Consider the following 55,825-nt stretch of genomic DNA (forward strand, 5'->3'; position numbering starts at 1 on the left):
GATCGGCATAAAGAGATTCGTTCCATTCCCCAACAGCTTTGTTGTATTGAACCGCGGTCGCGTTGATGGCCCACAGCTCCGGGTTTCCTACCGGCGACCGTTGAACAATTTCATTCAGCAGTTGAATGGCGATTGTCCGCTGGCGTAGTTTGACATCTCCGGCCACCAGCCCGGCGAATGCAGCCGGGTCAATGTTCCAGCCCTTAGCCATATCACGCCCTCCGCAGTTGAATGGAGTACGCAGCGCCAGCAGAGTCGGCAGAAGCGGTGATTACCTCGTAGCGCTGAAGCTCACCCGTAATCGGATCCGGTGCAGTGATGATATGCCCGACGGCCGGCTTATCAGTCACCTCGTTAACCAGGGCGGTTAGCTTCACATCACCATGCAGAATGTTAGCGCCATCGATACGGCGGAGTTTGTAACGAGCCAGAACACCGCGCCCTGAATAGGCCACCACCATTTCGTTACCGGTTTCCGTTACGGGATCCCATGCACCACGAACGGTGTAACTGCCGGTGAACGCCTTAACCGCATCCTGCAGATCAGTATCGAATGCTGCGGCGACTTCTGTCTGCAACTCATCACGTATACCCATCGCATTCACCACCGCTATGACGGAATTTAACGATCACAGAACCGCGAAGCCTACGGGTATAGATTTCACCATTTCGTTTCGCCCGGAGTGGATGAGGTGCAAACTCAACAACGCCCTTTGCCGGGTTTGCGTAAACGACATAATTGATCGGGTTTCCATTCACAAACACATCGCGAGGGCCGAGCCCGTCACCGGCATAATGCACATCAGTGTTTTGCATATCACCCCCTTACCAGCCGTACCTGAGACTGACTAACGCCATAGGGCTTTAGCATTGCAAGCGCCAGCTGCAGGTCCGAATCAAGCAATGCCGAGCTGTTGGTAGCGAGTTCCGCGAAGGTCTTTGAAACGCTGACATCATCGGCATCTACCGTCTTACTCAGCAACACACCAGAATCGGTTTTCTGCTGATAAAGGCCACCATTCGAGGCCGCTAGCGCCGCATAGGCGCCAGCTTGTTTCACATCGTCAGGAATGATGATTTCGTGAGTTGCCTTATTGCACGGCATTTTCAGGTTAAGTCCATTCATCCAGGTATTAGCCATCAGCACAGATTTGGCTTTTTTGCTTTCATCTGTCCAGGTGGCACCGAGAATCGAATTGACGTCTTCAACGGTGATGAAAGTGATCATGCATCACTCCATTTCTTTCCAGCCGTGCGCCTTCCAGTTCGCCACTTCATCAGGGTGAACGTTGGCGGTATTGGGCCCACCCGGGAATGCCGGGAAATCGGTAACCATCGCCACCAGCTGCGATGTGGTCGATACGGGTTCGTTGTTATCCGCCTGCGTAGACACAGTTTGCTCAGCAGCTCGTTGGGCGCGCTGCTCTTTTGTTAATCCGGCCATTAGCCCTCCACTAAAAAAAGGGGCCGAAGCCCCTGTTTATCAGCCCAGCAACAACGCTGAGTGCGCCGACTTAACTGCCGCTACGCCCCAGGACAAACCGACTTCGTAACGCACCTGGCGATACTGGCGGTACAGGGCTACCTGGTAAGTGATGCCAGATACCGGGTCAGTAACGTTCATCACATCATCCGCAGTATCGCCGCCCTGCGGCATTGCCGGGGTTCGGGATGCAAGCAGGAATGCATTGCGATCAAACGCCATGTTTGCGGTGTAGGCGCCACCAGCGGTAATAGCGGTGTTGTCGGCCAGTGCCTGACGTAAGCCAGGAGCAGCCAGGGTGATTGCTGTGGCCGTCGCAGCAGCAACAAGGTATTTATTGCTGTCCCCGTCAAACGTCACGATGTCACCTGCTGCAAAAGCACCTGTGCCGGTATCAATGGCAATCAGAATATCGCCTTCAGCTTTTGCTCCATTCACCAGGTATCCGGCAGCCGGAGATGCAGCGCGTTTCTTAACATGCGCGGATTCGTGGATGTTGAAACCTTCCAGTCGCCCCACAATACCTTCACGCAGAAGCGCATCAGTACCGGACTCATTTACTTTGAACAGAACAGACTGTTTACCGCGGAGGTTAGCGATAGCCGAAGAACCGAGAACCATCTGCAGATCAGTTGTCGGCGAACCATTGTCAGAGAGAACCTGGCGCGCATTTGCCGCATCCGACAAATCACCTGCAATTCCGAAAGGAGCGGTGCCGGCCGTACCAACAGCACGAGAGGATGCGAAATACAAAGCCGCGAGATCTGCATCCATCTCATTAGCCAGCGCGCGAAAAGCCTGCTTAAACTGATCAGCAAGGATGGTGTTGTATGTCCCTGCGGGCCCCAGCGCCAGTTGTTCCTCACCGTTCCATTTGACCGGGGCCATTTTGGATTTGGTGATTTTGACATCAACGGTGCCGATCGTCTGGTCGCCGTCATTTGGCGCAGTAGCCCCCGGGGTAATATCAACAGTGGTTGCCGGTGGCGCAACCGGCGCAGTAACAGTCTGGTCCTTCGCCGCCGCATCAGCTTTAGCATTGCGCGATACAGCCGGGATAAAACCGACCTGTTCGCGAGATACGGTATCCAGAGCCGTGAAGATAGTCGGGATCAACCCGGTAAGCGTATTAGCCATGTGTATGGATTCCTTGGAGATTAAAATATAGGGTTGGTTGAGCTATCCAGCTCCGGCACCAGCAGCCATCCGGCGGCTGGCAAAGAATTAATCGACGATGGTGATACCGTCTTTGAGAGTTGATTGCTGATCTGTCGGGCTCAAACTGGTAAACGCATCGCGTTTCATCGTTTTCTGCCCGAGTGAATGCTGAGATTGCCGTGAGCCGCCTCCCTGGTTGCCGCTGGCCTTCAGAATGTGGTCTTTCTGTGGGTACTGCTCCACCAGGAACTCCAGCGCCTCATCAAAGGCCGCCAGTTCGCCCGGCTTCGAGCGGGAATAAATTTTGTTGCCAGAGCCATCATAGGCAACGACTTTGCCGTCCTCGACTTTGAAGGACTGACCGAACCGCGCCTGAAGCATATCTGCCGGAATTGCTACTTTATCTGCGATGAATTTCGAGCCAGAGAACCGACCGCCGATCATTTCCTGATAAAGCTGGCCTTCAAGGGTCGCCGCACGCTGAGTAGCTTCATCAAGCTGGGCCTGGAAGGATTTGGTGATATCTGCTTTAACCTGATCAACAGCGCCTGCGTCGATCAGTTTTTTCTGGTCGATTTTAGTCATCATCTCCAGCGCTTCGAGCGCCTTTGCCGGATCACCGATTTTGGCAAACTTAGCCAGACCGGCTTCAGCGGCTTCTTTGGCTTCACGATGAGATTTCGCCTCGCCATTCAGAGAAGAGATTTTCCCAACGGCCTGCACAGCATCAAAACCAACTTCCTGGCCGTCATCGTGGACGTAGACGGGTAAACCGCTGGAATCGACTTCTGCATAGCTTTTGCCGTTAACTTCGACTGTTTTCAGTTTCATGTGGTTACCTTTTCGGTGGTCATCCGACCGTTGCACCGCTCACCATCCGGATCACGGCAATAAAAAAGGCCGCCCGGAGGCAGCCTGATGGAAGACTTAAAAAGCTTTAAAGTCTGGCGTTACTGAACGCCTGAGCATCCAGGTTACGAAGTTGCTCCAGAGTCAGCCATTCGCCCTTGTCGTTGTAGAAGTCATCGGGCGACATGCCGCCGTCACGAATCAGCCGGGCCCGGGTTACGCCAACGATCTGGGACTGTCGCGTGAACGACTGGCGCGAGAACCAGCCCTGATAATCGGTATCCGAAGGCACCTGCCCGTCCATGCTGGCACGTGAGCTATCTGATATTTGCCCAACAGCAATACCCAGCTCATCAGACGATTTCAGGATGTAGGTTTCGACGCTGCGACAGCAGAAATGGATTTTCCCGGGTCCCTGCAGATACGGCACCTTATGGCCGATCGGCTTGTTATCCAGTGTGTACTTGAGGCGGTCGCGAATCCGACAGTCTTTTGATGTACGGTTATCCAAAGTGGATAACCACTGCTTACCCTTCAAAATGTCATCGTTCGCATCTGCAAAGCTTTTCCTGGCTGTAGAAGCAAGATGCCCCACAGCCGTTTTTGCAATACTGCCGGCATTGGTTCGGCTCATCTGCAGCGCGCCATCCTGATAGCCACGGTTAGCATGACCACGGACCTTTCTGGCGATTTGCTCATGCGTATCGCCCAGGAGAAAACCCTGCCGCACTGTATTGGAAATTCTTGCCATCCTGTCAGCTTCAAGGTTATCTGCCCACTCCGAAAGCAGGCGCCCCTGAAACGGCTGTGCCATCGCAGTTGCGTAAACGGCATCCGGTGAAATGCCCACCAGCGGGTGAAGCGATAGCACATCATAGGGGATCGCAAACTGGAACAGGCTCAGCTGAAAGCCTGCTTCGTGCTGAGCGAGTTGCTGCAGCTCATCAGATAGTCCCGCGTACATTGACTGCACAGCCTCGCGATTGAGAGCTCTGACACTAACGAGCAGCGCTTCCAGTCGCGACACGGTAAAGCTGTCAGCATCCAGGCTATCCATCGCTACCAGCAATCTGGCTGTCAGTTCCGCATCGCTGTCATTCAGGATTTTTATCATCCTGTTTGCAACACTGGTGCTGTACCGCGCTATCCATATCGCATGCGCTATCGATTCATCCTGAAGCTTGTCATTCGCCGTTGCCATTTGCACCACCCGGGTTACTCAGTCCGCCGGCCAGCGTGACCTGCTGATTTCGCAGCTCGTCGATTACCTCTTCGGGCTTCGCATCCGGATCGATAAATTTTAGGGCCTGCAAAACGCGAACAGCATCGACCTGACGTATATCACCACCCTGGCGGAGCGACTGAACAGCTGTTGCAGCTGCGGCATCAAACGTCTGGGCTGAAACATCCAGTTCGGTGCGTACATCGACATTGCCGCCTTCTTTCTCGCCCAGCCATTCCGCCATAATCTGCAGGATATTATCGAGCGCATCCTCAAGCGAGCTTGCCATGGTGTAGAGAGGTGAATTCTCCTGCATCCGCTCTTCGTGAGTCTGGTCTAAGGATTTAGTCGATGTGTTTTCCGCGCGCAGCAGTTTTGCGCCGGCCTGACGCATCTGGTTTTCCAGATCCTCAAGGGAAACCTTACCGGCTTCAATCGCAGCCCCGGTATGCTCGACATATTCCAGTCCCTGCCGCTGACGGTCATCGAAACGAGTCGCAGAGGAAGAACCTATCGTCAACGTTTCGCCATCAGCCAGACCGTAAGCCACCAGCAACGGCACACGAGCGACATGAAGGATGTTGTCCTGTTCACTCTGACTCTGCCAGTGCTTGATATTCAGTAAGGCGAGATTAAGCAGTGGCGGTGAACCGCGCATAAAGCCTGTGCGTTTCGTATAAAGCGTCACCAGGGGAATGTCATCGCGACTGGTTTCCCACTCGTCGTGAATCTGCCACTGGCTTTCGCCGTTATCACCTTTATTTCGGCGATAAATTTCAACCTTGCCCGGCATGATATGGCGTATTTGCTCAACTTTCGTTTGCCCGTAATCATCGCCATCAATAATGATGACCTCTCTGATACGCAGATCGGTCAACACCACTTTCCCTTTAACCACTTTCGATTTCCAGCCGATGACCTGGCGAGGATTTAACATCGTGGCATACGGGCGAGATCCTGCGGCTTTTTCGTCGGCTTTAGTTTTTACTGCCTCCGGGTCAATTTTCGGGAAATCCACCAGCGCATGTACCAGACCATACTGGAATCCAATGCTGAAAAATTGCTGTGCCCAGACATCGAGCCGGTTTCCTTCCATATCAATATCTGGCGACAGCTCCCGTATTTGTTCAGGAGAGTCCTCACTCAATACCGTCGGCTCAGCAAACACTCGCCCGATGTTTTGTTTAATGGCCTCTTCATAGGCAGGGAGTAACGTTGCCGAAGCTAAACGCTCCTTATAGCTTTCAGGATCTTCGTTCGGCCATTTCGGGAGATACTTCTTACCCTGCCGGCGCATTTCCAGCGTACCGCCCATCAGTGCATCATTAATATCCCATGCCTCAACCATGTCGTTATAGTCGAGGTTGGGCGTTGAAATATCAGGCATGGTTTTACATCCGCAGTTGGGTGACTTTTCCAGTCGGTTTGATAATCGGGAATTGCTTCACAATGAAATACCCACCGGCATCGTTGGGGTGATCGTTATCCGCCGTTTTATCCGGCTCACCGTTTTCGCCCCAAACCTGTTGCTCAAGCGATTCGGTGTACACCGGGCATCGCTTTACATTCACTTTGTAGCGACGTTCGCCGTTACCATTGCAGAACATGGCATTCATCGCGTTGATGCGGTCTTTCACTGGCGGGTTTGATGCATTAACAACCACATTGAAGCCGGCCTGTTTAAGCTGGGCGATATCCGTAGCGCTGGCATTGCTGGATTTGCGGGAATCGCCGGAAGCGTCCGGGTAAATATAGATTTCCCGCACCTTGCGATAATCGTTGCCGTCGTACAGCCAGAACCGTTCTTTGATGATGCGGATCATGTCAGGGGTGTCGTAAGCCTTCACAATTTCATTCACCGCAAACGGAAGCCCCAGACGTAACACATGAACAACCCCGGCCATCTTCCCGACGTTGAAATCCATACCGATATACAGCGGCTCACCGGGTTGTTCTTCCTCCCGGCAGTTATTCAGCTTACGGTCAAACTGATGGTAAATCGTCCCGCTGGTAAGGTTGGTGAACTGGCCACGAAGATAAGCCTTGATCAGCTCCGGCGGGTATGACTCCAACAGCGACGGGATATAGTCCGGCGGCAGATTCTTTTCATTGTCGAACGTCGAGGCCTGCACCAGGCCGTACAGCGTTGAGAGCGAAGGCTTATCGCGTACAGCCTTTGCGAATTGCTGATAAACGAATTTAAACCCTTCCGGCGTCGTGGTGACGTCGATCCCGTTACGAAGACCGGCCACGTTGTAACGCATACGAGCAATGATTTTTCGCCAGGCTAACTGCGCCTTTTTGGCGGGCATTACGTCCAGCTCATCAATCAGCGCATTACCGATTTTAAAACCAACGATGGTTTGCGGTTTTTCCATTGAGCGGCAGATCGTCGTTCCGCGATACTGGCGCCCTGCGTAGAAGTGAACCTCTTTGTTTCCCTCGTTGATTTTGACATTCAGCCCCCAGTCGTGGGCCACCTCCTCAACAGTGGGATAAAAGATGTCACGGATCTGCGGATACGTTGGCGCAAAGTAACCCTGGTTGATTTTGAGGTGTTCCCACATCCCTTTGCAGATACCACCGCAGCCGACCCACGTCTTACCGGAACCGAAGCCGGCGACATAGGCCTTAAATTTGTACTGCATCGCAAGGAATTTGGCCTGAGGGATGTTAAGCGTCGGTGCTATCGCCATCCTCTTCCCTCACTCGCGCATCGACTACGTTGATATTGATTGCAACTGGCGTTGGTTCGTCATCCTCCGGATCAGCAGCCAGCTCTTTGCGTAATTTTTCGACCTCCAGCTGCCGGCGCTCAATTTCAATCAGCTGCAGACGCTGGGCGAACTCGCTATCAGCCAGGCCGAGACGTTTCATCACCGCCTCGTACATTCGCTCACGGCTAATAGCGGTAATCTCCACGCCATTCTTCCCAAGCTTCACACCGGAATAGGCAAGCGCAGCATCAGGCGCCAGCTTACGCGTATCAGCGAAGTATGGCTGGCCGATGCCATCACCATTACAGCGAGGGCATTCCGGGTTAGGCGCGCTGTTATGGTCGTAACCGTAGCCACCAACATCGACGGGCTCGCGACGTTTACGCTCAAGCGCTTCGAGCCGCTTCTCTTCGTACTCCACGGCATCACGCCATTGATACTGATGACCAAAGCCCCAGCAGTAACGACAACTCCCACGGCGATACTGCGATAGCTGGTTGGCGTCGAACGTTGCCAGCCGCCACATCTGCTCAAGCACTTCATCAGCGCTGCCAAGCGTGCGCACAATGGATGCTTTCTGCTGCCGCGCAATGGCCTGCGCAACTGAAGTTTTCTGAAGCAGCTGATAGCCAATTTGTTCAGCAGTCTTCTTGCTGTACCCGGCACGTATAGCGGCCTGCGTGGCATTGCTATCCTTCAGGTATTCCGCGACAAATAAGCGCTGCTGAGCGGTAAGGCCGTCGCCATCCACCAGATCTTCTGCGCACTTTTCCTTTTGCGCAGTGCGCAATTTCTTCTGCTTAGGTTTTTGCGCAGTTTGCGCAGTGGGTTTCTTAATGTATCGGCGGGCAGTAGCGTAATTCAGTCCCTGCGCTTCACACCAATCCTTCGGTGATACGCCGGTTGCGGCATGATCGGACAGGAACCGTTGCTGAAGCTCGCCCCAGTCCGGTTTTGCCATGGATTATTCCTATTTAACGTGAGGGAGAAAATGGAATTACTGATTCTCCATAAAATATTCACTTTTATGTTTTGGAATTAAGGCTCTTTAGTTCAGGAGTTATTATGAAAAGAATTATGCTTGCTGTTTTTGTGATCTGTGGTGCGCTGTCACTTTCAGGATGTATCCTTCCCCCTGGTCCCCATGGAGGCGGACATGGTGGAGATCACTTCCATGGTCCTGAGCATCGTTAATCGCCTGAGGGCTTTCATTTTACAAATGATGAAAAAGGCCGCAAAAATATGCGGCCTTTAGTTACTACCAGCTAGCGTATAAAGAATCTCTCAGGAGCCACCCGGGAGAGGTTCATCTATACGGCTAACTGACCTCTGCCGTTCTGGTGTTGGCAGGCAGAGACGTTATGAGAGTAGTGAGTATTTCAAAATTTACCGGGATAAACAGACAATGATGTCAGTTACCCCGTATAACTGGAAATTGGTGATTGATTGAACTGTCAGCTCAGACGATTTGTCTGATGGGCATTATCGCAGGCACTCTATGAATGCCTGCTGTAATACCTTAGCTGACCTGCTCAGCGCCAGTATCAAATAGCGCCAGGCTTCGGCCGCTTCCTGAATTGCTTTACGAGTTTTCGAGACAATCTCGCTTTCCGTGTAAACACGATCGAAAGAGTCTGCGAATAACTCAGACTTCAGATAGCTGTCGCCTACCCAGTCAATGGCTAACTTCGCCGCTGCAGTGTCGTAATTCACTTTCTTAATAATATCCAGGCGGATTTGCTCGGATGCGGTGATCTCTGACATGTCTTACCTCTTTGAAAAATAATACATACAGAAAGGCCCTGTATTAACAGGGCCTTTTATCGTCAAACTTTAGGGAACCAACGCTACAAGCCAGGTAAAGTAATGACACCCTGACTTTATACTAAAAAGCGACTCATATTAGAGCTATTGGTGATCATCCATAAAACCAGCCTGCGACACCAAGGAACATGGCTGACAGAAAACAACAAATTGCAGTTTTATGCATCAATACACCGTAAAAGGCGCAAGATATCACGACAAGAAGTACAATAAGGACAGGCCAGATACTAAACAAAAGAATAGCATATGACTCCGAATTATTATAAATATTATTTTGCACTAGCATCATAATCCTTCTACGGTGTTTGAAAGCATTGCAATGATGCCAATTTTAAATTCCAACAGCGAATTTATAATAAATAGAAACCATCAAACCAACGAAAAATCACTCTTACCAAACAAAAATCATTACCAAGAAGATTCAACTACAACCCAAATATTCAACCCGTGTATATAACGCTGCACCGGAACACAAACAAATACACCTTCATTTAAACTTACTGACTTTATTATACTACCCGCAGGAGGAAAAACATCCCCACTCCCAGGCAACTTGTTAATTTGTTCAGTACCATATCGATAATACTCTGGAAGTTGTGGAAGTTTGCACTCAGTCATAATTAGCAGCTCATTTTATAAGAACTCAATGTAGCATGTATGATGAACTAAAAAACCCACATTGCAAACAATATATTTCGTTAAAGTGAAAAACATTGCTTCGCGAGGAGATTTTTTTTGTTCACAGCTTCTCTTACCCTCTAAATTCCCTAAGGTTTTACCTAATATCTTAATTTTGAAATGGTAGAAATATTATGAAAGTTACAGACGTACAATCCATGAAGCATACACTCACTAAGCTTGTTAAATCAGAAACACATTCTACACTTACTTATGACTTTGCTCTGCCATGACAAAGTCTACTGTTCTACCCGTGAGCTCAGGGATGAGCCACTTCCTGTAGTGTCAGACCATCCTTTTTTTCTCAAAACCAGTAGAAAAACACCTCGAAATCTGACTAAACTCCGACATTGGCTGCCTCTGCAGCGCCCCGTCAATTTGTCGGATTTACTCCACGGGGTTTTTTATCACCTGAAACTGCTGGGCAAAGGCTCCAAGAATCCAGCCCACCAGCGGTACACGTTCCCGGCATCCAGAAGCAGGATACCTGAGAGATGTTATATCCTTCGATCATATGAGGAATGTATCGTAGGTAGTTCTATTCAAAGGTGAGTTCATCAAGCCTTAATGGTTTTCTTATAAAAGCCTTTTGGCATTCGATTATGAGTATCTGCCCCTCGCACAATGAGCAAAACACAGGAGAGGATTTACCGGAATCACCATTTCCATAGGTGAACTCCTTAACCCCATAAATAGTGCGCTCAACCGTGTTATCTCTGATAAGATTGATATGCCCTGCATGCTTTTCACCTTGTACTATGTATTTAGACTGCTTACCTGTTATACCCTCAGAGAAAATTGCTACCCCTTTATCAAAATCCCAGATAAAAATCTTACACCCACCGTCAGATACAAGCATTTCCAGTGTCAGCTTGTCATTCGATGCTGGATCAGACATTCTTGCATAGCATTTTCTAATCACAACACACCTACCAATTTTTAGGTAGAATATAAGCACACCAGAAGCAGCATTCAACAAGAAAATAATCTGTCCTGCATAAGCCAGCCAACTGGCTTTCTCCAACCGCAGCTGACGTAAACACTGAATGGCACACTAGCGCAACAGCTTCAACTGGCAGGAAAGGTCCTCAGGCTTTGACTGCAACACCACCAATGTTAAAGCCATAAAAAAGCCACCCAGAGGTGACCTTAGCGATGGGAATAAATGAAGCATGAATGAAGACGGTCTCAACGTTCTGCTATCTGGTTTAATCGGACGGAGCCTGAAGTTTGAAATATATTGTTTTTGTTAAGCCTTGAGTCGGTTTATTGGCTTCATAACGCCATTGGGCCATTGCCGCAATAACGGCAGAGTCGAATAGGTGCTGAGGTTCTGATTTTAGGATCCAAAGCTTTGATATCTTGCCATCAACACCTACGTTATATCTAACCGCCACACCTCCTTCAATCCTGTTAGCCAGTGCGTAATACGGATATGCAGGATGCGGCGAATATAGCAGCTTTGGTTGAGGGTTTTTAGCGGAGCTGGAACACCCCAGAAGCATACCACACAGGAAGATCGTACCGATAAATCCCTTTTTCATGAAAACACCAATACCGTGAATGTAAATCAACATTATCAAGGTACAGCCTTAACGTGTAGAGGAGAAGACCTATTAATGGTAGACATCAAAGCCCTTCATCCAAAGAGTAGCTTCTTTAGTGCTTAATCTTCCAGCTGAAGCACGCCGTGCTCTTCTGATTCTGAGTAGGCGATAAGGCCCTCGTAACCCGGTACAGTGCTGCCGTCATCCGCTTCAAATTCAGGGATGCTGGCCTGAGAGATCGTGTAAGTGGGCTGGCCTTCCTGCTCAGCGAAGTCTGCCAGAGCTTTAATTTGCTCTGCGGTAAGAACTAATGGAGTCATGGTTTATCCTTTTATGGGGATATTGTTGGCTTTATCCCTTAGTGGGGTTAACAGTCAGCATCTGGCCGGGCAACAGCGCGGCATGCCCACATACAGGCTTCCTGCATTTTGGTACGCGCGATAGCCATGCAGCGCAAAGCCTCTGCTCTCTCGGTTTCGGCCTGACTACCACGCTCGACAACTTCAGCCGTTGCAACATCTCGCTCAGTATCGAGCAGACTGCAAAAATGCCGGCTGACACCTTTGAGGCGGTTCATCCGCTCAATGTCGCCAGCGGTTAATGTGCGGTAGCCTTTTACAGTGCTGCCGTCCTGCGGTTTTGCTTCACTCATTTCGTAGCCCTTTCGGTTGTACCTGGTTTGCTTTTACTAGCTCGTAGGTGGATATTGTTGGGAAGGAAAGCATGGAGATAACCAAATGAAACAGATACTATTTACATGGTTTGCTTTTACAAATACCTATGCCTGCATCACCGCCAGCATTAATGTGAACAACTCGCTAATGCTTAATTCAGCTGTGCCGTGGATTGTTGGGGTTTCTCTTGGAGTAATCACCAATTACTTATTGGCTAAAAAACTGAAGGAAAGCGGCTTTCTGTAGGCCTGCTGGTTTCTGGCCAGGTTACTTCTTAACGCTGTCCGGCATCACCGCACCAACAACGCCAGCCAGCGCTACGCCGCCAGCGATGACGGTTTCCTGAATGCCCGGAGGCATCTGATAGCCGAAGACACCGGCAATGACCAGGATGATGCCGCGCCAGGTTGACGGCTCTTTCAGTCGATTAATGAGATAGTTCATATTTCCCTCAAACAAGAATACTTTTTGCCAGGAGATAGCGGGCTTTACGGTCATCAATGCCGTTCTGTCCGCCGTTGATAATCTGAGTGACGCGTGTAAGGTCACCGGGATAACGCAAACAGCCGCGTGAGGTATAGAACCAGGCAGCACTGCGCGCCGCATACTCATCCTGTGCCAGCAATTCAGGCTGTTTAACCAGATCAATCTTCAAAGCATTCCCGCATTCGCGGTAATTGTTCAGGCCGGTGGTCTGGATGAGCCCGCGCCCGCGGTAAAACCAGCCGTCTGTTGCCCCGTTATTCCCCATGCGTTTGCTGTACACCAGATTGGCGATCGCTCGTTGCCTCTCCAGTGGCAACGATGGTTCACCCTGCCGGCGGCCGAGCAAATTAGCCTGACCCTGCGTCAGCCGCCCAGCGCGGACAAAACTATTCAAGCCAGCCACGCTATAATTGAAGCTCTCAACAAGCTGGGTAAATCCCGTGCTTTCATGCCCTACCTGGGCAATGAACATTGCCTGGTCGATAGCGGAAGTGATGCCAAACTCTTTCATCGCGGCTGTAATATGCGGAAACCAGCGCGCAGCTAACCCGGCGCTGATGCCAGCCGCCTTCTGGAATTGTGTTTGATTCATTAGTGCCTCAGTGTATCGACCAGACGCGCCACGTTACCCCGAGCCCATAGCACGGCGGCGCATATCATCACGTTTGCCAATACCACCAGCCAGTGGGACTGTACGTAAAGACCGAAGATAAATTGGAAAGGTATGCTCGCGTAAATCAGTACAAGCAAGTAAGCAATGATGGAGATACCAGGGCGATGCCTGGCACCGCGACGTTGATAAAACATCAAAGCGCAGACAATAACGGCACATATCACCGCATTGGCCAGCGCTGCCGGGTCATTTATTACCACTCGAACCTCCTCCCCTTAATCGGGAAAGTAATCCGAACAGGCTGCTCAAGTCCTGGCTGTTAATGAAAGTAAGGACCTTGATGGTGACAGCAGATGCCACCACCGCACCGAGCGCATCAAGCGGACGATCTGTATAGCCTGTCCAGGTAGTAAATTTTGAGCCTAATAATCCGGCAGCCAGAACACCGACAATAAACGACGTCATGAAGTAAGCTATTTGCCTTCCACGTGTCAGGTTTGCGGTCGTTGCCACATAAAACACCGCGCCGCCAAAAGCCCCAAATACCACACCAAAATCGGTGTGGGTGATAACGCCATATACGACGGAACCAATTAAACCGCCGCCAAAAATCAGGCCGGTACCAGTTAAAGGATCGGACATTAAGCCCCCTCTTATTGCTGTGAGTCCTCTCAGAATTGAGGGGAAAAAGAAAAGGCCACGCATAAGCGCAGCCTCAAATGATTTGTACCTCAGCTTTCCGAGGAGCCTTATTCATGGCGAAAAAAAGCCCGCTCAGAGGAACGGGCAGAAAGTAGGCATTCTAGGTAGTAACGAAACGAAGGCGCTCCTAATAGTCCGAGCTACCGATTTACCAGGAAGCATTCACTTTTGCCGTTACGTTCTATAAACATAGACAGGCAACCGCAGAAGTAAACCTTCCATAAATCTTAAATATGTTTAGTGGCAGTGTGGTGCCGGGTGCCTCCCGGTGAGCATGCCCCAGCCGGCATGGCCCGCGCTGCATTTACAGGTTTCTGTAACTGACTGGTCGCCCCTCCGCATAGGGGGATTCACCACATCAATACGTTATGCTGTAAACATAGCTAGCGTCAATACACTCTGCATACATTGCTATCGAAGAGCGACTAATCACAGGCATAAAAAACCCGCATTTTATGCGGGTTTCTGACTTCGCAGCTTAGATTATCTGAATGCTGAATTCAGAGAAACTTCAGCATCCGGTTCGTGCGTAATTCTGTTTCTCAGATCCCGGCGAATTATCTCAATTGACCAGAACCACACCAGGTGACCAAATATTTCAGAAACGTTTTCATACCATGGAAGCTCAATCAACGGTGGGGTTAGGCCCATAAGCGGAAACGAAATCATATGGACAAACAGTTGTGCGAGTGCACCTGCAAGTAAACCCTGCCACAGCTTGATTTTTGGAAACACCTCGGCAACTACACAATACCCAACCGCAAACACGATGGAGAATATGATATGCGTTACACCTACCCAGTTAAACACATGTCCGGCAAAGGTATAGACAGCCGCATTTGGATCGGCCAGCCCTAACCAATCACGCAGGAAAATATAAGGAGGGTTAAGGAAGTTTCTGGAACAATCAATTTGCCCGGCAACTCGAATTAATGACTCTGGTCCACAGGCACTGGTAAACATATCGACAGGACTACGCGGTGGTAATGGTACTTCAGCACCCCATTTTACAAATGCTGAAACCACCCCAGAAATAAGCCCGATAAACAATGCAACACCATAATGCCGTCTGCGAGGTTCGGTTCGCACAAAAATATCTTTTAACGCCATAAAGCCATCACTTATAAAGAATATTTACAGTTCCTTAATATTCCTTAAGTTTGGCGCATGACATTTTGATTCAGATCACACTTTATAGCCGATTTCAGGCATTTGTTTTCAAAAACATAAAACCCTGCAATAGCAGGGTTTATATGAATGTTTTCGTTCAGGCGTTTTATTCCACGATTTAAAATATACACGACAACTTCGGACAAAATCAAGCATTGTGCGCTTAAAATGCAAAATAATGCGCCCATTTACTCAATCAGCTGTTGCTCGTTGAAACTCTTTATCTGCCCTCTCCTCTTCCTTCCAGCACAGGTCCACCAGCGCATCGCAGAAAGGTTTCCAGTTGCGTGTCCATGTTCTGATGTGCAGGTCTGGGATAAGCGTCAGAATCGCTTTATAAGCAGCCGTAGACGGCATCGTTGAAAAGCCACTCCCCGAACAGCGCTCACAGATTTTATAAACCGGTGCTCCCTGCTCTTTTGTCGCTTTGCGGTCCAGAACCCGGCCAGAACCACCACAGCGGCAGCGAGCATTTATTTTCCCCTTACCGTCACAGGCTTCACATTTAGCGCTTATGCTGGCTGTTACTTCAGTCCACTTATCCCAGTCGGAAGGACGGACAGCACGGGATTTTTTAGCCCAATATGGTGCTTTGCCCCACGGATTAGAAACTTTGCGTTCCGTGGTAGTGGTTTCAATCTTTCCGGTGCCACTGCATACCTTGCAGACTCCCGTTGTTTGCGCGGACCGGGAATACTCCGCAAAAGCAAACTGCGCTAAAATCAGGCAGCAGCGCCCCAGCTCTTTACCCGCTGTTTTGCGTACGTTCTTCGGTGCGGTTTCAATCGCATACCGCGCTAGCGCCTGGACGGCCAACTGCTCATCTGTCTTGCTGATGCCAGCCTTTCCAAAGAACGCTGCCAGTCCGAATCTTGCCCTGCTGCTTGTCACCCCAATACCAGCCATAACATCCGTACCGTTGAGGCGATCAGGTGATGTGCCTTTCACATCTTCGCTGATGTGCATACCCTGAGGGCTGAAATGTTTTAAGGATGCTTCGAGTTTCATGCTTCACCTCCAAAGAGGTAAAACACTGAATGTAATAAAACGCAGGTGCATTTCTGCATCTGTGACTGGTTGAAATGTGTTCTGATTGTCATTTGCACTTTGAGTCCCCCCAAAGCGCAGAAGTCAACCGGAGTTGTTCAGGCTCCGACGTCAAGATTATGACGTGTTGATTATTAAAAATCAAAAATATAATGTGCTTTCGTTGCTAAAAAATTCAACGTAACAAAAAACCCGCCGGCGCGGGTTTAAATTAGATTTCATCTATTATAGCGTTAAGTTAGTTTAGAAAATCAGGCTGTACCAGTTCGCTATCCTTGAAGAAAGGTTTCACATTTTTCATCAAAATCATGTAATTACAGTAACTCTCACGTAAACGAACTGCGCTACTGCTGAAACTTATAGATTAGAGTATCCAGCCCTAATGGGCTGGTCATCCATATTTAACGGTAACGTTGTCAAGCTTAAAGGAAATGATACTTCTCAAGAGTTTCTTTAACCTCTTTACGCAAACCATTCGAATCCAATTCGCTCTCTCTTCTCACGGGATCTGATGTATAACAATCAGCAAGAATAAAAATCTCAGCCGCACACTCTCCAATTTCCTTACTATCTTGTGTTAGCTGACCCGTGTTCCCTTCATTTCGCCACATATTGAAAAATTGGGTTTCGAATTCATCTGCAGTAATTTGTGAGGAGACTAACTTCCTTGCAAGTTCAATCAAATTCATACTCATTACAGAACCCCTGTTTTAATAAAGTTAACATGTTGAGGAGAGTCAGGAATCAAATGCCAGCCGGAAACAAAGTCACCATTTTTATCCAACACAACAACATTGTTAGTTTTTGGATTATAATATACTTTTGAGTCCTTTTCTCGTCGGTATGTGCCTTTTACGACAGTATCTTTTTCAGCCAAATGGGCTTCAATTGCTCCCCTGAATTTCGACAACGTTTCACTGTTTATTTTGGTGTCACTGATCCCAAAATCTATCGCATGTTTGTACTTTTTTTGAAGCTGTCTTCGCGTAAACTTACCCGAATCTAACGGGTCGCTAAGTACAACATAAATCGGCTCAACACCAGTTCCTGTCGCATCCGGCTGCCAGTAAATGAAGTCTTGTAGCGGCGGAATGTCCCCGGCTGGAAAGGAAGTAGTAACGATACTATCCGCCTGTTTGATATCTGTCCCAGTATGCACCGGAGTAACCGGCACAGGCGTGTTGTTACCTGTATGGAATGGTGCGTCTGGACCGACCGGTGCTGGGTTCACCAGAATGGTCCTCGACGGGGCTCCCGCCACAGCCGGCACAGTGATTTTATCCAGGCCGGTCGCTGTATCCCTGATTGCGTTCAAAACTGGTACCGTTGAAGACACCCCTCCACTGCCAGTTTTCACGAAGTTCAGGGACTGACGCCCATCATTGTCCATGCTGATAAACGCACGCACCGGTAGATTAACGCTCTTCATTCCCGGTTCGATACTAGTCTTCCCGGCTGTGAACAGACGAGCCTGAGCAGCCATCATATTGAGGTCACGTCCCGGAACCCTGCTATCACTACTGTGCCCGGCCGGGAATGGTATAAAACCGACAGCAAACGCCCCCACAGTACTGAGTGTTACGGCTTCTGTTACTGCAACTGATATTGTAACTGCCCCCCTCCATAGCGCCCCGGCTACAGAACCTGCCCATTCGCCGACTGCTGTCATAACGCCAGCACTGACAGTTGAAAGCTGAATCCCGCCTGGCGCCCGGTTTAGAACCATTGATGCCGAAGCTCCTAGCAGGGCATTTGCAGATTTTATCATGTCAGGCGTGTAAACAGGCGTGTCGAGAATGCCCGCCTTCGCATAGTTTTCTTTCCGGATAGCTTCAGCACGACGTAATTCTTCAGCCCGCCGGGCCTCCTCTTCCCTCCTTGCGGCCTCTTCTTTCGCTGCGGTTTCTGCCCGGTTCCGAAGAGTATTCTCTGCTACCTGACGCTGGTTCAGTGCTTCTTGATCTAAGACCTTTATGGTAGAGACATATATAGGACTGGCTCCCGTGGAGGCAGGAAAACGAATTATCACATCTCCATTATTTGCAGCAGCAGTATAGCCTGACGGACCATATGAACCGGTTTCAACCTGCATGCCGCTTGTATCCGGAGTGTACGGCTGGGGAAGAAGGCGGGTATTGTGTAGCCGATCTGTAACGAAAATCATTGCAGGCAGGCCCGGAGCCACGACAGCCTGCCAGACTCCAGGGACATAGCGGTTTGTCTGTGGTGTTTTGTCTTTAACAGGCGCAGCATCCACAACAGGAACGGAAAAGGGCTTTCCGCCATTCATCACCAAATACTGTGCGCCATTCTGAACGATATCTGAAACGCTTCGCTGTACATTAACCGCTCCAGGCGAAGCTGGCAGCGAAGAAGCTTGTACATCGGTGACAGCACCTAGCGGGAGTACTGTCATGATACGAGTAACTTTTTCAGGGTTAGTAGGGTCAGGTGACAACCTAATAAAAGGCACTACACCGGCACGCGCAGGATCAGGAAGACCGGATACCAGCCCTTGGTCAAGAGCCTTTCTAGCGGCAGAAGTTACATCGATTTGGGTTGTACCCTCAAATAGCCCCACCGTCCAACCGGGTGCTTCCCCCAGCTCAATTTCCCGGTTCAACGTCACGCGAAGCGGATAACCGTGCATAACGGTATATTGCGAGTTAGGTACCCCGTCTAGACTGTAATCTGACCATCCGATACCCAATTCACCGCTTTGGTTGCCTTTAGGATCATACCATTGCTTAATATCACCGGGCCGCTTGGGCCAGACAATCATACCAGGGGAATTAGTTCCCTGCCCTGGAGGTGTATCAATTCTCGTAGTTTCCCATCCCCAACGGCCTGGCCCCTCGGCATCTGCGGGCTCCCACACTAGTCCGTCGCGAGGTGGAATACCATGGTTATAGTCATATTCATTAAAATCCGTGTCGGCCATATCATTGCCCTTCCATAGAGTTTTTTTCCAGTGCAGCCAGACGAGTATCAAGTGCCTGTCGAAGCGAACGCTCTTCTTTGAGAGCCTCTATCAGAAGAGCCACTACGCCATTGATATTGATGCTTCGCGCATCCGAAAGCACACTGCCATCATTAAGTGTCAGTTCTGTCTGTTTAACAGACTGGGGCAGCACAACTTCCACTTCCTGAGCAATAACGCCTGCTTCACTAACCCCCTGTTTCAGATAGGTGTAACCACTAATACGATTGAGCTTATCAAGAGCATCATCAATTCTCTCAACCTGGGTTTTCATTCGCGCATCCGAGCTACTGTTCCAGGCGCCATTAGTATAGGCATGACCATCATTACGGAATTCATACCAACCCTGCGCTCCGCCATTAGCTACATGCAGACCAAGGAAATGGTGCTGGCCAATACGTTCATAGTGATAGAAGTCAGCTGATAAATCCCCGGCCCCCTGAATCCATAAGCCATTGGTTTTACTGTCTTTGTCATTATTTACTCTGCGATTACCTGCAGCTTTAATCCATCCCTCAGTATTGCGCTTTGTCAACTGGCCTGCTGTCAACTCAGCTCCAGATTTCAACTGGAGTTCATTCCAATTCCCCTTCATATCCCGATAGGAAATTAACCCATAGTCTTCCTGACCGGTGAGAGCTCTAGAGCTCATTAGCATAGTGGTTGTTGTTTTACCGGTGATAAAATCAGTGTGGATATCCGGAGCCCGATAGGTTTGGCCGTTGATAAGCGGATCTGGGCCAGTGGTCTGCGCGGTAATTCCCGCATTATGGGAAATGATTGTACCGCCAGAAATATCCACTCCATTGCGTAAAGAGACACGACCGGTTTTGAGGTTAAAAGACAGTGGGCGAAGGGTATTCCATTGTCCATCTTGCGCCTGCCCATCAGGGGTTACCAGTGCATAAAAATCATTCCCGTCATTGCGCAAGATGACTCCCGTGTTCCCCCCTGCCAGACGAAAAGCATTCTGAGATTTAGAAACCACTTCACCATCAGTTACAACACGTTTACGCAACGTAGTCAGTGATTTCATTTCCAAAATATCTTCGTTAACACCGCTTAAAACTTGTGCATTGATTTTTTGATCAACCATTTCCATTTTCCTTGTCGATTGCTAAAAATAACTACTGTATAAATACACAGCTGTGTATTTATACAGTAGTTATACACCTGGTTTTTCAACTCGTCAACGTCGGTTCAGCATCTGAATGCGAGTCGGCTCTTTAGCTAAACGCAGATGTAAGCCACTGAGTGTTAACCCCATATTGGTGTTCTTTAGCGCTAAGTATCGAGCATTTAGGTGAGAGCAATCTGTTGGAGGGTTGCGGCCACTGTTGCAGCAGACAGTAGTCAACCTATCTTTGACATAATTCATGCCGAGAGAGTGCCACTCGGAGGTCTATTGATGAGGAATGCTTAACAACATAGAAATAAAAAACCCGCCGAAGCGGGTTTTCTCATGCTGCCATACCATTTCTCTCTGTCAACTTTGGCAAAATTGAAAGTAGAAGGCTATCCAGTTGTATAGTCTGGCAGTTTAGAAGAGACGACTACCACTGGGTAAGTTGCATTGACGCCATACTCAAGTAGTGAGCTAACCCGCCAGGCATTAACTAACCACTTTATTATGGCTACATCGAACATTTATTTCAGAAACTTGTTATACACGAAGAACTCAGTATCTCGCACAAATCCATTACGCTCATACAACGCCTGTGCACGGATGTTATCTGTAGCGGTACTAAGCATAATAAATGCCGAATCGCTCTCCTTCGCCAGTTGCTCAGCACGTGAGATTAGTTTGTGTGCCACACCATGCTTCCGAGCTGACTCATCAACGAAAAGGTCATAAAGCAACCAAATACGTTTCATCTCAAGAGAGCAAAATAAAGGATAGAGCTGCGTAAAGCCTACCGCTTTCCCATCAACCTCGGCGTAAAAGATCACGGACTCATTAAGCTGAAGGCGCTTGAGAATAAAATCTCTGGCCTGCGAGGCATTTTCTTCGACCTCGTAGAAACGACGGTACCCGAGATACAGGGGAAGGATAGTATCCACATCATGTGGTTGAGCCTGGTAAATCTTCATACAAAAACCTCATAACTAATGAGTGTATAATTGTATTACAAATAATTTTTCCGATTTGTCCTTTTGTGGGCTTAAGTTCACTTTTCGCCCCCCCATTCTCCTCTTGGATTAATTTTTCGCCATAAAAGATAAAACCCGCCGAAGCGGGCTTTATCATGCTGCAATGTCTTTTTTCAGGCACATCTCCGGCAAATTAGCCCTCACCAGCGCCTCAGCGAATGGGGGCGGAACGGCATTGCCGCAGCGTGCAACCTGCTTATCCTTCGCATACTTCACACCGCGGTAATCCTGATCGATGATGTACCACTCCGGGAACCCCTGCGCCCGGTAAAGCTCATGCGGTTGCAGCATTCGCATCCCGATATCAACAATGCGGTAAGTCACTCCGCCGATATCCACCAGCCCGGTGCTATCCTCCCCGCAGTATTGCTGCAGGAACGCCAGCACCTGCTGTGCGCGCTCTTCGTCATAGTCCTCAACCGCCAGAGTCGTTTTAACCTCCCCTACGTGCTGGCCGCCGGCAGTGATAGTCGGCATCGGCTCGTCAGTAGACTGGCCGTCACGGCAAGTACCGCGCAGCTTAACCAGATGAGAAGCGACTAAGGCGTGGTGATCGACAGTCGTTACTGAATGCGCAGGCTTATCCAGCCCCACACCGGGCCCGGTGTAGTTGCCGCCGTAGTGTTTTGCCAGGAATGCACCAACTACAGCATGTTTCCCGCCACCAGCAACAACGGTTCCCAGCGGCTTATCCAGTCCGGGGACGCGAGGCGCCTGACCGGGTCGCTCTCCGTATCCCATTTGAATGAGCGTCGGCACAACCAGTTGCGATTTACCGCCGCCACCAGCTGTGATCGTCGCGCTTGGCTCATCAGCCCTATGCCCGACACTGGCGCCGAACTGCCTGGCGATAACTGGAGAGACTACGCAGGCTCGCGACTCTTTCAGGATGGTGTGAGCAGGTTTATCAAGCGGCCGTGGTTTCGCCTGGTACTCACTGCCACCGTTGCCAGCGAGGAACGGGACAAGGCCTGCCTCAACAATCCCCAGCGCATGCCCATTCCCGCCCGGGCGTCTGGACGTGCAGGCGGTCACTGTCGGTACCGGATCGGTAACTGGCTGCCCTGTGGCGCCGGTGCGGAATTTTGTCAGATGAGGTACCGCGATTGCGTAGCCGTGGGTTTTCGTAATCGTCTGCAGCGGATCCGCAAGTGCCTGCCCCCGGAAACAGTCATATTTCCCGCGTGTCGTTGTGTGATTGCACTTCACGATGAACGGCGAAGCACTTTCGATAACAAAGCGCTGAATTCCCCGAGCAATGCGCCGGAGTGTGTTTTCCGCCAGCGGCTTTTTGCGTCCAAAAATCGACGGTGCTGGGATTGACCAGTCGATGCATTCTGCAGCTGTGCGCCATGGTGCCAATTTGCCAGACAGCACCGCCGGTGATTTCGGATCTCCATGAGTGGCCTCCGGCCATACTATCGGCTTACCGTCCCGCCGCATGACCATGAAGAATCGTTTTCTAATCGTCGGTGCGCCGAAGTCGCAAGCGCGCAGTTCTCGATACTCAACGATGTATCCCAGCCCTTTTACCAACCGTGCGGCATCTTCGCTATCAAGCGAAATGCTCAGAAACTCGCAGCATTCAGCCAGCGCTGGATGGTTCGCCGGGATCCCGGTTGTCAGCATGTCGACAAATGCCCGGAATGTTTCGCCGACGCGCGCCGGGTCCGGACGGCTGTAGCCAGGGTAAACGGGACCAATAAAACTACCAATCATTTCATGAGGTAAATCTGGCTTCGGAGGGATTTCAATAAGCGGACCCCACGTTTTAAATTCTTCAACGTTTTCCAGCATCATCACACGAGGGTCAACATCCAGCCCCCAGCGAAGAGTGACCCACGCCAGCCCACGAATTGCCTTTTCTACCGGCTTAGCTCCTTTCGCCTTTGAAAAGTGACGGCAATCTGGTGAAAACCACGCCAGCGCTACCGGGCAGCCAGCAGTCGCGACCTTTGGCCTGACTTCGTAAACCGATTCGCAATAGTGCAGTGTGTCCGGGTGATTGGTGGTATGCATCGCTACAGCGTTCGGGTCATGATTAATCGCAATATCCACACTGCGCCCAATCGCCAGCTCGATGCCCGTCGAGGCGCCGCCGCCGCCAGCAAAGTTATCAACGATGATTTCGCTATCTTTCACGCATATTTCTCCATGGCACAGGCCAGCGAACCAGCCGCGGCGATAATTGACGGTACTGGCATTTTTTCCAGCCACATACGGTTGATATGGTGCTGCAGTCGGCGCTGGTGGTGCGCCGGGAGTGTCCCGGCTTTTTCAATCTGAGCGAAGACCATGCTGACTTCCGCTGGCCATACTGTTTCAGGCACATCCACCAGCAGTAGGCTTTCCAGTTCCTGCAGGCGTTTGCAGGCGTATTCCAGTGAAGAGTCCATCACTCAGCCTCCACCTTGATGCCAGCGGCAGCAACTGTACGCGCATAAACGATCACGCCGTCCTCGGGGCGCTTGCGCGGCAAAAAGATACCAGGGCGCGGCCACAACGCAATAAAGCGACATTCGCTGTTTTCAAGACGGTGAAATGCTTTCTCGCTCATCACACCTACCGGGCGAAGGTGCTCCTGTTCGCGCTCTAGCTCGGCGATGCGCGCCTGCAACTCCTCGCAGTGGTCTGTTATCCCCCGGCATTGAGTTTTCCAGTAGGCTTCCATCCCCTGCGCCTTCTCCAGCCCCTCTATGAGCTGATCCGTGTAATGCTCAACTTCAACAGCCATTTGCCGCAATTCGTCGTTAGATGCGTAGGCAATGAGTCTGGACAAACGGTGAATATTTGCGTTTTTTTGTATGCTAGTCAGTTCGGTGTTATTAGTCATGAATAGCCTCCTGAACATCTAAAACTCGCTGAAAAACAGGACTGCCAAGCAGGCTGTAATTCATCCCAACAGCAACTTTCGGCACCAGGCCAAAACGCTTCATGTCAAAGTCGATGACGGCCCGCTGATCGCGGAACAGCCCCAAACGACCATGCCGGACAACCTCGCCAGTCGCTTCTGCTTCGGAAAAATACCGCTGGACAGTAGCGCGGCTCAGCCCCAGTTTTTTAATTGCCTCGGTGGTCGTAAGGCGCCCCTGATGCCTGGTGATCCGAATCACTGCACGGACGTACTCTCTGCGCTCAACTGCTGACAATGCTCTAGCCATACATACCTCACTTAACGACACGCAAATGACGCACGTTTTTGCGATAGCTGTCCCATTCAAAATTCACCCACATACCGCCGTCCATCTGGAGACGGTCAAGAATCCGCATACCCAGTGTTTCCTTCAGCGATTCATAGTTCAGGTTGGTTAGGATGCCGACAGGTCGCATGGAGGACAGCCGGCGATCGATAACCTGATTCAGGATGACTTTTTCACCGCTGCTTCCGCGCTGAATACCCACCTCATCCAGAATAAGCAGGTCCACATGGCACAAATCGTCCAGCAATGACGCCTCTGACTGCCCGCCGTCATAGCACTCGCGAACACGTAGCATCAGGTCAGGAATAGTCACCACCAGCACAGAGCGGCCACCAGCCAGCAGGTGATTTCCGATTGCTGCCGCCAGATGGTTTTTCCCGGTGCCCGGCGCTCCGCTGAATACGAAACTCGCAAACCCAGAGCCGAAATGCTGCGCATAACTTTTCGCCATCGAGAGCGCCCGACGCTGGCCATCCGACTCAACCTGATAGTTAGCGAATGTGCAGCTGCGGTGCAGATCCTGAATTCCAGCACGTCCAAAGATTTTCTCTGCACGTGCGCGCTGGTTTTGTTTTTCCAGTTCCTCGCAGCACTTACGGCCTTCTTCGGCTTGCCAGGCACGCCATTCATCAACGCTGCCGAATTTTGGCTGAACGCCAGGGGGAATGAGTTTTTTCAGTCGCTCCAGTGCATTCCCGGTACCAATCATGTTTTTCATCGCTACCCCCTGAATCCCGATGGGATGGTTTTGTCAGGTTCCGAAATCTGATTGGGATCTCGTGCGCCTGGCGCCTGCTGAATCGCCCACGGTTCGCTGAAATGCATACCAGGGCCAAAAAACGTTTTCGCCTGTTTCACGTACTGCGTGTTGAGGATTCCCTCGGCTTTAACGAAAGCCGCGTAACGCACCACTCCTGCGAAGATTTCCGCCGTAGTGGTTCCATCCCTGATTCGGGCATTCCAGGCTTTGAAAGCATCTGACTTGCTGTTTCCCCCTGCCCGCTTGGGATAAACCGACCAGACCTGTTCGAAATCATTCGGGTATATTTTTTGGGGATCAGGTTTATCGCCTTCGTCCTGGTTCTGATCGTCTGGGGGTGTGGCGAAGCCATGCCCCGAACTATCTTCTTCCTGATCCTGATCCTGTTCCTGATCCTGGTTAAGGAACGGTTCGAGAACCCTTTCGGAACCCTTTAGTTTTGCGATGCCGATGTGGGATATTGCCGAGGCTAAAACCCGCGCCAGCTCTGGCTTAACCGTAGATGTGTCCGGGACCTGATCAAACAAACGCAGTGCTGCAATTCCCTGGTTTGGGTTTTCAACTGAATTCCAGGTCAGAAAGTTACGAATTAGCACCCATTTCGATGACGAATCACGCGTTGCGAAACCGTTAGCCGATAGCTCATCAAACCCTTTCGAAACCCTTTCAGGAGTCCAGGCTAAGTCTTCCGAAACGTATCCATCAGGCAGCCGGAAACACCCAATCATGTTCGTGTGTTGCCCGGTGAGCAGGTACAGCGCCAGCAACCTGGCATCATCCGATACCCGGCGCATTCCATCGCTTATCCAAAATGATGTATGCACCTTGCCGTAATCACGCATAGAGACCCCGTTGTTGCTTAAACTGGTGTGTTTTCATCACCAAGCACCCACCGCAAAGCCGCTGCGTATTCGCCGCTGGCGGTTTGAAGTTGCTGGGTGATTTCCTTACGGGATTTGAGACGAGGCTTTGTGTCGCCGAGGACAGCGCGCTGGCGGCGAGCTTTCTCGTGGCCAGTTACACCCTCTGCCGCTGCCTCTAACTGTTTGACCGTTTCCCGTTGCTTTTCCGGTGGCATATCGACCAGCTGACGCGCTTGAGTGACAGTGACTTTTCCAGCCTCAACCGCCGCCTGGACGGCCTGCGTAGCATCTAGTAGAGCCACGGTTGCCTGGACCGTTTTTACGCTGCAGCCAAAAAGCAGGGCAATGTCATTTTCGTCATGACCGTATTCCATCTGCTGAACCATTTTTTTGGCCCGGCCCAGTGGGGTATCTGGTTGAGTTATCTCGTTTTCGCTGACCATGTATTTGGCCATTTGAATTGCTGAGCCGCGCTTAGCTATACCGGGTACCGGCCAGGGTTCCAGCCCTGCCTGCTTTCTCCTGGCGTTTGCTTCCATTGCGTTCTTTACGCGCTGCCGACCTGCAACCACGCATGTTTTCCCTGTCTCTGGGTCCTTCCACACGATAATCGGTTCGAGTACCCCAAGCTCCATGATGTTGAGGATCACAGCTTCATTAAGCGGTAGGTGTACTCGTTCATCGTAAAGCGGGTGTGTTGTATCGGTAACCAGATGCAAACTTTCAGGTTCGAAAAAAAGAACATTGCTTTTGCCGCTGGCGCCATAAGCGTCGATAGAATTTTTAGCCATGGGCACCCTCGTTATTGATATTCAGTTGGTTCGTGTTCATAATTTTCCCTGTGAATTGATCCAGTTAATTCGCAACGAAAGCCGTAGGTGTTGCAGCACCGCGGCTTTCACCTTTTTGATATTCCCCATTACAAAGCTCCCAGCATTGAAGTGACAATGGCCATCAGTGGTGCTGTTAACTCCGGGTCTATCCGGAACATCTCGACAATTCCCTCGCTCAGTTCTTTCAGCTTCTGATGGCGTGGTGCCCCCATAGCAACGGCAACCTTTGCTTCGCTAGTTTCTTTTTCCAGACGAGCCAGACGGGACATAAAATTGTCTTCGGGCATCAGGCGATAGCGAAACTCCAGCGGAAGAACGGCCATGATTGCCGGTGTAAGAAGGCGAACGTACTCGCGATAGCGCTCAGACTCGGCCGGGTTGTCCAGGTAGCGAAAAAGCTTCTGTCGGGCACGGCTGATGTCATCAGGAAAGTTGATATCCCCGCCGCCCTGCTGTCGCCACTCATCGATGATGTATGCCGAGACAACATCCTGCCCTTCAGCTGCTGCCCAGGCGCGAACGGCAGAGCGAATACCGTCGTGATCTAACTCTCTCTGCTGATTTCGCTTTATCAAGGCACCGGTGTTAAATCCGGTATTTTGTTGATAGGTAAGTGAACGCATGATTTTCCCTTTAATGTTCAGAGTGCCGTATTACGTGGAGTGACGAATACAAGGCTTTCTTTGAGCACCGGGGCCTGGCTGTGAAAAAATCTTGTAGCATCTTCAATTGCGGATGCCATTTCGGGAGATGCACGGCGATTACCGTAGGCAATCTGATCCAGATAGCCCGGGGTCGTATTCGCCAGCTTCGCTAGTTGTGCCCATTCGTCAGTTGTGGCGCCCTTACGCCAGCGGTGTAGTTCTGTACTCATTGGTGTCTCCGGTTGAGTCAACAATCCTGGAGTTTAGCGTTATGCTAAATACTACGCAAGCAACATTTAGCAATTTGCGCATTTATCATTTTGCTAAAAACGACAACAATGCAGGGATGGAAAATAAAGAAATCAGAAAAGCCAACCTGGAATCTCTGTACGAGAAGCGCCAGAGCGAGTCTGGAATGACAAAGGCACAGTTCGCCGAACTCATTGAGACAAGCCCGGCAGCTCTTAGCCAGCTTCTGGGTCCAAATCCTCATCGCAATATTGGCGATAAGATGGCCCGCAAAATTGAGTCTGCGCTTAATCTGCCTTTTGGCTGGATGGATGTTTTACATGCCAAAGAAACATCTTCGAACGTTTCGTTTCGAGGATTGAATGAGACGAAAGGAAGTTATCCTGTAATCAGCTGGGTAAGCGCGGGGCAATGGATGGAAGCTGTAGAACCATATCACCGACGAGCGATCGATCGTTGGTACGATACGACTGTTGTATGCTCTGAGGACTCCTTCTGGCTGGATGTAAAAGGAGATTCAATGACCTCTCCTGCAGGTCTGAGCATACCTGAAGGGGCTGCTATTCTGGTAGATCCTGAAGTAGAGCCTCGAAATGGAAAATTAGTTGTTGCCAAACTAGATGGCGATAATGAAGCTACTTTTAAGAAACTAGTTATCGATGCTGGCAGACGCTTTCTAAAACCCCTTAATCCTGCTTATCCGATGATCGAAGTTAACGGCAACTGCAAAATCATTGGGGTTGTCGTTGACGCTAAAATTCTGAATATTCCCTAAACTCCTATTTGGACACCTTAGCCCGCCTTTGCGCGGGCTTTTTTGTCTCCTCAATGTCCCTCCTCGTTATCGACAGAACTTAAATCCATTATTAATCAATACGCTAAAACAACACACCAAATAATTTAGCATTTTGCTATTGCGTTGAATTTAGCGACACGCTAAATTTACCACGTTGCAACATCACAGATATGTAGTAATTAGAGTCAAGCCGAGAAGACTCGGTGATAACAACCGACGGCCATCCACCGTCTTACATTAAGCGCAGAAGTATTTCTTGTTCCGCTGGCCACGTAATGGCTGAGGTTGAAATGAGCAAGCACGGCATCAGAGCCATGGTCATTTCGGCAGTAATTGGGCCCTTCATCTGGATTGCGCTTATCAGCGCACTAAAGGAGATATTTCAATGAATGATTTCGCACGCAAACCCGCTCGTCAGCAGGCTGTTCGTTTAAGTCCGCTGTCAGCTTTCATCCGCAGGGTGTGCTACATGCTCGCGCAAAAAGGAGCCCCTTCATGAGCACGATGTTTGCCCTGGTTCTCACCGTCAGCATGCTGACGGGCGGTCATCAGGATGTCCTGCTCGGCGTTTACGACAGTGAGAATGACTGCAAGGCAGCTGCAGAAGAGCAACACGTGAAAGCTGAATGTTATCCGCTGAAAGGTGTACTGGACGAGCATCCGGCCGGGTTCACGGTGCATATGTAGGGGGAAGAATGCAGAAAAAATGCGGTTACTGCCGTAAAGCGATCGAGGGAAAACCAGTAGTAAGCACCCTGTTATATCTCCAGGGGAACCAGCTCGCACGGAAAGAAAAAGAGTATTGCTCAGAACGTTGCGCCTCTCACGACCAGATGGCTCACGAGGGCTAACGTAAACCCGCCGAAGCGGGCTGTACGTCCGGTGCCACCGACCAAAGTTACACCGGAAATTACCAAAACCAATGACCACCCTGAATGGGCGCTACCAATGGCCCGGGGGATTCTACATCCAAAATAGAGGCTATCACATGGAATATTTTTATCTGATAAAAGCGACTCAAAAATCGGGTAAAGCTGATGCCGTAATCTGGCGCACTAATAAATCAGAAGCTCGCGCCCTTCTGCAGCTGGACGTCGATCTGGAAGACGCTGGGATCGAAACAGGCCGCGGAAAAGACTATCAAAAACCAATTCGCACCGATTTCCCGGTATTCAATGATTTGCCGGCAGAAGGTGTTCTCGATTACTCATGGTGCGAACGCTACCAGCTCGGCGACGATGGCCGCACCTGGACTCTTAAGCCAGGTCAGGCGCCTGCGGATCATCACATCGATGATGCCGGAGTATCCGCTGAGCCCGTTAGTGGCGTGCTGGTTGATGCCAATACTACTGGCGACGCGGCACAAGGTGAGACCGTGGAAACTTTCGGTAGCGATGAATACCAGGACGATTCGAGCGCGCTTTTTAACGTGGCAGAACTCCCCTTTCGCGCTCAGCTGCTGGCGCAGTATATGGCCGAAGAAAGTCACGTTTATCATATCAGCATGCCTCACCGGCAGGAGCTGTCAGTTCTTGAAATGGACACTGATAATGCTGCCGTCCAGGATCTGATTCTGGCCGCCGAGAATATCCCTGAAATCAAAAAATACGATATGCCGGCACTCTGGAAATTCACAAGTGCCAATAAAAAAGTCTTCCCCGAAGGGAAACGGCATGAGCTCGGCAAGCGTATCCAGTTTGCAAAGCTGTGGTTCGCCACGAACGCGATTGACCGCGGCATTCTCACCAGGGAATGGGCTGCCGGTAACTGTATTTCTTCAGTTATGAAAACTGATGCAGGTACGAATGCTGGCGGCGGTAATAAAACCGATCGCAATCCTGACTACACCCATACCCTTGATACGCTCGATGTAGAAATAGCTCTGGCCACAATGCCGATGGATTTCGATATCTACAATTTCCCAGCATCAATTCACCGCCGGGCCAAAGAGATAGTCCAGAAGAAAGAAAGTCCGTTCAAGGAATGGTCTGCAGCGCTGCGCAAGGTCGCAGGCATCCTGGATTATTCCCGCGCAGCGATTTTTGCCCTTATTCGTGGCGCCACCAGCGATATTCACCATTTCCCGGTAAGTCTGCAGACCTATATCAATGCGAATCTGACCGAGCATAAACATGATGCCCTTTCTGCTGAGACGCTTGAAAAAGCCGGTCATGTTTCATCTGCCGCCGTCACTCTGGACGCTGTGAAAAAGGCTATCGATGGAGATGAAGATGTGCCTGACCTGGAAACTCTCCCAACTGACTTTCAGGTAATTGGCACCGAACTTGTGAAAGAAGCTCAAAAGAAACGACCTGACGCTAATCAGGTTCTGGCCGCCGAACGTGGCGAATATGTCGAAGGTATCAGTGACCCCACGGATCCGAAGTGGATAACCGAAGACCTGACCAAGCCCAAACAGCCTGAAGTTTCAAACATGGGCAATGGTGTTTTTTCGATTGATGGTCTGATGGATAGCCAGACATCACCAGCACCAGCACCAGCACCAGCACCAGCACCAGCACTTTCTATCGTGGACCAGGCGCGCCAGCGCGCTGCAGAAGAAAAATTACATCCAGCTAATTCCGGGGAAACCACCAGCAATGTGCAGATGGAAACGGCTCAGCCGGTCGAAGACGAAAATGATAATGCGGTATCAGCAGGCGAAGGCGCTGATGAACCTCCTGCGCAAACAACTGCCGTGAACATGAGAGAAATACTGGCTGAACGCTGCCCGGATCTTACCGCCGAAGTGCTGAAAAGCCAGGTTTCCGAGAGTGCTCATAGCGATGAAGAGGAAGAGGCTGAACAAGCAGCGCCAGCATGGCCGGAGTATTTCGAGCCTGGTCGATATGAAGGCGTGCCAAATGAGGTCTACCACGCCGCTAACGGCATCAGCTCCACGATGGTTAAAGATGCCCGGGTATCGCTGATGTATTTCGAGGCGCGCCACGTATCCAAAACCATCCAGAAGGTACGCTCCCCTGTTCTGGATATGGGCAACCTGGTGCATGCACTGGCGCTGCAGCCTGAGCAGCTGGAAAAAGAATTCAGCATCGAGCCGGAAATCCCGGAAGGCGCCTTCACCACGACGGCGACGATCCGCGCGTTTATCGACGAATACAACAACGGGCTACCGCCGCTGTTGAGTGCTGACGACATCAAGGCGCTGCTGGAGGCGCACAACGCCAGCCTGATCGCCCCCCTCAGCACCGATGAGATCAAAGCACTCATTGAAGAACACAACGCTAGTCTGCCAGCGCAGACCGCTCTGGGGAACGATATCAACGAAACAGGACAGAGCTACATGTCTCTGCCAGTTGATTTCCAGCGCATTGAAGAAGGCCAGAAACAGACCGCATCTGCAATGAAAGCCTGTATCAAGGAATTTAACGCCACCCTGCCGCCACAGCTCAAGACCAGTGGCAGCCGGGAAACGCTGATGGAAACTCTGGCAATCATTAATCCGGATCTGGTTGCTCAGGAAATGCAGAAGCCCTCACCAGTTAAAACCAGCGGAAGTCGTGATGCCATGTTGGAACAACTGGCGATTATCAATCCTGACATAGTTGCTCAGGAAGCACAGAAGCCGCAGCCGCTGAAAGTATCAGGCACTAAGGCGGATCTGATTCAGGCCGTGAAATCGGTTAAACCGGTTGCCGTGTTTGCCGATGAGCTGCTGGATGCATGGCGCGAGAACCCGGAAGGAAAAGTGCTGGTTACCCGCCAGCAGCTGGCTACGGCACTGGCCATTCAGAAAGCGCTGTTGAATCACCCGACCGCCGGCAAGTTATTGACGCACCCGAGCCGTGCCGTCGAGGTGAGCTATTTCGGCATTGATGAGGAAACTGGGCTGGAAGTTCGCGTGCGTCCTGACCTTGAGATAGACATGGGCGGCCTGCGCATCGGTGCAGACCTTAAAACCATCAGCATGTGGAACATCAAGCAGGAAGGCCTACGCGCGAAACTGCACCGGGAAATCATCGAGCGCGATTACCACCTGAGCGCGGCTATGTACTGCGAAACTGCAGCCCTTGACCAGTTCTTCTGGATATTCGTCAACAAAGACGAGAACTACCACTGGATCGCCATCATCGAGGCATCCGAAGAACTGCTGGAACTCGGCATGCTGGAATACCGCAAAGCTATGCGCGCGATCGCGAACGGTTTCGACACTGGCGAATGGCCGGCGCCAATCACTGAGGATTACGCCGAAGAACTTAACGATTTTGATGTGCGCCGTCTCGAAGCGCTGCGCGTACAGGCATAAGGGGGAACAACAATGTCCAATTTAGTCGCAACTACTGAAAACCAGACCCAGAAGATCGACAACGTTTCTATCCTGACGAACGGTGAATTGTTCAACCGCCTGCGCACGCTCTCGGAAGTAATGGCCAATAGTGGCAACTTCGTGCCTGAGCATTATCGAGGGAAACCAGATGCGTGCATGGCTGTTGTGATGCAGGCCGCGCGCTGGGGAATGGATCCTTTCGCTGTAGCGCAAAAGACTTTCATCGTTGGTAATTCAGGTGTTCTTGGTTATGAAGCGCAACTGGTTAACGCTGTGATCAATACCATGGCTCCGACAAAAGACCGTATTCACTTTGAATGGTTTGGGGCATGGGAAAACATCGTTGGACGCTTCGTGGAGAAGACAAGCAGCCAGAACAAAAAGTACATCGCACCAGGCTGGAATTTGAAAGATGAAGCTGGCGTGGGCGTTCGCGCCTGGGCAACCCTCAAAGGAGAATCAGAACCTCGCGAGCTTGTGCTGATGCTTTCGCAGGCACAAGTCCGCAACTCTACACTGTGGGCGAGCGACCCCCGCCAGCAACTGGCCTATCTCGCCGTTAAACGTTGGGCGCGACTGTACTGCCCGGATGTGATCCTCGGTGTCTATACCGCCGATGAAATTGATGAGCGTGAGGAGAAGGTGATCAACCCCTCGTCTGTTGAAAGGGTCACCATTGATGAGATTGCCAGCAGTGCGGGAACATCAGCCAGTGCACAGGAATCAACCAAAAATATCGATCAGTTAGCCGACGATTTGCGTGACCGCATTGAAAAAGCAGTGACAGTCGACCAGGCAAGCGCAATCCGTGGCGACATCGAAACCCAAAAACCAACACTTGGTACCGCGCTATACACGGAACTGAAAAATAAAGCCGTTCGTCAATATCACCTGGCTGATCACCGTAACCGGGTGGAAGCGGCTATCAATTCACTGCCAAATCCTGGAGATCCGGAAGCCGCAGAATCGTTTGCTAAAGCCGAAGGTGTTCTCAATACCGCCAAACGTTACCTGGGCGATGAACTGTATGACCAGTTCCGCATCACCCTGGACGACATGAAACCGGAATACGTGGGCTAAGGGAGGCGGGAGGGTTCGCCCTCCCGGTAACTATATGAGCAAATCACTTAACGCACGATGCATACGCCGCTGGAAAGTTGAATTCAAAGGGCGCTGCGATTCGAAATATAGCCCCTACTGGCACAAGCGCGATCTCCGCGGTTACATCCGTGAGGCGGCACTGACTACGGCGTATTGCATGGTTGAAAACTTGGCCTACAACAACGCAATGCACGATTTTTTCGCTGATGTGGGTGACAGGAATGGCTGGTCGCCAGAGTTCTCAGCATGGTACGACTGGCGTCGAGAGCATTATCTCAAAGAAGCTCGCGACTACCTGAATGAAGAAGCCACCAACGACGAAATAGACGACGAAATAGAGAACGAGCTGGAGGCCTGGAATGACTGATATCGCCGCCTTCACTAATGAGCAATTAATCGCCGTGTGCCGTGCTGACGTGGCGGAAATGTCGAGGTTTTTAAAAGAGGGTGAATTCAGCAATCCGTCCCGCGCAGCCATGTATTTGCGTATTACTGAAATCGCATTGGCAGCGCTGATGGGGGAGTTCTCATTTGCTCGCAATCAGGTTCGCGGAGAACACGCTGAATGGTCACATGCCACCTTCGGCAATGTTGGTCCGGCTGGCCCACTGAAACACCTCAGCATAGAAGCGCTTGAAGCTGCCGCGGAACCTAACGACCACAGCGAATGGGCTGATATGCAGTTCCTGATGTGGGATGCCCAGCGCAGAGCGGGAATCACTGACGAGCAGATTACCCAAGCGATGATCGATAAGCTCGCGGTAAATAAGGCGCGCCATTGGCCCGAGCCAAAGGACGGGGAACCTCGGATGCATTTACGAAGCGAAGACGAATCACTCAACGCCAGGCGCCGCCGTAATCGTGAATCAAATGCGCGCGCTCGCGAACGTGAAACGCCCGCACAACGCAAAGCCAGACTGGAGAAAAACAGATTGAGAATGGCTCTTCGTCGTAAGGGAGGTGCCAAATGAGCCTGAAAAACCGCCTGCCCGAGCTGGAAGCCAGCATCGACCCGGCAGCATTGCGCGCAGCCGCCGACGAATATTCGGATCTGCTTCTGACATTGTGCTTGTGCATGAAGATGGCCGGCCCCACCCGGGCGAACGTGCGTGCCTGCGCCACCGAGCTTAAAAAACGCCTGACAACCTGGCACAGCCAGAAAGAACTTAATGCAATCCTGTCCTGTTGGGATCCCGTTGGCTATGTTCTCGGCCTCCGCCGGGAAGCGAACGACAACGCGCGCGCAGCTGGCGACCCAGTTGATGTTTTTGTGTGAGGTGAATATGCGACTGATTAACCGAAGCAAACAATCACCGCTGGGCCGCCAGGCGTGCGATGCCGCGCTGGCAAAACATGTTGAGCTTTATGGCGATTATGGCCGGCAGAAAATGAAGCGGACCTATACCGTCGTGGTTCAGGGCACAAAAATCACTGTTGAGGTCGTTAATAGGAATTGCAGCTACGTGGCCACGGCCATGAACTGCGCCCGGCGGCTCCGGCATTTACCCGGTCAGGTTTCCTGATATCGAATTATCAATTCGACGCGGCAGGCCAGCTTAAACTCGGTCTGCCGCCTGTGAGGTGTTTATGGCACAGGTCGTTTTTAATGAAGAATGGATCGTTGAATCTCGCCTGACCGAGAGAACTGGACTCACGCAAAGGCAGATAAAAAGTTATCGACTTGGATCATGGATCGAAGGCGTCCATTTCAAAAGGCTCCCCCAGACAGAAGGCGCATGCAAAGAGCGCGCTGTCATTTGGTACAACTTACCCAAGATAAATCAGCTCGTACAGGACGCATGATGACGGCATTACCTACTGGTGTAGAAATTCACAATGGAAAAATCAGGATTTGGTTTCTCTTTCGCGGCAAACGCTGCAGGGAAACACTCAAGGGATGGACTGTTAACAATGCCAACATCAAAAAAGCAGGAAATCTTAGAGCTGCAATAACTGGCGAGATACAAATGGGGACTTTCGAATATGCAAGTCGGTTCCCTGAGTCGAAATCGAAGACATTTGGCGGGGAGGTTCAACCGGTAGAAACATTTGACGACCTCTGCAATCTTTTCCTTGAAAATAAAAGGCTTGAGATTGCAGAGTCATCCTACTTCAATCTAAAATCAATGCTGAGGGTCCTCACTCGGATCATCGGTAAAAACACGCTAATTAAAGATATCCAGCACCACGACATCCTGGCCTGCCGTAGAGAGCTTCTTTACGGCGCTGTTATCCACGATGATTCCCCTTGGCTGAACAAGACTGGCAGGGCCGTTAGTACGGTAAATTTTCGCATTAATGCGCTATGTCTGATGCTCAAGTTTGCCCACCAGAGCAAGTTTGTATCCCATGCGGCTTACGAGAATATTCGTCCATTAAAAAAGGAAAAAACCGTTCCGGATCCATTGCTTCAAGATGAGTACGAGCTATTTATTAACGCAATTACGGAATATCACGCAAGAATTTGGCGGGTTGCGATTTTTACAGGACTTCGTCACGGTGAAATTTGTGCGCTCGCCTGGGAGGATGTAGACCTCCAAAACGGGAAGATTTACGTAAGCCGAAACGTCACGCAAAAGGGAACGTTTTGCCCGCCAAAGACTAAGGCTGGTGTCCGTACAATCACTCTCCTAAAACCAGCGCTCGAAGCATTACGGGAACAATTTGAGCTAACTGGTCATCTTGACGCGACTAATATCGTTTTCCATCACAGGGAGATAGGAAAATCTGAGCAGCAGGCTCTTCGCTTCGTGTTTCGCCCAAAACCTCAATCGAAGAGTAAGGCCGGGTTCTATTCCCGAGGTTCAATATCTTACAGCTGGAAAAGAGGGATGATGCTTGCGAATTTGAGAAGCCGCGACCCTTATCAGTCAAGGCATACCTATGCATGCTGGTCTTTATCTGCCGGAGCAAATCCCTCGTTCATTGCCAGCCAAATGGGGCATGAAAATGCCAAAATGGTTTATACCGTTTATTCAAAATGGATTGGCGATATGGACGAAGATCAGGTCGGGCTACTCGATAGCAAATTCGCAAAGATGTCCCTATAATGCCCCCAAGACTAAAAACATGATAAAATTTTGAAATAATATCAATAACTTAAAACAAACCGGTAAAGTTAATACCGATTTATGCAATAGCAGATGACCCGGTTCCTGTTTATCGCACAGCCTGGAGAAGGAAAAGTGACAGCGTCACCTAAAGGCCAACAAGGCCGAGAAGGCGCAGGGCCTGTGGTTCAGGATAAGAAAGCGCCAGTCCGTGACGCTTTCAGAAAGCAACAATCGCCGCTCGCCAGGCCGCGATCCAGGGAATGAAAACTGTGATGAAACGGGTAAATGGATTGCCAGGCAGGGTAGCGGTTGGCTAGGTGCCTTTTCTGACCAGGCGGGCGGCCTGAACAAAAACCTCATCTTCCACCCCGTCCCCCTTCTGTCTGCCCAGTCTCACCAGTTCATCCACGATACTCCCCTGATTAATCTGCTTCTGTGTAGCCACTAAGCTAATGACCGCCGCGCCGATGGCCATGCCAATCAATGCCGTTTGTTCATCTTTATCTTTCATGGTGTCGCTCCGTCTGTCCTCCAGAGAAAGGCTAGCAAAAGATACCACCAGCTCAATTTCAAATTCATCTTCTTTACACCTCCCGGAAAACGCAGACGCCGCGCTGACCTCTCCTTCCCCCTGGTGGCGATGGCGCAAAGCGCTGTCGCCTCATACCGGGTCTTTATTTTGCCAGCTTCACGTTGCGCGGAAATAAATAAAAATAACGCGCGCGCCGAAGAGTAAAAAAAGGAAATAACAGCCTCAGCGATAAAACCAGATTATTCCAGCAGGGAATAGCTGGGATGCTAATATTTCATTTCCCCACCGGTTTTTAGAAGCCTATAGTTTTTTTGCCTGCAGAACATCCACTTAGGTTAAAAGACATAAGGACATAATAATGATTGTTTCAGCCCCCAGCGATTATCGCGAAGCCGCTCGTCGCCGTCTGCCCCGCTTCCTTTTCGATTATATCGACGGTGGCGCGGTGGCGGAAAATACCATGAACGCCAACGCCACCGAGCTTGCCTCGGTAGCCCTTCGCCAGCGCGTGCTGTGCGGGGCGGGCGAACCGACGCTGGCCACCACGATCCTTGATGCTTCATGGGCGATGCCCGTGGCGCTGGGGCCGGTCGGCGCCACCGGGATGTACGCCCGCCGCGGCGAAGTTCAGGCGGCCCGCGCCGCCTCCCGCGCCGGGATCCCGTACACCCTGTCCACGGTGTCGGTCTGCTCCATTGAAGAGGTGGCGAGCCAGGCCAGCGGCGCGCTCTGGTCCCAGCTGTACGTGCTGAAAGATCGCGGCTACATGCGTAATGCGCTGGAGCGCGCGTGGGCCGCCGGCATGAAAACCCTGGTATTCACCGTCGATATGCCGATCCCCGGCTCGCGGTATCGGGATAATCGATCAGGCATGTCCGGGCCGCACGCCACCCTGCGACAGTATCTCCAGGCCTGTACTCATCCACGCTGGGCAATGAGCGTCGGGCTGGCGGGCAGGCCCCTGTCGTTCGGTAATATCGAAGCCTACACCGGCCACAAAATGACCATGGACGACTACATGGGGTTCATCAGCAACAACTTCGACCCGTCCATCGCCTGGCACGATCTGGAGTGGATCCGCGACAGCTGGCAAGGGAAATTAATCATCAAAGGGATCCTCGATACCGACGATGCGCGCAATGCCGTGCGCCTCGGCGCCGATGGCATTGTGGTGTCGAATCATGGCGGCAGACAGCTCGATGGCGCCATCCCCACTGCCCGGGCGCTACCAAGGGTGGTGGATGCGGTCGGCGACGATCTGACGGTGCTTGCTGATTCCGGGGTGCGCTCCGGCGTGGACGTCATTCGCCTGCTGGCCCTCGGCGCGAAGGGCGTGCTGCTCGGACGGGCCTATATTTATGCCCTGGCCGCGGCGGGCGAAGCGGGCGTGGCGCATCTGCTGCGCTTATTTGCCGAGGATATGAAGGTCACCATGACCCTCACCGGCGCGACCTCGCCATCGGCCATCAGCCTCGATTGCCTTGACCGTCTCGAACAGGATCAACATCGCACTCATGCGGTGCCGGTATCCTTACCCGCCTGACGCTGCCCAGGGCCGGGCCTGACCGCGTTTATCGGCCAGGTCCGGCAAGAGGGAATTACCCCTGCGGGTGCAGCGCCGGGTGTTGCACTGCGTCAGCCGGGGGCTGAGGTCGGATGCGGAACCAGATCGCGTACATGGCCGGCAGGAAAATAAGGGTCATGATGGTTCCCCCCAGCGTCCCGCCAATCAGCGTATAGGCGAGCGTTCCCCAGAAGACCGAATGGGTGAGCGGAATGAACGCCAGGATCGCCGCCAGCGCGGTCAGCAGAACCGGGCGGGCGCGCTGTACTGTCGCCTCCACCACCGCGTGGAACGGATCGAGCCCTGCCTGTTCGTTATGGTGGATTTGGCCAATCAGGATCAGCGTATTGCGCATCAGGATCCCCGACAGGGCGATCAGGCCCACAAGAGCATTGATGCCAAACGGCTGATTGAACAGCAGCAGTGTCGGCACCACGCCAATCAGCCCCAGCGGCGCGGTCAGGAAAACCATGACCATCGCCGACAGCGAACGCACCTGCAGGATAATGATCAGCAGCGTGAGGGCGATCATGATGGGAAATAACGGCACCATCGCCCGCGTGGCTTTGCCTGACTCCTCGATCGACCCCGCCGTCTCGATGCGATACCCCGGCGGCAGCGAGTCGATAATGGGCTGCAGCGATTTCATCAGCGCGGTGGAGACATCCGGCGGCTGCAGGTTATCCGCGACATCTCCGCGGACGGTGATGGTCGGCGTGCGATCGCGACGGCGAAGCAGCGGGTCCTCCATTCTGATCGACACGTCGCCAATCTGTGATAAGGGAACCCGCTGCCCGCCGCTGCCCACCAGGGTGAAGTCGGCGATTTTCGCCGGATCCAGACGGATATCGCCCGCCGCGCGGCCGATGACCTGCACGGCGCGAATATCTTCCCGAACGGTGGTGATGGGGATCCCTGACAGCAGGAACTGCAGCTGCTGGGCGACGGACTGGGAGCTGAGTCCGCTCGCCTGCAGCCGGTCCTGATTGAGGCTGAAATGCATCACCGGCACCCGCGAACCCCAGTCGCTATTGACGGTGCGCATCAGCGGACTGGCCTGCAGCACCGATTTAACCCGTTCGGCGATGTCGAGCAAGGTGTGCGGATCGGGCCCCATCACCCGCCAGGCAACCGGATAGGGCGAATAAGGGCCAAAGACCAGCTGGGTGACGCGCACCCGCGCTTCCGGCGCCAGGCCATTGGCCACCGCCTCCCGCAGCCGCCGCTTGAGCGCCTCGCGGGCGTCCTGACCGTCGGTCAACACCACCAGTTTGGCAAAGGAGGGATCGGGCAACTCCGGGGCCATCGCCAGGTAAAAGCGCGGCGCGCCCTGGCCGATATAGCTGGTGACAATCTTCGCCTCCGGCTGCTGCTGCAGCCAGTGCTCAATTTTCGCCGTCGCGGCGCTGGTCTGGATAATCGACGACCCGTAAGGCATCTGTACTTCAACCAGTACTTCCGGACGATCGGAGGTGGGGAAAAACTGCTTTTTCACCACGCTCATTCCCAGTATCGCCACCATAAACAGCACCACCACGCTGGCGGCCACGCGCCATTTGCGGGCGATAACCCGGGTCAGCAGCCGACGGAAGCGCTGATAGCGCGGGGTGTCATACAGCGCGGCGTGGCCTGCCGCCGCGGGCTTTCTGTCCGGCAACAGGTGCACCCCCAGCCAGGGGGTAAAAATCACCGCCACAATCCAGGAGGCAATCAGCGCGATACCGACGATCCAGAACACGTTGCTGGCGTACTCCCCGGCAGTGGACTGCGCAAATCCATTGGGCATAAAGCCAACGGCCGTCACCAGGGTACCGGCCAGCATGGGCGCCGCGGTATGGCTCCAGGCATAGGCGGAGGCTTTGAGGCGGTCATACCCCTCCTCCATTTTGACCACCATCATTTCGATGGCAATGATGGCATCATCCACCAGCAGGCCCAGGGCGAGGATCAGCGAGCCGAGAGTGATGCGGTCGAAGTTTTTGCCGGTCGCCTCCATCACCACAAACACCACGGCCAGAGTTAAAGGCACCGCCGCCGCGACCACCACCCCCACGCGCCACCCCATGCTGACAAAGCACACCGCCATCACCACCAGCAGGGCGACAAAGAATTTGATCATGAACTCATCGACTGCGGAGCTGATATTCACCGACTGATCGGTCACCTTGGTCAACGACATGCCGAGCGGCAGGCTCTGATTGATGCTGGCCGTTTCGGCGTCCAGCGCTTTCCCCAGCGCCAGACCATTCCAGCCCTCGCGCATCACCACCCCCAGCAGCAGCGCCGGTTCGCCCTGATTGCGGATCAGGAAGGTCGCGGGATCTTCATACCCTCGCTCAACCGTGGCGACATCGGCCAGTTTCAGCGTTCTGCCCCCGGCAATAATCGGCGTGTCGCGGATCTGCTGCAGGCGGTCGAACGCCCCGTCGAGGCGGATAAAGATCTGCCCGCCCCGGGTCTCAATGGCCCCGGCGGCGGTCAGCACATTCTGGCTGTTCAGCGCGGCAAAAATCGCCTCTGGCGAAAGGCCCAGGGTGGCGAGACGATCATGAGAAAAGGAGAGATAAATGCGCTCCGCCTGTTCGCCGAGGATATTCACTTTTTTCACCCCGGGCACATGCAGCAGCTGCTGGCGCAGGGCTTCAGCGTCACGCACCAGCTGCCGCGGCGGCTCTCCCCGCGCTTTCAGAGCAAAGAGGGCAAAGGTGACATCGGCGAATTCGTCATTCATCATCGGGCCGGAGACGCCGGCAGGCAGGTTTTTCGCCTCATCCCCGAGCTTTTTGCGCGCCTGATAAAACTGCTCCGGCACCTCGGACGGCGGAGTCTGATCCTGCAGCGACAAGGTGATCAACGCCATACCAGGGCGGGTATAGGTCTCCGTGCGATCGTACCACTTCAGCTCCTGGAGCCGTTTTTCCAGCGGCTCGGCGACCTGATCCTGCATCTCCTGCGCGGTGGCGCCGGGCCAGACGGTAATGACCGTCATTTGCTTGACCGTGAAGGGCGGATCTTCCGCCCGCCCGAGTCCGAAGAACGCCACCAGCCCGGCGACGGAGATGAGGATAATCAAAAACAGGGTCACCGACCGCTCGCGGACGGCCAGCGCGGAGAGATTAAAACGCCCGGCGCTCATGGCTGGCTCCCGGCGGCATTATGCTCGCGTCGTTCCGCCAGACGCACCGCCTCGCCCTGGTGCAGAAGATGGGCGCCCAGGGCGACGATGGGCTCGCCGGGCTTCAGCGGGCCGGTCACCCGCGCCGTTTCATCATTCAGGCCGAGCACGGTCACCGGTTGCCAGGAGACGGTGGCCGGACGCGAGGCAATGCGCCAGACGCCAGGGCCGTTGCCCGGATCGTAGACCGACGCCAGGGGCACCTCCAGCACCTGGCCTGGCGCCTGGTCGCTGCCGATACGCAGGGTCACGGTAGACCCCAGCGGCGCATTCGCCAGCGCCCCGTTCAGCACATAGCGCGCTTCAAAGGTGCGGGTGGTGGCGTCAGCCGCGTCCGAAAGCAGTCGCAGGGTCGCCGTGACCGGCTGAGATTCGCTGCCATAGCGTGTCGCCAGCGCCTCGCTGCCGACCGCCGGGCGCAGCGTCTCCGGAAGCTGCACCCGCGCTTCGCGCTGCCCCGCCCGCGCCAGGCGGATCACCACCTGTCCGGCGCTGACCACCTGCCCCGGTTCGGCAAGCGTTTCCACCACCACGCCGTCAGCGTCCGCCAGCAGTCCGGCATAGCCGGTGGCGTTTTGCGCCACATTGGCCTGCGCCTGGGCCACGCTCAGGTCGGCTCTCGCCGCCTCTGCCGCTGCGTTAATCTGGTCGAATTCCGCGGCCGAGACGGCGCCACTCGCCACCAGGCCGCGATAGCGGGCCAGATCGTTGGTCGCCTTTTTGGCTCGCGCCCGCGCGGCATCCACGGCCCGCTGTTGAGACTGCGCCTGCAAGGTTAAATCAGCCGGATCCAGACGCAGCAGCAGTTGACCGCGCTTGACGCTCTGCCCGGTCTCCACCAGCCGGGCAAGGATTTTTCCCGATACCCGGAAGCCGAGATCGCTTTGGGTACGAGCGACCACCACGCCGGTAAAGGCCCGCGAGCTGGCCTCCGCGCGCTCGACGGTCGCCATCCGGACCAGCGGCGGCCGGGTGCGGGGATCGTCATGATCGGCAGGTTCGCCGCAGCCCGCGAGGGCCAGCGGCAGGAGGCAGATGGCAAGATGGACGGCATTGAGCCTGAGCATGGGTCACCTTAATGAAAAGACCGGACAGTGACCGCATTCTCAGACCAGTGACCAATAAAGTCAATAGTCACCAATCAGGGGGAGAGACTTCTCAGGATCAGGGAGGCAAGCAGCACCGCCGCGGTGGGCGCGGTGTCGAGATTGTATTGCAACTGCACCGGGTTGATGAAAGGACACATCACCATATAGACCGCCAGGGTTGCCTCATCCAGCGGGGTTTTGCGCTCGAACTCACCCGCCTGGCGGCCTTCGACAAGGATTTGACCAATCAGCTGCTGCAGATGACCGGCATACTGTTCCGTTGAAGGCCATTTATCGCGCGCTGCGACGGCGGCGATGTCGTACAGTTTGCGATCCTCAAAAAACAGTTCACTGCCGGCCTCGGTCAGTGCCCGGAACAGGCGGCGCAGTTTCTCGCTGGCGGACGGCGCATCGGCGATAGCCGCGCTGACGGCCACCATGATCTTCTCCAGCCGGCTGGCGCAAATCGCCTCGCCAATCGCCTGCTTGGAGTCAAAGAATTTATAGATATAGGCTTTGGAAAAGCCTATCGCTTTGGCGAGATCGGTGACCGTCGTTTTCTCATAGCCATAGCGACTAAAGTGCGCCATGGCCGCGTCAAGAATCTGGTCCCGAACGCTGTGGTCATGGGGACCACGGCTTGCAGGGGTGGGGGTATTTTTCGTCATCCGTTTAGCTTAATGCGATCGCTATCGTTTGACAACGAGTGACGTTATTATGATTTGGTCACAATAACACCCCGCTCTGTGAACCTCTCGCCGCGTCACGCCTCGCGCACCTCGGTGTTTATCGCGCCGGCGGGCAGACAACCCAGGCCTTGCAGCGTCTGAAGCACCGCGCTGTCGAGTGGGGTATGCGGCTCCGCACCTAAAAAATCAACCAGTTTATCGTTGCGCAGGCGTACCGGCAGACGCCAGAGATAGTGCATCTCGACCATTTCCCGCAGGGTGGCGTTAAAGGGCGCCGCCAGCTTTACCAGCCACCAGGGAAAAGACTTCACTGCCGCTCGGCCGCCATAGCGGGCGACCACCCGCTGGATCGCCTGACTCATTTCGCTGCCGTCCGGGTCCCAGTGGCCCTGCATATGAAAACGAGCAAACGGCTCAAGCTCATGCCTGCGGGCCAACAGCGCGGCGGTGGTGTCGGCGACGTCGGGCAGATAAGCCCACTGATGCCCGACGCCGATCGCCCCCGGGCGGCTAATGACGCGGGGAAGCTGCCCGGGCTTGACCAGCCCCTGAGAAAACCAGTTATTTCCGGCGCGTGGACCAAAAAAATCGCCCGCCCGAACAATCAACGCCCGGCCACCGCGCTGCACGTAATCCTCCAGCGCCTGCTCCATCTCCACCCGAATAGCGCCTTTACGGGTCACCGGTTGCTGAGGGGCCGCTTCAGCAATCAGCGGAAAGGCATCCGGTCCATAGTTGTAGACCGTGCCGGGCAGAACAACTAACGCCCGCTGTTGTTCGGCGGCCTGCAGGGTGTTGTGCAGCATGGGCAGTACCTGTTGCCGCCAGTGCCGGTAGCCCGGCGGATTGACCGCATGGACGATAACGTCGCAACCGGCAGCCGCCGCCGCAACCTGCCCGGCATTCAGCGCGTCGCCGGCTATCCACTGTATGCCATCTGCGGGACCGCGAATCTGAGCGCCGCGCTTCAGCGCCCGAACCTGCCAGTTGTCCGCCACCAGCCGGCGCGCCACTTCCCCGCCAATCCCCCCGCTTGCTCCCAGAATAAGTACTTTGCCGCTGCTGTTCATCCTCTTTCCCCGTTCGCTAATGGATGCTTGACAGCCTACCTGCCGCTCATATCAAATGAAATTGCATGCCATCATCGAGCAGCTATACATTTTTGTATGAATACCTCTATTCCCTGGGAGTGGTACCGAACCTTTCTCGCCGTCCTGCAGGAAGGTTCCTTATCGGGCGCATCGCGCACCCTGAACATCACCCAGCCGACGGCGGGGCGCCATATTGCCGGGCTGGAGGCCGCGCTCGGCCAGGCCTTATTTACCCGCTCGCAGACCGGCCTGCTGGCGACCGACGCGGCGCTGGCGCTGCGGGTGCACGCCGAGGCGATGGACAATACCGCCCGGGCGCTGGAACGCACGGCGGCTAACTTTAGTCGCGACCGAACCGAACTGCGTGGCGTGGTGCGGGTGGCCGCCAGCGAGGTGGTCGGCGCCGAGGTGCTGCCGCCGCTGGTTGCCCGGCTCAGGCAGGCGTGCCCGAATATCGTCATCGAACTGATGCTCTCCAATCGGTTTCAGGATCTGCTTCACCGGGAGGCGGATATTGCGGTGCGGATGGTCGCCCCGCAGCAGGAGCAGCTTATCGCCCGCCGTCTCGGCAGGATCGAGCTTGGGTTACATGCCACCGCCGCCTACCTGACGCGCCAGGGCCTGCCCGCTACCCTCGACGATCTGGCCGGCCACGCGCTGATTGGTTTCGATAGCGCCACCCCACTTGTTCGCCGGGCCCTGCAGGCTTACCCCCGATTTCAGCGCGAAGCGTTCGCGATGCGGACCGATAGCGACCTCGCCCAGTTGAGCCTGATCCGCGCCGGGGCGGGGATCGGCATCTGCCAGGTGCCCCTTGCGGATGGCATTATTCCCCTGCAGCGAGTACTGGCGGCCGACTTTTCCCTGAATCTCGATACCTGGCTGGTAATGCATGAGGATCTGCGCCACAGCCCAACCTGTAAGCGGGTATTTGATTTTCTCGCCCAGGGGTTGCAGGCGTATATTCGTGGCCCACTGGCGAGCTGATCCGCCCCATCGCGCGGGCATTTCATTGCCTGCCGAAATAGTCACTCATTGACACTGTAAATATGGCATTGTATAAAACCCCGCCCCAATAATGAGTTTCATTTGCATTACTCCCATTTGCTGGTCATCCACTCGCCTGTTTACAAGGATAGCGTTTAATGAAGAAGGTCCTCTGCGCGTTAGGCTTGATGTTCACCGCCGTCAGTTCCGCGCTGGCAACAACCTACCCCCTGACGATTGAAAACTGTGGCTATCAGGAGACCTTCACCCGGCCGCCGGAGCGCGTGGTCGCGCTGGGGCAAAATACGGTCGAAATTCTGCTGCTGCTCGGGCTGCAAAAGCAGGTGGTCGCCAGCGCCTTCTGGCCGACCAGCGTTTTACCGCAGCTGGCTGAGCAAAACGCGAAGATTAAAACCCTGACGGTGGAAATTCCGAGCCTGGAATCCGTGCTGGCGCAAAATCCCGATTTCGTTCCCGCCCAGTTACCTCTGCTACTGGGGCCGGAAAGCAAAGTCGCTAAGCGTGAAGATCTCGCTACCGTCGGCGTAAACAGCTACGTCTCACCGGGGATGTGCGCCACCAAAAAGGCCACCGGCGATATGTATGGCAGCCGGCAAAAGCTGTGGGATATGACCTGGCTGTATCAGGAAATTAGCGATTTTGCCCGCATTTTCAACGTCGAAGATCGTGGTCAGGCGCTGATTGCCGATTTCAAAAAACGTGAAGCCGACCTGCGCCAGGAGTTTGGTAAAAGCAAAAAGGATCTCTCCTTCGTCTTCTGGTTCTCCAGCGCCTCACCTTCGGCCGATGCCTATGTTGGCGGCAAAAACAGCGCCTCCGGATTTATCGCCAGTGTGCTGGGCGGACATAATGCGATTACCTCCGAAACCGAGTGGCCCACGGTGAGCTGGGAGAGCATTATTGCCGCCAACCCGGATGTGATCGTGGTCTCCAGCCTGGATCGTAACCGCTGGGCGCTGGATAAGGCCGAGGAGAAGATCAAATTCCTCAAAAGCGATCCCGCCGTCAGCCAGCTGGAGGCCGTGAAAAAAGGCCATATCGTGGTCATGGACGGTCAGGCGATGAACCCGACCATCCGCACGCTTTATGGCGCGGAACAGGTGGGCGAGCAGCTGAGAAAAATGGGGCTGAACTGATGAGCGTCGCCGTGCTTCAGACGCGCCGCAGCATGCTGCTCACCGGCTGGTGTTTACTGGCCGTGATCGTGCTGGCGCTGGTGATAGCGGTGGGCGTCAGCGTCGGCGAGCTGGCCATCCCGCTGCAGAATGTCTTTTACGCTATCAGCAACAGAACCGGCTTAACCGCTGAGCCTCTCAACCGTATCTATGAGAGCGTGATCTGGGATTTCCGCCTCAGCCGCGCGCTGGTCGCCGCCTGCTGCGGCGCAGGCCTCGCTATCTGCGGCGTCGTGCTGCAAAGCCTGCTGAAAAATGCCCTCGCGGAACCCTACGTCCTCGGCGTCTCCGCCGGGGCCTCCACCGGCGCGGTGTCGATCGTGGTGTTGGGCCTTGGCGCTGGCGCGATTTCCCTCTCGGCAGGCGCCTTTGCCGGGGCCTTCGCCGCCTTCGCCTTTGTCGCCTTGCTGACTAACGGCGCGCGCGGCGGCAATGAGCGTACGATTCTGGCGGGCGTTGCCGCATCGCAGTTATTTAACGCCATCACGGCTTACACCATCAGCACCTCCGCCAGCGCGCAGCAGGCGCGCGATGTGATGTTCTGGCTGCTGGGCAGCTTCAGCGGCGTCCGCTGGCCCGAATTCCAGCTGGTCATCGTGGTGGTGCTCGCGGGCCTGGCGGTCTGCCTGTGGTATGCCCGGGCGCTGGATGCATTCACCTTCGGCGATGATGCCGCCGCCTCGCTGGGGATTGCCGTGCCACAGGTACGCCTGATCCTCTTCACCACCGCGGCGCTGATCACCGCCACCATCGTCAGTATGGCCGGCTCGATCGGCTTTGTCGGCCTGGTGGTGCCGCACGTGATGCGCTTCTTCTTTGGCCCGCTACACCGGACGTTGCTGATCGCCAGCGCGCTGGCAGGGGCGATCCTGATGGTGCTGGCGGACATTGCGTCGCGCCTGCTGATTGCCCCGCAGAGTCTGCCCGTTGGGGTGGTAACCGCCCTGGTTGGGGTGCCTTTCTTTGCCGTGATTATCTACCGCTCAAGGAATAAGTGATGAGTATTTGCGCTGAAAATATCACCTGGAAGGCAGGCAAAAAGGTCATCGTCAATAATGTCTCGCTGCGGGTGTCGCGCGGCGAAACGGTCGGACTGCTGGGACCCAACGGCTGCGGCAAATCCTCGCTGCTGCGCGTTCTGGCGGGCCTGCGCCGCCCGGATGCGGGTCGCGTCACCCTCGACGGCCAGGACATCACCCGGATGGCGAAAAAGCAGCTCGCCCGCCGCGTGGCTTTCGTCGAGCAACACGGCATGACCGAGGCCAATATGCGGGTGCGCGACGTCGTGCGCCTGGGGCGCATTCCCCACCACTCCCCGTTTTCAAACTGGAGCGCTCAGGATGATGAGGCGATCACCGCCGCGCTGCAGCGGGTAGCGATGCTGGAGAAAAGCGATCAGGGATGGTTAAGCCTCTCCGGCGGCGAGCGGCAGCGGGTGCATATCGCCCGCGCGCTGGCGCAGAGCCCGAGCGAAATCCTGCTGGATGAGCCTACCAACCATCTGGATATACACCATCAGATGCAGTTAATGCAGTTGATCAGCGAGCTGCCGGTGACCAGCATTGTGGCCATTCACGATCTTAACCATGCCGCGATGTTCTGCGATTCGCTGATCGTGATGCAGCAGGGGCAGATCCTCGCCAGCGGGACGCCGGAGGAGATTTTGTCCGAAGCGCTGCTGTGGGACGTTTTCCGGGTGAAAACCAAAATCGAGATCTCCCCTTACCATGGTAAAAAACACATTCATTTCATCGTTTAGGTTGGGCGGATATGCCTCTCTTCTCCCTGCGCCCTGCGGCAACCCTCTGGCCTCCCGTGTTACTGGGAAGTCAGTTCGTTTTTAATATTGGCTTTTACGCGGTCGTTCCTTTCCTGGCCCTCTTCCTGCGCGACGACATGCTGCTCTCGGGGGGACTTATCGGCCTGATCCTCGGGCTGCGCACCTTCTCTCAGCAGGGCATGTTTATCATTGGCGGGACGCTGGCCGACCGCTATGGCGCTAAGGCCATCATCCTCGCCGGCTGCGTCGTTCGCGTCGCCGGTTATCTGCTGCTGGCATGCGCTACGTCGCTGTGGCCCATTATCCTCGGCGCCTGCCTGACCGGCGTCGGCGGCGCTCTGTTTTCCCCGTCGATCGAGGCCCTGCTGGCGCGGACCGGTACCCACAGCCAGGCCAACGGGAAACGCAGCCGCGCCGAGTGGTTTGCGCTGTTTGCGGTGTGCGGTGAGCTGGGGGCGGTTATCGGCCCGGTGGCCGGAGGGCTGCTGAGCGGGATCGGCTTTCGGCATATCGCCCTCGCCGGCGCGGGAATCTTTCTCCTGGCGCTGCTGGTGCTCTTTTTCTGTCTGCCCGCCGACGGGCACACGACAACAACGCGCAGACGAGTCCCATGGTGGACGCCTTTGCGCCAGCCGCGCTTTGTCGCGTTTATTCTCGCCTACAGCTCATGGCTGTTGAGCTACAACCAGCTGTACCTCGCCCTGCCGGTGGAGATCCAACGTTCCGGCGGTCGTGAGCAGGATCTGGCGCCGCTCTTTATGCTGGCTTCGCTGTTGATTATCACCCTGCAGCTCCCTCTCGCCCGCTTCGCCCGACGAATTGGCGCCGTGCGCATCCTGCCGGTGGGCTTTCTGCTGCTGTCGGCTTCTTTTGTCAGCGTGGCGTTATTCGCCGCCACCCCGCCCGCCGAAGGCTGGTTGCGATTAGTACCGTCGGCCTGCTTTGTCACGCTGCTCACCCTCGGCCAGATGCTGCTGGTGCCCTCAGCCAAGGATCTGATCCCCCTGTTCGCTGAGGAGTCGACGCTGGGCGCCCACTACGGGGCGCTCGCCACCGCGGGGGGGTGCGCGGTGTTAGCCGGAAATTTACTGCTCGGTCATTTGCTTGACCAGGCGCTCACCCCCTCGCCGCAGGCGGTTTATCCCTGGCTCCTGCTGGCGCTGTTTCCGCTGTGCAGTGCCGTCGCCCTGCGGGCGATCTGCCGCCCGCTGGCGGCAACATGACGCTGAGCGGGCAACAGCCCGCTCAGGAGGTGAACCGGCGATGAGTGACACCGCCAGAGGAAGATAACGGGAATGCGCCCCGCCTTACTTTGCCGCCAGCTCGCGGCGAACGATCTCGGCGCCGGCGCTCAGGGCATGCAGTTTGCCGGTCGCGACATGGCGCGGCAGCGGCGCCATACCGCAGTTGGTGGACGGGTAGAGTTTGTCGGCATCGACGAACGCCAGCGCCTTGCGCAGGGTTTCAGCCACCTCTTCCGGGGTTTCGATAGCATGACTGGCGACATCGATCGCCCCGACCATCACCTTTTTACCGCGGATCAGTTCCAGCAGATCCATCGGCACCCGCGAGTTGTGGCACTCGAGAGAGATAATATTGAGGGAGGATTTCTGCAGCTGCGGGAAGGCCTCCTCATACTGTCGCCACTCAGAACCCAGCGTTTTTTTCCAGTCGGTATTCGCCTTGATGCCGTAGCCGTAGCAGATATGCACCGCCGTCTCGCACTTCAGCCCTTCGGTCGCTCTTTCTAAGGCGGCGATCCCCCAGTCGTTGACTTCATCAAAGAAGACGTTGAAAGCCGGCTCATCGAACTGAATAATATCGACCCCGGCGGCCTCTAACTCTTTCGCTTCCTGATTAAGGATTTTGGCGAACTCCCAGGCCAGCTTTTCCCGGCTTTTATAGTGGTTGTCATACAGCGTGTCGATCATGGTCATTGGGCCTGGCAGCGCCCATTTGATCGGCTGACTGGTGAGCTGACGCAGATAACGCGCGTCCTCCACGAAGACCGGTTTCTGGCGCTCCACGGCGCCCACCACGGTTGGAACACTGGCCTCATAGCGGTTACGAATTTTCACGATCTCGCGTTTGGCAAAATCAACGCCGCTGAGGTGCTCAATAAAGGTGGTGACAAAGTGCTGCCGCGTTTGCTCGCCGTCGCTGACAATATCGATCCCGGCACGCAGCTGGTCGTCGAGGGACAAACGCAGGGCATCGCGCTTGCCGGCCAGTAATTCGTCGCTGGACAGTTTCCAGGGCGACCACAGGGTCTCTGGCTGCGCCAGCCAGGACGGTTTCGGTAAACTGCCGGCGGTCGATGTCGGAAGCCATGTTTTCATAATAAGTAGCCTTTTATTTTGGTTTAGCAAAGCGCGAAGTTAGCAGACCATTGCTCAAGCAACGTCTTGTGCGGGTTGATAAAATGTTGTTGTGTAAATTTACCCTGCTCTATCGCCAACAGGCTGCGCTCTTCCCGGTCATAAACAATTTTTGTTAATGAATGATCCAGGTGGTTGAGATTGGGTTGATAGTATTGCCCCGCCGCGGAATTGGCATTGTAGATCTCCGGGCGGTATATTTTCTGGAACGTCTCCATCGTGCTGATGGTCGCGATCAGCTCCAGGCTGGTGTAATCGCTGAGCAGATCGCCGGTAAAATAAAAGGCTAACGGCGCGACACTGTGCTTCGGCATAAAATAGCGCACCTGCAGGCCCATTTTGCTGAAATAGCGCTCCGTCAGCGACACGCCATCCTGAGCATATTCAATGCCGAGGACCGGATGTTCATTACCGGTACGCCGGTAAACATCTTTGCTGGAGACGCTCAGGCAAATCACCGGCGCCTTGCTGAAGCTGGCCTTATAGGCGCTGGATTGCACGAAATCCTTAAAGATATTGCCATGCAGCTCGCCAAAGTTATCGGGCACGCTAAAGCTACCCCGGTTTTTATTATGTTCCAGCAGCAGCACGCTAAAATCATAATCCCGCACATAGGAGGAGAAGTTATTACCGGCGATACCGGCATGGCGCTCTCCGCTCTTTTTATCGACAATATGCGTTTGCAGGATCTCTATCACCGGGAAGCTGGCGCCATTCTGAGCAATATTCATCTCGACAGAAATAATATCCAGTTCCACCGCATAGCGATCGTTATGAGGATTATCCCAGTGCGCCAGGGTATTAAACCGGTTATTCATCATGATTAACGTATTGCGCAGATTTTCCTGACGGTTCTCCCCTCTGGCTAAATTGGCAAAGTTGGTGGTAATACGCGTATTTTCCGCGGGGTTATAGTTTTCATCAAAACGACTGCGCTTAATCGTATAGGTAAATTCGTTAGTCATGGCGATTGTCCATTCTGGTGTTGGGTATGAAGCTGAATGAGCAGATTGCCATTCCACAAGCAACGCGGGGTCAGGCCTGGCGCGCTTCAACCGATAAATGTTGTTGATTCGTTAATGAGTCTATTTTTGCCAGAGTCGGCGGTGGAGGGAAAGCGACTTAAATTCATTGCAACATGAGCCATCCTCATGTTGCTCCGCTGAGCGCTGGTTGCAAGGTGTGGAACCGGTCGTGGTGATGGCGCTATGGTCAGGCGCGGGCAACTCAGGCAACGTCTGGCGAATAATCATTTGTCCAGTGAATATATGCCAGGGTACAATCTTTAACCACTATAATACGTGCTTTGACGTCGCCGCCGTGCCGTACCCGTTTGCTGGAGCTTTTGTCGTAAAGAATGATTGTTGATATCAGTATTATGTCGATGTGCATGGCCGTGCTGCTGATTATGAGCGTACTGCTGAACTAAAATGCTTCCCCAATGACACAAGCTCTCATCTGACCTTCACATTCGCGAAGAAAAAAGGAGATTCAGAGGATTCGCGTCGCATGGGATTGTCCCGCCTGCCGCCGCCCTCTACTCTTTTGATACTTGCTAATCGAGGAATACCAGATGAAAAAAGCTATGACTGCCCTGTTCGCCATCGCCGCGGTTGCCGCCGCCAGCGCCTTTGCGGCCGATAAAACCGACGTCCCGGCGCCCGCCGTTGATAACGGGGCCCGCCCCCCGCTGGAGATGGGCCGTGGCCCCCTGCCGCCGTTCCCGCCGCAGCTTCCGCCGCACAGACCGGTGCTGTTTTCGGCCACGGTAGCGACCGATACGCCGGCAGAAACCATTAACAAACTGACCGCGCTGATCCCGGCCAGCCCGGCGAAGCACTACGAAGTTCACGTTGAGGTGGTGCCCGTTACCGGGGATGCCGACGGGCAATAGCCCTTGCGCGGGTCGCCTGACCTGGGCACTGCAATAAAAAAAGCTGCCGCTTATCGCGGCAGCTTTGTTAACGAGAATGAAACAGAATGGCAGAGAATTAACTGCGCACTTTCCGGTAGATAAACAGCACGACCAGCGCGCCGATTACCGCAACCACAAAGCTGCCGAAATTAAACCCGTCGACCTTGCCAAAACCAAACAGGGTACTGATCCAGCCGCCGACCACGGCGCCGATGATCCCCAGAATAACGGTGACAATAAACCCGCCGCCGTCTTTCCCCGGCATAATCCACTTGGCTAAAATACCGGCAATAAGTCCAAAAATGATCCAGGAAAGAATACCCATGGTTAACCGTCCTCTTGTTACCTTTAAGCATTTAGTATTGAAAAGAGTAGCATATATAACGCGAGTGGATCGGCAATAATATATTTATTAGATAATTCCTTGCCGCTGCAGGGTGGTCCGTGCGACAAAATCTCTGGTCCTGACAAACCCGTTACCGTTTATTACCCTGAAAAAAGGGAGGCTATTCGCCTCCCGGTCACGGCTTATATTACTGCGGTGGTTAGCCGCGATGAACAGCATAATCGCGACTGTTCGTCGAAGATTTCGATTTGCCAGACCTGATGACGAGTGCCGACATGCAGCGCTTTACAGACCCCCCGCACCCGGCCCCCGCGCGCCGAACGAATGTGGTTGGCGTTAACCTCCAGCCCCACCACCTTCTGTTCGCCTTCGCTGCACAGATAACCCGCTACCGACCCCAGGGTCTCCGCCAGCACCACCGAGGCCCCGCCGTGCAGCAGGCCAAACGGCTGCTGCGTACGGCTATCCACCGGCATCGTGGCCTCCAGCGTATCGTCGGTAAAGGTCTCAAAGCGAATATCGAGCAGCCCTACCATGTTTCCCTCACCGAGCCGGTTGAGCTGCTCCAGCGTGGCCTGACGTTTCCAAATCATCCTATTATCTCCAGTAACGCCTGCAGCGGATGGCGAACGCCGCTGCCTTCAATGCGCTTCACCTGACTGCGGCAGGAGTAGCCCGTCACCAGACAACGGTTACGCGGCAGCCGCTGCATCGCCTGCTGCCAGGAGAGCGCGTAAATGGCCAGCGAGTTGGCATGGTTTTTCACTTCATGGCCATAGGTCCCTGCCATCCCGCAACACCCAACGCTGACGTTTTCCAGTTTCGCGCCAAAGTGGGCAAAAATCTCTGCCCACTGTTTTGTCGCCGCCGGTAGCGCGGTCACTTCCGTACAGTGACCGAACAGGTACCAGGGCTCGCCTCCCTGTTCGGGACGGGCGGCGGTCGTCAACGCCTTCGGCAACCACTCATGGACTAACAGCACCTGGAAATCGCCGCGCTTATCGCCAAGGGTTTGCTTATACTCATCGCGGTAGCAGAGCACCAGCGCCGGATCGACGCCGACCAGCGGCATGCCAAGCTGCGCCACGCGATTGAGGAAGTCAGCCGTCTTCTGCGCGGTGCGAGCAAAGCGGGTGAGGAACCCTTTGATATGCTGCGCTTTGCCGTTCGGCGAGAATGGCAGCAGCACCGGCTGATAGCCTAGCGCTTCGACGAGGCGAATAAAGTCAGCCACCACCTGGGCGTCGTAGTAGCTGGTGAACGGATCCTGCACCACCAGCACCATCTTCGCTTTCTGCTCAGCGCTCAGCGCTTCGAGCTGCTCCAGCGTCATGTTGGCAGAGCGGTGGCCGGCCATCTGCTGCTTCAGCGACGGCGCCGAAAGCAGCGGCAGATCGACCATCCCGATGTGCTTCTCCGACAGCTTTTTCAGCCACGGCTGGTTAATAAAAAAGTTAAAAGTCTTCGGCGCCTGCGCCATCAGCGGCGCATAGGATTCGACCGAGGCCACCAGATGGTCGCGTACCGGGCGCAGGTAGCGGCTGTGATACAGCTGCAGGAAGCGCGAACGGAACTCGGGCACATCGATTTTGATCGGGCACTGGGTCGAACAGGCTTTGCAGGCCAGACAGCCGGACATCGCCTCTTTGACCTCGTGCGAGAAGTCATATTCCCCTTTACGCGCATGCCAGCTGTTCCGCGTGCGCGCCACCAGCGAACGCAGGCTGACGCCCTGCTCCGGCAGCGCCTTCTCCAGCTGGTTGGGATCGACGCCGCGGTCGGCCAGCAGGCGCAGCCATTCACGCACCAGCGTCGCGCGCCCTTTCGGCGAGTGGATGCGCTGGTTGCTGACTTTCATCGACGGACACATCGGACTCTTGACGTCAAAGTTGAAGCACAACCCGTTGCCATTACACTCCATCGCCCCGCGCCAGCTGCTGCGCACCGCGATGGGGATCTGCCGATCCCAGGTGCCGCGCTTCACCGCATCGACTTT

61 protein-coding genes and 3 pseudogenes (1 of these 64 cut by a window edge) are annotated in these 55,825 nt (G+C 53.8%); 19 read left to right on the top strand and 45 right to left on the bottom strand.

Features of this window, described 5'->3' with window-relative positions:
- The 16 genes and pseudogenes from NKJ21_RS25820 to NKJ21_RS25895 form a co-directional block, all read right to left on the bottom strand.
- Positions 1-211 (bottom strand): annotated as a pseudogene (locus NKJ21_RS25820) (hypothetical protein); the annotation flags it as partial.
- A gap of 1 nt (position 212) precedes the next feature.
- Positions 213-596, bottom strand: a complete 384-nt coding sequence (locus tag NKJ21_RS25825) for a glutamate 5-kinase (protein ID WP_085855978.1) — start codon at positions 594-596, stop codon at positions 213-215.
- Positions 583-816, bottom strand: coding sequence for a hypothetical protein (locus NKJ21_RS25830; RefSeq protein WP_049045074.1), 234 nt, complete (start codon positions 814-816; stop codon positions 583-585). The genes NKJ21_RS25825 and NKJ21_RS25830 overlap by 14 nt, the downstream gene beginning before the upstream one ends.
- 1 nt (position 817) lies before the next feature.
- Positions 818-1,228, bottom strand: a complete 411-nt coding sequence (locus NKJ21_RS25835; protein ID WP_032421472.1) for a hypothetical protein — start codon at positions 1,226-1,228, stop codon at positions 818-820.
- 3 nt (positions 1,229-1,231) lie between these two features.
- On the bottom strand, positions 1,232-1,444 hold the full coding sequence (locus tag NKJ21_RS25840) for a hypothetical protein (RefSeq protein ID WP_085855977.1): 213 nt from the start codon (positions 1,442-1,444) through the stop codon (positions 1,232-1,234).
- A 39-nt stretch (positions 1,445-1,483) separates the two neighbouring features.
- Complete coding sequence (locus NKJ21_RS25845) at positions 1,484-2,620, bottom strand: P22 phage major capsid protein family protein (protein ID WP_004184463.1); 1,137 nt, start codon at positions 2,618-2,620, stop codon at positions 1,484-1,486.
- 87 nt (positions 2,621-2,707) lie between these two features.
- On the bottom strand, positions 2,708-3,472 hold the full coding sequence (locus tag NKJ21_RS25850) for a DUF6651 domain-containing protein (protein WP_085855976.1): 765 nt from the start codon (positions 3,470-3,472) through the stop codon (positions 2,708-2,710).
- Positions 3,473-3,578: 106 nt separating this feature from the next.
- The gene (locus NKJ21_RS25855; RefSeq protein WP_114670069.1) at positions 3,579-4,691 is read right to left on the bottom strand and encodes a phage minor head protein; all 1,113 of its coding nucleotides are present in this window, start codon (positions 4,689-4,691) and stop codon (positions 3,579-3,581) included.
- The gene (locus tag NKJ21_RS25860; RefSeq protein WP_050888149.1) at positions 4,675-6,099 is read right to left on the bottom strand and encodes a DUF4055 domain-containing protein; all 1,425 of its coding nucleotides are present in this window, start codon (positions 6,097-6,099) and stop codon (positions 4,675-4,677) included. Before NKJ21_RS25860 ends, NKJ21_RS25855 begins: the two co-directional genes overlap by 17 nt.
- A gap of 4 nt (positions 6,100-6,103) precedes the next feature.
- A complete protein-coding gene (locus tag NKJ21_RS25865; RefSeq protein ID WP_254733329.1) occupies positions 6,104-7,408 on the bottom strand; it encodes a terminase large subunit domain-containing protein in 1,305 nt (434 codons plus the stop codon).
- Positions 7,386-8,390 (bottom strand): terminase small subunit, encoded by a 1,005-nt coding sequence (locus tag NKJ21_RS25870; protein WP_114670072.1) that lies wholly within the window; start codon positions 8,388-8,390, stop codon positions 7,386-7,388. The genes NKJ21_RS25865 and NKJ21_RS25870 overlap by 23 nt, the downstream gene beginning before the upstream one ends.
- Before the next feature lie 558 nt (positions 8,391-8,948).
- Positions 8,949-9,193 (bottom strand): annotated as a pseudogene (locus tag NKJ21_RS25875) (DUF2560 family protein).
- A gap of 1,276 nt (positions 9,194-10,469) precedes the next feature.
- Complete coding sequence (locus NKJ21_RS25880) at positions 10,470-10,955, bottom strand: hypothetical protein (RefSeq protein WP_227639915.1); 486 nt, start codon at positions 10,953-10,955, stop codon at positions 10,470-10,472.
- A 184-nt stretch (positions 10,956-11,139) separates the two neighbouring features.
- Positions 11,140-11,508, bottom strand: coding sequence for a TonB family protein (locus NKJ21_RS25885; protein ID WP_019704510.1), 369 nt, complete (start codon positions 11,506-11,508; stop codon positions 11,140-11,142).
- Positions 11,509-11,597: 89 nt separating this feature from the next.
- Positions 11,598-11,798 carry a hypothetical protein gene (locus tag NKJ21_RS25890; protein WP_032741135.1) on the bottom strand — a complete coding sequence of 67 codons (201 nt, stop codon included), beginning with the start codon at positions 11,796-11,798 and terminating at the stop codon, positions 11,598-11,600.
- Positions 11,799-11,845: 47 nt separating this feature from the next.
- Positions 11,846-12,130 (bottom strand): hypothetical protein, encoded by a 285-nt coding sequence (locus NKJ21_RS25895; RefSeq protein WP_032741136.1) that lies wholly within the window; start codon positions 12,128-12,130, stop codon positions 11,846-11,848.
- An 85-nt stretch (positions 12,131-12,215) separates the two neighbouring features.
- Here NKJ21_RS25895 and NKJ21_RS25900 point away from each other — a divergent pair, with 85 nt between their 5' ends.
- The gene (locus NKJ21_RS25900) at positions 12,216-12,398 is read left to right on the top strand and encodes a hypothetical protein (protein ID WP_012967895.1); all 183 of its coding nucleotides are present in this window, start codon (positions 12,216-12,218) and stop codon (positions 12,396-12,398) included.
- Between the two features lie 21 nt (positions 12,399-12,419).
- Here NKJ21_RS25900 and NKJ21_RS25905 read toward each other — a convergent pair whose 3' ends face one another.
- The 19 genes from NKJ21_RS25905 to NKJ21_RS25995 all read right to left on the bottom strand — a co-directional run bounded on the left by NKJ21_RS25905 (position 12,420) and on the right by NKJ21_RS25995 (position 27,831).
- Entirely contained in the window at positions 12,420-12,596 is a 177-nt protein-coding gene (locus NKJ21_RS25905; RefSeq protein WP_012967894.1) for a hypothetical protein, read from the bottom strand.
- A 7-nt stretch (positions 12,597-12,603) separates the two neighbouring features.
- Entirely contained in the window at positions 12,604-13,230 is a 627-nt protein-coding gene (locus tag NKJ21_RS25910) for a glycoside hydrolase family 19 protein (RefSeq protein WP_165459204.1), read from the bottom strand.
- Positions 13,230-13,511, bottom strand: coding sequence for a phage holin family protein (locus NKJ21_RS25915; RefSeq protein WP_015958299.1), 282 nt, complete (start codon positions 13,509-13,511; stop codon positions 13,230-13,232). Before NKJ21_RS25915 ends, NKJ21_RS25910 begins: the two co-directional genes overlap by 1 nt.
- Positions 13,498-13,893, bottom strand: coding sequence for a phage holin family protein (locus NKJ21_RS25920; protein ID WP_032421481.1), 396 nt, complete (start codon positions 13,891-13,893; stop codon positions 13,498-13,500). Before NKJ21_RS25920 ends, NKJ21_RS25915 begins: the two co-directional genes overlap by 14 nt.
- A 543-nt stretch (positions 13,894-14,436) precedes the next feature.
- A complete protein-coding gene (locus NKJ21_RS25925) occupies positions 14,437-15,063 on the bottom strand; it encodes a YagU family protein (RefSeq protein ID WP_032741138.1) in 627 nt (208 codons plus the stop codon).
- 252 nt (positions 15,064-15,315) lie between these two features.
- Entirely contained in the window at positions 15,316-16,131 is an 816-nt protein-coding gene (locus tag NKJ21_RS25930; RefSeq protein ID WP_165459203.1) for an antitermination protein, read from the bottom strand.
- Between the two features lie 461 nt (positions 16,132-16,592).
- Complete coding sequence (locus NKJ21_RS25935; RefSeq protein ID WP_165459202.1) at positions 16,593-16,865, bottom strand: colicin immunity domain-containing protein; 273 nt, start codon at positions 16,863-16,865, stop codon at positions 16,593-16,595.
- Positions 16,865-19,111, bottom strand: a complete 2,247-nt coding sequence (locus NKJ21_RS25940) for a colicin-like bacteriocin tRNase domain-containing protein (RefSeq protein WP_233447854.1) — start codon at positions 19,109-19,111, stop codon at positions 16,865-16,867. Before NKJ21_RS25940 ends, NKJ21_RS25935 begins: the two co-directional genes overlap by 1 nt.
- Position 19,112: 1 nt before the next feature.
- A complete protein-coding gene (locus NKJ21_RS25945) occupies positions 19,113-20,246 on the bottom strand; it encodes a tail fiber domain-containing protein (RefSeq protein ID WP_165459201.1) in 1,134 nt (377 codons plus the stop codon).
- A gap of 551 nt (positions 20,247-20,797) precedes the next feature.
- Positions 20,798-21,241, bottom strand: coding sequence for a GNAT family N-acetyltransferase (locus NKJ21_RS25950; RefSeq protein ID WP_004179624.1), 444 nt, complete (start codon positions 21,239-21,241; stop codon positions 20,798-20,800).
- Between the two features lie 153 nt (positions 21,242-21,394).
- Positions 21,395-23,443 carry a DNA cytosine methyltransferase gene (locus NKJ21_RS25955; RefSeq protein ID WP_254733331.1) on the bottom strand — a complete coding sequence of 683 codons (2,049 nt, stop codon included), beginning with the start codon at positions 23,441-23,443 and terminating at the stop codon, positions 21,395-21,397.
- Positions 23,440-23,697 carry a hypothetical protein gene (locus NKJ21_RS25960; RefSeq protein ID WP_032423781.1) on the bottom strand — a complete coding sequence of 86 codons (258 nt, stop codon included), beginning with the start codon at positions 23,695-23,697 and terminating at the stop codon, positions 23,440-23,442. The genes NKJ21_RS25955 and NKJ21_RS25960 overlap by 4 nt, the downstream gene beginning before the upstream one ends.
- On the bottom strand, positions 23,697-24,134 hold the full coding sequence (locus NKJ21_RS25965; protein WP_254733333.1) for a hypothetical protein: 438 nt from the start codon (positions 24,132-24,134) through the stop codon (positions 23,697-23,699). The genes NKJ21_RS25960 and NKJ21_RS25965 overlap by 1 nt, the downstream gene beginning before the upstream one ends.
- The gene (locus NKJ21_RS25970; protein WP_254733335.1) at positions 24,127-24,462 is read right to left on the bottom strand and encodes a DUF977 family protein; all 336 of its coding nucleotides are present in this window, start codon (positions 24,460-24,462) and stop codon (positions 24,127-24,129) included. Before NKJ21_RS25970 ends, NKJ21_RS25965 begins: the two co-directional genes overlap by 8 nt.
- A gap of 7 nt (positions 24,463-24,469) precedes the next feature.
- On the bottom strand, positions 24,470-25,219 hold the full coding sequence (locus tag NKJ21_RS25975) for an ATP-binding protein (protein WP_039103883.1): 750 nt from the start codon (positions 25,217-25,219) through the stop codon (positions 24,470-24,472).
- 2 nt (positions 25,220-25,221) lie between these two features.
- Entirely contained in the window at positions 25,222-26,103 is an 882-nt protein-coding gene (locus NKJ21_RS25980) for a hypothetical protein (RefSeq protein ID WP_254733337.1), read from the bottom strand.
- Positions 26,104-26,120: 17 nt separating this feature from the next.
- Positions 26,121-26,915, bottom strand: a complete 795-nt coding sequence (locus NKJ21_RS25985) for a ParB/RepB/Spo0J family partition protein (RefSeq protein WP_160124519.1) — start codon at positions 26,913-26,915, stop codon at positions 26,121-26,123.
- Positions 26,916-27,043: 128 nt separating this feature from the next.
- A complete protein-coding gene (locus tag NKJ21_RS25990) occupies positions 27,044-27,580 on the bottom strand; it encodes a toxin YdaT domain-containing protein (RefSeq protein WP_254733339.1) in 537 nt (178 codons plus the stop codon).
- Between the two features lie 17 nt (positions 27,581-27,597).
- Positions 27,598-27,831: a hypothetical protein gene (locus NKJ21_RS25995; protein ID WP_023282479.1), complete on the bottom strand. Its 234-nt coding sequence runs from the start codon at positions 27,829-27,831 to the stop codon at positions 27,598-27,600.
- A gap of 41 nt (positions 27,832-27,872) precedes the next feature.
- Here NKJ21_RS25995 and NKJ21_RS26000 point away from each other — a divergent pair, with 41 nt between their 5' ends.
- From NKJ21_RS26000 to NKJ21_RS26050, 11 genes and pseudogenes are all read left to right on the top strand, one after another.
- Positions 27,873-28,625: a LexA family transcriptional regulator gene (locus NKJ21_RS26000; RefSeq protein WP_023282478.1), complete on the top strand. Its 753-nt coding sequence runs from the start codon at positions 27,873-27,875 to the stop codon at positions 28,623-28,625.
- A 516-nt stretch (positions 28,626-29,141) separates the two neighbouring features.
- Complete coding sequence (locus tag NKJ21_RS26005; RefSeq protein WP_254733350.1) at positions 29,142-29,333, top strand: YebW family protein; 192 nt, start codon at positions 29,142-29,144, stop codon at positions 29,331-29,333.
- Positions 29,334-29,341: 8 nt separating this feature from the next.
- Complete coding sequence (locus NKJ21_RS26010) at positions 29,342-29,497, top strand: YdaE family protein (protein ID WP_023282477.1); 156 nt, start codon at positions 29,342-29,344, stop codon at positions 29,495-29,497.
- Between the two features lie 137 nt (positions 29,498-29,634).
- Complete coding sequence (locus tag NKJ21_RS26015; protein ID WP_254733352.1) at positions 29,635-32,913, top strand: RecE family exodeoxyribonuclease; 3,279 nt, start codon at positions 29,635-29,637, stop codon at positions 32,911-32,913.
- Between the two features lie 12 nt (positions 32,914-32,925).
- Positions 32,926-34,014, top strand: a complete 1,089-nt coding sequence (locus tag NKJ21_RS26020) for a RecT family recombinase (protein ID WP_050887835.1) — start codon at positions 32,926-32,928, stop codon at positions 34,012-34,014.
- Between the two features lie 34 nt (positions 34,015-34,048).
- Positions 34,049-34,402 carry a hypothetical protein gene (locus NKJ21_RS26025; protein ID WP_004184539.1) on the top strand — a complete coding sequence of 118 codons (354 nt, stop codon included), beginning with the start codon at positions 34,049-34,051 and terminating at the stop codon, positions 34,400-34,402.
- A pseudogene (locus NKJ21_RS26030) lies at positions 34,395-34,862 on the top strand (DUF550 domain-containing protein); the annotation flags it as partial. The gene NKJ21_RS26025 and the pseudogene NKJ21_RS26030, both read left to right, overlap by 8 nt.
- 140 nt (positions 34,863-35,002) lie before the next feature.
- Positions 35,003-35,311, top strand: a complete 309-nt coding sequence (locus NKJ21_RS26035; protein WP_226330347.1) for a hypothetical protein — start codon at positions 35,003-35,005, stop codon at positions 35,309-35,311.
- Positions 35,312-35,318: 7 nt separating this feature from the next.
- Positions 35,319-35,558, top strand: coding sequence for a DUF4060 family protein (locus NKJ21_RS26040; protein WP_004184543.1), 240 nt, complete (start codon positions 35,319-35,321; stop codon positions 35,556-35,558).
- A 64-nt stretch (positions 35,559-35,622) separates the two neighbouring features.
- A complete protein-coding gene (gene xisR / locus NKJ21_RS26045; protein WP_012967855.1) occupies positions 35,623-35,838 on the top strand; it encodes an excisionase family protein in 216 nt (71 codons plus the stop codon).
- The gene (locus NKJ21_RS26050) at positions 35,835-37,085 is read left to right on the top strand and encodes a site-specific integrase (RefSeq protein WP_223359241.1); all 1,251 of its coding nucleotides are present in this window, start codon (positions 35,835-35,837) and stop codon (positions 37,083-37,085) included. The genes xisR and NKJ21_RS26050 overlap by 4 nt, the downstream gene beginning before the upstream one ends.
- 316 nt (positions 37,086-37,401) lie before the next feature.
- Here NKJ21_RS26050 and NKJ21_RS26055 read toward each other — a convergent pair whose 3' ends face one another.
- Positions 37,402-37,599 carry a hypothetical protein gene (locus NKJ21_RS26055; RefSeq protein ID WP_004203090.1) on the bottom strand — a complete coding sequence of 66 codons (198 nt, stop codon included), beginning with the start codon at positions 37,597-37,599 and terminating at the stop codon, positions 37,402-37,404.
- Positions 37,600-37,978: 379 nt separating this feature from the next.
- Here NKJ21_RS26055 and lldD point away from each other — a divergent pair, with 379 nt between their 5' ends.
- A complete protein-coding gene (gene lldD / locus NKJ21_RS26060) occupies positions 37,979-39,163 on the top strand; it encodes an FMN-dependent L-lactate dehydrogenase LldD (protein WP_064171091.1) in 1,185 nt (394 codons plus the stop codon).
- 55 nt (positions 39,164-39,218) lie between these two features.
- Here the strand turns inward: lldD and NKJ21_RS26065 are convergent, their stop codons facing one another.
- The 4 genes from NKJ21_RS26065 to NKJ21_RS26080 form a co-directional block, all read right to left on the bottom strand.
- The gene (locus NKJ21_RS26065) at positions 39,219-42,320 is read right to left on the bottom strand and encodes an efflux RND transporter permease subunit (RefSeq protein WP_239270507.1); all 3,102 of its coding nucleotides are present in this window, start codon (positions 42,318-42,320) and stop codon (positions 39,219-39,221) included.
- On the bottom strand, positions 42,317-43,426 hold the full coding sequence (locus tag NKJ21_RS26070) for an efflux RND transporter periplasmic adaptor subunit (protein ID WP_239270508.1): 1,110 nt from the start codon (positions 43,424-43,426) through the stop codon (positions 42,317-42,319). The genes NKJ21_RS26065 and NKJ21_RS26070 overlap by 4 nt, the downstream gene beginning before the upstream one ends.
- A gap of 74 nt (positions 43,427-43,500) precedes the next feature.
- Positions 43,501-44,115 (bottom strand): TetR/AcrR family transcriptional regulator, encoded by a 615-nt coding sequence (locus tag NKJ21_RS26075; RefSeq protein WP_004143215.1) that lies wholly within the window; start codon positions 44,113-44,115, stop codon positions 43,501-43,503.
- Between the two features lie 95 nt (positions 44,116-44,210).
- Complete coding sequence (locus NKJ21_RS26080) at positions 44,211-45,206, bottom strand: NAD-dependent epimerase/dehydratase family protein (RefSeq protein WP_239270509.1); 996 nt, start codon at positions 45,204-45,206, stop codon at positions 44,211-44,213.
- A 96-nt stretch (positions 45,207-45,302) separates the two neighbouring features.
- Here NKJ21_RS26080 and NKJ21_RS26085 point away from each other — a divergent pair, with 96 nt between their 5' ends.
- The 5 genes from NKJ21_RS26085 (at position 45,303) to NKJ21_RS26105 (ending at position 50,413) form a co-directional block, all read left to right on the top strand.
- Positions 45,303-46,214, top strand: coding sequence for a LysR family transcriptional regulator (locus tag NKJ21_RS26085; protein ID WP_155010837.1), 912 nt, complete (start codon positions 45,303-45,305; stop codon positions 46,212-46,214).
- Positions 46,215-46,372: 158 nt separating this feature from the next.
- Positions 46,373-47,371 (top strand): ABC transporter substrate-binding protein, encoded by a 999-nt coding sequence (locus NKJ21_RS26090; RefSeq protein WP_012967850.1) that lies wholly within the window; start codon positions 46,373-46,375, stop codon positions 47,369-47,371.
- Positions 47,371-48,408, top strand: coding sequence for an iron ABC transporter permease (locus NKJ21_RS26095; RefSeq protein WP_012541383.1), 1,038 nt, complete (start codon positions 47,371-47,373; stop codon positions 48,406-48,408). Before NKJ21_RS26090 ends, NKJ21_RS26095 begins: the two co-directional genes overlap by 1 nt.
- Positions 48,408-49,169: an ABC transporter ATP-binding protein gene (locus NKJ21_RS26100; RefSeq protein WP_049010329.1), complete on the top strand. Its 762-nt coding sequence runs from the start codon at positions 48,408-48,410 to the stop codon at positions 49,167-49,169. The genes NKJ21_RS26095 and NKJ21_RS26100 overlap by 1 nt, the downstream gene beginning before the upstream one ends.
- Before the next feature lie 56 nt (positions 49,170-49,225).
- Positions 49,226-50,413 carry an MFS transporter gene (locus tag NKJ21_RS26105; RefSeq protein ID WP_163589907.1) on the top strand — a complete coding sequence of 396 codons (1,188 nt, stop codon included), beginning with the start codon at positions 49,226-49,228 and terminating at the stop codon, positions 50,411-50,413.
- Between the two features lie 84 nt (positions 50,414-50,497).
- Here the strand turns inward: NKJ21_RS26105 and NKJ21_RS26110 are convergent, their stop codons facing one another.
- Both NKJ21_RS26110 and NKJ21_RS26115 read right to left on the bottom strand, forming a co-directional pair.
- The gene (locus tag NKJ21_RS26110) at positions 50,498-51,529 is read right to left on the bottom strand and encodes a methionine synthase (protein ID WP_239270510.1); all 1,032 of its coding nucleotides are present in this window, start codon (positions 51,527-51,529) and stop codon (positions 50,498-50,500) included.
- Between the two features lie 23 nt (positions 51,530-51,552).
- Complete coding sequence (locus NKJ21_RS26115) at positions 51,553-52,533, bottom strand: DUF1852 domain-containing protein (RefSeq protein ID WP_016161304.1); 981 nt, start codon at positions 52,531-52,533, stop codon at positions 51,553-51,555.
- Between the two features lie 608 nt (positions 52,534-53,141).
- On the opposite strand from NKJ21_RS26115, the gene NKJ21_RS26120 reads away from it, so the two are divergent.
- The gene (locus tag NKJ21_RS26120) at positions 53,142-53,462 is read left to right on the top strand and encodes a hypothetical protein (protein ID WP_008804451.1); all 321 of its coding nucleotides are present in this window, start codon (positions 53,142-53,144) and stop codon (positions 53,460-53,462) included.
- Positions 53,463-53,559: 97 nt separating this feature from the next.
- On the opposite strand, the gene NKJ21_RS26125 is transcribed toward NKJ21_RS26120, so the two are convergent.
- The 3 genes from NKJ21_RS26125 to NKJ21_RS26135 all read right to left on the bottom strand — a co-directional run.
- Positions 53,560-53,808 (bottom strand): GlsB/YeaQ/YmgE family stress response membrane protein, encoded by a 249-nt coding sequence (locus NKJ21_RS26125; RefSeq protein ID WP_002909014.1) that lies wholly within the window; start codon positions 53,806-53,808, stop codon positions 53,560-53,562.
- A 203-nt stretch (positions 53,809-54,011) separates the two neighbouring features.
- Entirely contained in the window at positions 54,012-54,422 is a 411-nt protein-coding gene (menI, locus tag NKJ21_RS26130; RefSeq protein ID WP_008804450.1) for a 1,4-dihydroxy-2-naphthoyl-CoA hydrolase, read from the bottom strand.
- Positions 54,419-55,825 carry part of the coding region annotated (locus tag NKJ21_RS26135; RefSeq protein WP_254733354.1) for an FAD-binding and (Fe-S)-binding domain-containing protein on the bottom strand (this coding region is incomplete at its 5' end). 1,027 nt of the annotated region lie beyond the right edge of the window, so 1,407 of the 2,434 annotated nt are shown. The genes menI and NKJ21_RS26135, both read right to left, overlap by 4 nt.

The sequence above is a fragment of the Klebsiella sp. SWET4 genome (assembly GCF_024296565.1).
GTDB lineage: Bacteria > Pseudomonadota > Gammaproteobacteria > Enterobacterales > Enterobacteriaceae > Klebsiella > Klebsiella variicola.

Excerpts from the sequence above, each read along its gene's own strand:
- NKJ21_RS25940 (WP_233447854.1), bottom strand. The coding sequence starts at position 19,111 with ATGGCCGACACGGATTTTAATGAATATGACTATAACCATGGTATTCCA.
- NKJ21_RS26100 (WP_049010329.1), top strand. The coding sequence starts at position 48,408 with ATGAGTATTTGCGCTGAAAATATCACCTGGAAGGCAGGCAAAAAGGTC.
- NKJ21_RS25975 (WP_039103883.1), bottom strand. The coding sequence starts at position 25,219 with ATGAAAAACATGATTGGTACCGGGAATGCACTGGAGCGACTGAAAAAA.
- NKJ21_RS25960 (WP_032423781.1), bottom strand. The coding sequence starts at position 23,697 with ATGGACTCTTCACTGGAATACGCCTGCAAACGCCTGCAGGAACTGGAA.
- NKJ21_RS25965 (WP_254733333.1), bottom strand. The coding sequence starts at position 24,134 with ATGACTAATAACACCGAACTGACTAGCATACAAAAAAACGCAAATATT.
- NKJ21_RS26040 (WP_004184543.1), top strand. The coding sequence starts at position 35,319 with ATGCGACTGATTAACCGAAGCAAACAATCACCGCTGGGCCGCCAGGCG.
- NKJ21_RS25950 (WP_004179624.1), bottom strand. The coding sequence starts at position 21,241 with ATGAAGATTTACCAGGCTCAACCACATGATGTGGATACTATCCTTCCC.
- NKJ21_RS25825 (WP_085855978.1), bottom strand. The coding sequence starts at position 596 with ATGGGTATACGTGATGAGTTGCAGACAGAAGTCGCCGCAGCATTCGAT.
- NKJ21_RS25870 (WP_114670072.1), bottom strand. The coding sequence starts at position 8,390 with ATGGCAAAACCGGACTGGGGCGAGCTTCAGCAACGGTTCCTGTCCGAT.
- NKJ21_RS25890 (WP_032741135.1), bottom strand. The coding sequence starts at position 11,798 with ATGACTCCATTAGTTCTTACCGCAGAGCAAATTAAAGCTCTGGCAGAC.
- NKJ21_RS26000 (WP_023282478.1), top strand. The coding sequence starts at position 27,873 with ATGCTAAATACTACGCAAGCAACATTTAGCAATTTGCGCATTTATCAT.
- NKJ21_RS25845 (WP_004184463.1), bottom strand. The coding sequence starts at position 2,620 with ATGGCTAATACGCTTACCGGGTTGATCCCGACTATCTTCACGGCTCTG.
- NKJ21_RS26090 (WP_012967850.1), top strand. The coding sequence starts at position 46,373 with ATGAAGAAGGTCCTCTGCGCGTTAGGCTTGATGTTCACCGCCGTCAGT.
- menI (WP_008804450.1), bottom strand. The coding sequence starts at position 54,422 with ATGATTTGGAAACGTCAGGCCACGCTGGAGCAGCTCAACCGGCTCGGT.
- NKJ21_RS25920 (WP_032421481.1), bottom strand. The coding sequence starts at position 13,893 with ATGTCCGATCCTTTAACTGGTACCGGCCTGATTTTTGGCGGCGGTTTA.
- NKJ21_RS25830 (WP_049045074.1), bottom strand. The coding sequence starts at position 816 with ATGCAAAACACTGATGTGCATTATGCCGGTGACGGGCTCGGCCCTCGC.
- NKJ21_RS26115 (WP_016161304.1), bottom strand. The coding sequence starts at position 52,533 with ATGACTAACGAATTTACCTATACGATTAAGCGCAGTCGTTTTGATGAA.
- NKJ21_RS26055 (WP_004203090.1), bottom strand. The coding sequence starts at position 37,599 with ATGAAAGATAAAGATGAACAAACGGCATTGATTGGCATGGCCATCGGC.
- NKJ21_RS26035 (WP_226330347.1), top strand. The coding sequence starts at position 35,003 with ATGAGCCTGAAAAACCGCCTGCCCGAGCTGGAAGCCAGCATCGACCCG.
- NKJ21_RS26010 (WP_023282477.1), top strand. The coding sequence starts at position 29,342 with ATGCAGAAAAAATGCGGTTACTGCCGTAAAGCGATCGAGGGAAAACCA.
- NKJ21_RS25840 (WP_085855977.1), bottom strand. The coding sequence starts at position 1,444 with ATGGCCGGATTAACAAAAGAGCAGCGCGCCCAACGAGCTGCTGAGCAA.
- NKJ21_RS25935 (WP_165459202.1), bottom strand. The coding sequence starts at position 16,865 with ATGAGTATGAATTTGATTGAACTTGCAAGGAAGTTAGTCTCCTCACAA.
- NKJ21_RS26125 (WP_002909014.1), bottom strand. The coding sequence starts at position 53,808 with ATGGGTATTCTTTCCTGGATCATTTTTGGACTTATTGCCGGTATTTTA.
- NKJ21_RS26050 (WP_223359241.1), top strand. The coding sequence starts at position 35,835 with ATGATGACGGCATTACCTACTGGTGTAGAAATTCACAATGGAAAAATC.
- NKJ21_RS25855 (WP_114670069.1), bottom strand. The coding sequence starts at position 4,691 with ATGGCAACGGCGAATGACAAGCTTCAGGATGAATCGATAGCGCATGCG.
- NKJ21_RS25970 (WP_254733335.1), bottom strand. The coding sequence starts at position 24,462 with ATGGCTAGAGCATTGTCAGCAGTTGAGCGCAGAGAGTACGTCCGTGCA.
- lldD (WP_064171091.1), top strand. The coding sequence starts at position 37,979 with ATGATTGTTTCAGCCCCCAGCGATTATCGCGAAGCCGCTCGTCGCCGT.
- NKJ21_RS26005 (WP_254733350.1), top strand. The coding sequence starts at position 29,142 with ATGAGCACGATGTTTGCCCTGGTTCTCACCGTCAGCATGCTGACGGGC.
- NKJ21_RS25980 (WP_254733337.1), bottom strand. The coding sequence starts at position 26,103 with ATGCGTGATTACGGCAAGGTGCATACATCATTTTGGATAAGCGATGGA.
- NKJ21_RS25925 (WP_032741138.1), bottom strand. The coding sequence starts at position 15,063 with ATGGCGTTAAAAGATATTTTTGTGCGAACCGAACCTCGCAGACGGCAT.
- NKJ21_RS25885 (WP_019704510.1), bottom strand. The coding sequence starts at position 11,508 with ATGTTGATTTACATTCACGGTATTGGTGTTTTCATGAAAAAGGGATTT.
- NKJ21_RS25865 (WP_254733329.1), bottom strand. The coding sequence starts at position 7,408 with ATGGCGATAGCACCGACGCTTAACATCCCTCAGGCCAAATTCCTTGCG.
- NKJ21_RS25985 (WP_160124519.1), bottom strand. The coding sequence starts at position 26,915 with ATGGCTAAAAATTCTATCGACGCTTATGGCGCCAGCGGCAAAAGCAAT.
- xisR (WP_012967855.1), top strand. The coding sequence starts at position 35,623 with ATGGCACAGGTCGTTTTTAATGAAGAATGGATCGTTGAATCTCGCCTG.
- NKJ21_RS26065 (WP_239270507.1), bottom strand. The coding sequence starts at position 42,320 with ATGAGCGCCGGGCGTTTTAATCTCTCCGCGCTGGCCGTCCGCGAGCGG.
- NKJ21_RS25905 (WP_012967894.1), bottom strand. The coding sequence starts at position 12,596 with ATGAACTATCTCATTAATCGACTGAAAGAGCCGTCAACCTGGCGCGGC.
- NKJ21_RS25900 (WP_012967895.1), top strand. The coding sequence starts at position 12,216 with ATGAAACAGATACTATTTACATGGTTTGCTTTTACAAATACCTATGCC.
- NKJ21_RS25930 (WP_165459203.1), bottom strand. The coding sequence starts at position 16,131 with ATGAAACTCGAAGCATCCTTAAAACATTTCAGCCCTCAGGGTATGCAC.
- NKJ21_RS26025 (WP_004184539.1), top strand. The coding sequence starts at position 34,049 with ATGAGCAAATCACTTAACGCACGATGCATACGCCGCTGGAAAGTTGAA.
- NKJ21_RS25910 (WP_165459204.1), bottom strand. The coding sequence starts at position 13,230 with ATGAATCAAACACAATTCCAGAAGGCGGCTGGCATCAGCGCCGGGTTA.
- NKJ21_RS26070 (WP_239270508.1), bottom strand. The coding sequence starts at position 43,426 with ATGCTCAGGCTCAATGCCGTCCATCTTGCCATCTGCCTCCTGCCGCTG.
- NKJ21_RS25850 (WP_085855976.1), bottom strand. The coding sequence starts at position 3,472 with ATGAAACTGAAAACAGTCGAAGTTAACGGCAAAAGCTATGCAGAAGTC.
- NKJ21_RS25835 (WP_032421472.1), bottom strand. The coding sequence starts at position 1,228 with ATGATCACTTTCATCACCGTTGAAGACGTCAATTCGATTCTCGGTGCC.
- NKJ21_RS26095 (WP_012541383.1), top strand. The coding sequence starts at position 47,371 with ATGAGCGTCGCCGTGCTTCAGACGCGCCGCAGCATGCTGCTCACCGGC.
- NKJ21_RS25990 (WP_254733339.1), bottom strand. The coding sequence starts at position 27,580 with ATGCGTTCACTTACCTATCAACAAAATACCGGATTTAACACCGGTGCC.
- NKJ21_RS25895 (WP_032741136.1), bottom strand. The coding sequence starts at position 12,130 with ATGAGTGAAGCAAAACCGCAGGACGGCAGCACTGTAAAAGGCTACCGC.
- NKJ21_RS26020 (WP_050887835.1), top strand. The coding sequence starts at position 32,926 with ATGTCCAATTTAGTCGCAACTACTGAAAACCAGACCCAGAAGATCGAC.
- NKJ21_RS26080 (WP_239270509.1), bottom strand. The coding sequence starts at position 45,206 with ATGAACAGCAGCGGCAAAGTACTTATTCTGGGAGCAAGCGGGGGGATT.
- NKJ21_RS26110 (WP_239270510.1), bottom strand. The coding sequence starts at position 51,529 with ATGAAAACATGGCTTCCGACATCGACCGCCGGCAGTTTACCGAAACCG.
- NKJ21_RS26085 (WP_155010837.1), top strand. The coding sequence starts at position 45,303 with ATGAATACCTCTATTCCCTGGGAGTGGTACCGAACCTTTCTCGCCGTC.
- NKJ21_RS25945 (WP_165459201.1), bottom strand. The coding sequence starts at position 20,246 with ATGGTTGATCAAAAAATCAATGCACAAGTTTTAAGCGGTGTTAACGAA.
- NKJ21_RS26015 (WP_254733352.1), top strand. The coding sequence starts at position 29,635 with ATGGAATATTTTTATCTGATAAAAGCGACTCAAAAATCGGGTAAAGCT.
- NKJ21_RS25860 (WP_050888149.1), bottom strand. The coding sequence starts at position 6,099 with ATGCCTGATATTTCAACGCCCAACCTCGACTATAACGACATGGTTGAG.
- NKJ21_RS26075 (WP_004143215.1), bottom strand. The coding sequence starts at position 44,115 with ATGACGAAAAATACCCCCACCCCTGCAAGCCGTGGTCCCCATGACCAC.
- NKJ21_RS25995 (WP_023282479.1), bottom strand. The coding sequence starts at position 27,831 with ATGAGTACAGAACTACACCGCTGGCGTAAGGGCGCCACAACTGACGAA.
- NKJ21_RS26120 (WP_008804451.1), top strand. The coding sequence starts at position 53,142 with ATGAAAAAAGCTATGACTGCCCTGTTCGCCATCGCCGCGGTTGCCGCC.